Here is a 54,864-nt window from a genome sequence, read left to right on the forward strand (position 1 = left end):
AGCTGGCGGTGCCCGAGTTCACCCCCAGACGTTCGGCCAGGCGGGTGGCGGTGGACGGGCCGTGTTTGCGCAGCAGGTCCACGAGCTGCACCCGTACCGGGTGGGCCAGTGCCCGCAGGCCCTTGGCGTCGAGGACGACCACGCTCTCGGAAGGTTCGGTCATGTCCGGCAGCCTAGACCGCAAACATCTCTTCGCAAAGACTTGTTCGCGAAGAGATGTTTGCAATTGCGGGAGGCGACGTCAGAGCTTGAGTTGCCCAGCCGCGGGGTTCCCTTGGACAAGACCTCGGCCCGCATCGCCGCGTCCGAGGCCGGCCAGTGGCGGGATCCTGATCGACCGGCCCAAACGGACGGCTCGGAAGTCAGTGAGGCGCTTCATCATGGCTCTCATGACTGATGAGCGATACTCCCGTCTCGCCGCCGAGCATCTGCCCGCCGACCTCGCCGAGCGGTGGACCGCGCTGCTGCGTCCGTGCGTACGTCTGCGCCGGGCCGCGGACGGCGAGCAGGTCGTCGCCACCCTCGGCGGGGAGCCGGAACTGCCGGCCGGGGCCGTCTGGCCCGAGTGGCCGGGGCACGGCCCGCTGTCCTTCGTCGCATCGGTGCGGTGCTCGGCGCTCCCGCATGCCGGGCTGCCCGCGGCCTTCCCGCAGGACGGGACGTTGCTGTTCTTCTCCTTCGACGGCCACGAGGACATGGACGACGGCGGCTCGTCCGGCTCCCTCGACGCCCCCGAGACATGGGGCGGGGCCCAGGTGTTGTACGTCCCGGAAGGCACGCCGGTTCTCCGGGCGGAAACACCCCCGGAGCTGGAACCGTACCCGTACGTGGAACTGGCCGCAGGCGTCGAGGAGAGCGCCCCCGACCTGTGGCTGCCTCAGGCCCGGGAAGCCCTGCTCGGCGACGGCAGGCACTGGCCCGGGCCTCGCGAGACCCCGGCCCCGCTGCGGCCGTTCGTCCAGGCCTTCCGGCGGCTGCGCACCCGCATCGACCACCAGATCGGCGGCCACGCCGTACCGGTGCAGGGTCCGGTGGAGTACGAGGTGGCGAGCGCGGCGCTCGGCGGCGTTCACTCCTGGGGCACCCCCGCCCTGGACCGGGAAGCCGAACGCTGGATCCTGCTTGCCCAGTTCGACAGCGACAGCGACGCGAAGATGACGTGGGGTGACACCGGCACCCTCTACTGGCTGATCCGCCCCGAACACCTGGCCGCCCACCGCTTCGACCAAGCCCGTCTCACCATGCAGTGCTAGGGCGCGGGGCCGGAATCCGACGTCAGCGGGGTTCTCCCAGGTCAGTGAACCCTTGCCGTTGGGTGGCTTCCGAGCGTCATCCGCCACCTCAAGCGCCCTGCCCGACGCCCCCGCGAACCTGCTGGCCGAGCACGCCGAGCGGCTGGATCGCGCCTACCGGGTGGTGCGAGCCGGGCTGGCCGTCAATACCTTCGTCACTTGGGATGGCACCTCGTCATGCCGCGAGGGCGGCCACCACCTTGTCCGCGAGCCGCTGCAGGCGGGCCGGGTCGGCGGGGGCCTGGCGGACGGTGGTGGTCCAGTAGAGGGGGCCCGCCAGCAGGTCGAGGCCGAGTTCGAAGTCAGTGTCGGGCGCGAGTTCTCCACGTTCCACGGCCCGCCGCAGGACGCTGACCCCCTTCTCACGTCGAGCTCCACCGACCCTGTCGCGCAGGGCGTCGGCGATGTGGGGATGGTGGACAGCGGCAGCGAACAGGTCGGGCAGAATTCGCGACACCAGTGGATGCCGGAGCGCCGCGTCGACTGCGGTCAGAAAGGCCAGGACGTCGCCGCGCAGACTTCCGGTGTCGGGGGTGTCGGTTGCGGCGATGGAGACTTGGGCGATCAGGTCGATCGTCACGGCTTCCTTGGACGGCCAGCGCCGGTAGATGGCGGCCTTGCCCGAGCCGGCCCGCCGAGCCACGGCCTCGAGCGACAACCTTCCGTAGCCGACCTCGGCGAGCTCTTCCAGGAAGGCGGTGCGGATCGCGTCGGTGACGGCATCCTGAAGCACGGGCCCGCCGGGCGAGCGAGTTGCTGGCGATCGACTCATGCCGCCGAGCCTACCCGAGACGGAACGGTTGCGTCTCGGGTAGCGCCGGGACTATGGTGCGACATGTCGAGACGGTCCCGTTCCGTCTCGGTTAGTGATGGGAGCCCGCCGTGAAGTTCCTCATCGACGCCTTCTTCAACGGCGAGCCCGCCCGCCTGCACCCGCCCCCAAGGGGTCCAGCACCCTCATCACCCACCCCGAGGTCATCGGCGTTCGTCCTGCCATGGTCGGTTCGGCGCCGCCACCACGAGCTGAAGGACATCGTCCGCCGGCTGGTCGCCTTCCTGCCGTCCCCTCCACACTCGCCCGCTCACTTCCGAAGCCGGGGCAACCCGTGAACCTCAGCGGAGAACCTGGGCTGGACCTGATCAATGCCCGAGCACGACGACTACCGAAATGAGCAACCAGATGACCAACGTCATCGGCCGGATCGACCAGGCCGTCCACATGACCGCGACCATCGTCAAGGGCATCACCGACGAGCAGCTCACCGCCCCCACACCCTGCCCGGGATGGGACGTGCGTACCGAGCTCAACCACCTGGTCGGCGGCATGCGCATCTTCGCCGCCGAGCTCACCTGCACCGACCCCGGCGGCGAGCACGAGGATGACTGGCTGGGCGCCGACCCGCAGGACGCTTTTCTCGGAGCCGCCCGGCTCGACCTCGCGGCCTGGCACCGCGAGAGTGCCCTGAAGACGACCGTGCGGCTGGGATTCGGGGAAGTGCCAGGGCCGATGGCCGCACTCATCCATCTGACCGAGGTCCTGGTGCACGGCGTCGACCTGGCGATCGCCACCGACCAGGAAACGCTGGTGGACCAGCAGGCCTGCGACGACTTGCTCGCCACCATGCGCGGCATGGACTTCGACGCCTTCCGCCGCCCCGGAATGTTCGGCCCCGAACTTCACCAGCCCGCAAGCGCACCCGCCCACCGGCGGCTACTGGCCTTCCTCGGCCGCGACCTCGCCCCCTATCAGGCCAAGTGACGTGCAGGCGACCGTGACCAGAACTCTGGCCAGGTGAGACGTGGCCGGCTCGACCGGCGCGGCATCTTCGACTGTGACCGGCGCGGCGGGGGCGGACCGCTGGTCGGTGAAGCTCAATCCGGATCACGAGCGGCGGCTTCTTCAGCCTCTGCGGCTGCTCATGTGGCGATCGTCGAGAAGACGGCCAGGGCGTGAGACTCGCACCCATCCCGCACGGTGCCCTCCCGCTGGTATCCGGCCTTCTCGGCAGCCCGCAGGGAAGCGGCGTTGTCGATGCTGGACCGCAGATGAACGCGCCGTATCCCACCGTTGACGAGCGCCCATCGTCCAACCGCGCGCGTGGCCTCGGTCGCGTAGCCGCGACCTCGCTGCCTAGTGTGCATTCCGTAACCGATCTCGGGTGCACGGTGCCGGTCAGCCGCTCATGCCCCTCACCTGTCGCAGCGTCGTCGACGGCGGGCGAGACGGCCAGGGCGTCGGGGGCTGAGCCCGGACCGCACGAACCTTGAGTTCGCCGTGAACATCTAAGTGCACATGATGAAGACCTTTGCCCTGGGCCTGGTGGCTGCGGCAGCCACGGGAGCGCTGCTGACCCACCCCGCCCAGGCGTCCGCCAAGCTGTACACCAACCCCTGCCAGGGCGTCAGTCACTGCACGGCCGAGAAGACCGACGGGGAGGAGTGGATGGTCATGACGCCGGAGAAGAACTGGAAGAAGGCCGTCTACCGCTTCCACCATCTCACCAAGCAGGCCCGCTCGGTCTGCGGCAGCGGCAGCGGAACTGGTTCCGGCGGGAAGCTGCACATCGCGATGATCCTCACAGCCCCCGGCAGCTCCAAGACCAGGACCGTCGAGATCGAGGCTTCGGGACGCACCCCCCGAAAAGACTGCTTCTAGCCTCCATGAGCGCCAGATCATCTATCGCCCGGGCGAAAGCCCCGCCGCCAGTGTTGTAATCGGCGCGTGCCACCGGAACAGGCGGCGAGAAGTCCGGAGGCATGACCCAGGAACGCAGGCCCCGGCGACCTGCCCAGACAGGCAAGGCCAACACCACCGCCAACGTGACGCTCCGGCGCCGGGTACGACGTAACGCATGGCGGTGCGAGTGCGGGTCAGAACCGTTGTAGCCCGGTCACCCGCAACAGATCGATTGCCGCCGCTTCGGAGGAGCCCGGCTCGGCGGAGTACATCAGCACTGTCTGGTTGTCGTCAGGAAGCAGGAGGGTGTCACAGTCGAGCGTGATCGTACCGAGTGCCGGATGGTTGATGCTCTTGGCCGCGGCCCGCCACGCAGCGGAGCGCCCCTCCCTCCACAGCTCGTCGAAGCGGGTGCTCCCACGACGCAGCTCATCGATCATCCGGATGAGGTCCGGGTCGCGCGGATAGCGGGCCTGAGCGGCGCGCAGGGTGCCGACCGAGGCGCGGGCAGCGGCATCGTCGTCGCCCGCGTTCAGGGCGACCTGGCAGCGGCTGCTGCCGAGAAAGCGCTGCCAGATGAGGTTGCGCCGATGGCGGGGCCAGGCGGACATGTCGCCCTGCAGCGCCGCCGCCAGCGGGTTCCAGGCCAGGACGTCGCCCTTGGCCGACAGCACCAGTACGGGCAGGTCCGACATGCGGTCCAGCAGTCGCAGAACGCTCCGCCGTACGACCATCTGGATGCGCCCGTTGTGGGGCGGCTCGTACCCGGCCAGCCGGAACACCAGGTCGCGGTCGTCGTCGTCGAGCCTCAGCGCCTGGGCCAGGGCGGCGATGACCTGACTCGACGGCCGGGGGCCGCGGCCCTGCTCCAGGCGTACGACGTAGTCGACACTCAGGCCCGCGAGCATGGCCACCTCCTCCCGGCGCAGCCCCTCGACCTGGCGGCGGGATCCCGCCGCCAGCCCGATGTCCTGCGGGCGCAGGCGCGATCGGGCCGTACGGAGCACTTCGGCGAGTTCGGCGCGGTTCATCCCTCGATCATGCCGTACCACCCGGATCGACCGGGTGGTACGGCCAGTCCCAGGCCACACCGGTCCTGGCAGGCCGTGGGGCCCCTCCCGATGATGGAGGCCATGACTGCAGACCTGAGAACGGTGGCCCTGGTGACCGGGGCGAACAAGGGGCTGGGCCTTGAGACGGTACGTCAGTTGTCGAGCCGTGGCTGGCGCGTGTTCCTGACCGCCCGGGATCGGGAACGGGGCCGGAAGGCCGCGGACTCGCTGGCGGGCCAGGGCCTCGATGTCGCGTTCGTCGAGTTGGACGTCACCTCCGACGATTCCGTCGCGACCGCCGTGAAGAAGGTGGCCGAGCAGACGGACCGCCTGGACGTCCTGGTCAACAACGCGGGTGTCGGCGGCCCGATCATGGATCCGGCCGACATGCACGCCGGCCTGCTACGACCGTTGTACGAGGCCAACGTGTTCGGTCCGGTACGGGTGACGCACACGTTCCTGCCCCTGCTCCGCAGGTCGGAGCACCCCCGCGTCGTCATGGTGTCCAGCGCTCTGGCCTCCCTGGCCAACGCCGCCGACCCTGCCCGCCCTGAGCACGGTTTCCTGGCCCTGGACTATGCCTCGTCAAAGACCGCGCTCAACATGATCGTGTCCCAGTACGCCAGGGCGCTGCCGACGTTCAAGATCAACGCCGCGGACCCGGGCAACCCGGCCACCGACATGAACCATCACACGGGCGTCCACACGGTGGCCGAAGCAGCGGAGGTGGTCGTCGGTCTGGCTACCCTGGAGCCGGACGGGCCGACCGGCGGCTTCTTCGGCGGCAACGGCCCGATCCCCTGGTAGGAGACAACATGACCACCATCATCTCCATCGGTCTGCACCCGAGCGCGATCGACTACACCGCGCTTCCCGGGCTCGACGAGCAGGTTCTCACGGCCCGGATCGCGCAGGGAGAGGCGGCCCTGCGCGAGGCGGGACTCGACGTGACGTCCTGTCTCGTCGAAGCCGACCCGGAAGCAGCGGAGAAGACTCTGCGCGACTGTCTGGAGTCCGGGCCCTCCTTCGGCGTGGCGATGATCGGGGCCGGCGTGCGGACGATTCCCGAGCACACCCTGCTCTTCGAACGGCTGATCAACGTGCTGGCCACCGCGGCGCCGGGGATCAGGTTCTGTTTCAACACCTCGCCGGAGACGACGATCGACGCGATCCGCCGCCAGTTGTAGCCGCGGGCACGGTCACGCGCTTGCGGACCGGCCGGGTCGTCGGGCTCAGGCGCGAGAGCACGGGCAGCAGGCGGCGACTGCCCGGTGAGGCGAGGCGACCGTGGGCGGGCTAACCGCCGCACAGGTAAGGCAGCACCTCGGCGGCGAACGCACCCGGGGGCGAGGCTGTGGATGCGGTGGCGAACCGGGATCTCCCAGCAGGACGACCGGATGCCCTTCACCGGTCTCCCGAACGGTCAAGTCCACATCCCTCAGCGTGATCTTCATCCGCCGAGAACAACCACCTCGCGCAGGGGCGCCCACCGGCGCGGTCTGACAGGATCGGGACCCGTGATCGACGATTTCGCGAAGGACAACCTGCACGAGAGACTGCGCCGGGACCGCAGGGCGCTGCTCTGGAAACTCGACGGCTTGTCCGAGTACGACGCCCGCCGACCCTTGACAGTGACCGGGACCAACCTTCTCGGCCTGGTCAAACACCTGGCCACCGCCGAGGCCAGGTACTTCGGCGAGGTCTTCGACCGCCCTTCCCCGGAACCGCTGCCCCGGTGGCAGGACTCCGACGGCAGCGATCTGTGGGCGACCGAGGACGAGACTCGCGACCAGATCATCGGGTTCTACCGGCGCACGTGGGAACACTCGGACGCGACGATCAACGAGCTTCCCCTCGACGCCCCCGGCCACGTGCCGTGGTGGCCGGAGTCGACGCCGGCCTGGCACATGAACCTGTTCGCCATCATGGTCCATGTCCTCGCCGAGTCCACCCGGCATGCCGGGCACGCCGACATCCTGCGCGAGGGCCTCGACGGCCGGACCGGGTTGCGCCCCGAACACGAGGAGCGGATCGACGAGGCAGCCCGTGCGGCCTACTGCGCGAAGATCGAGCAGGCCGCCAGGACGGCCCGCACCCACTAGGGCGCACCCTTGGCGGGGCCACGGTTCACCTCCGCTCCCACCACCGGCGGTGAAGGCGTCCTCGTCGCGCGGGTCCGTCCCGACCGGGCGCAATCGTCACAGCGCCGTCAACGGCAGGCTTCCTCGCACGACACCACGTCGAACCCCCGGCTCGGGAAGACCGCGTCCACGAAGAAGTCGTGCAGCGCCGGATCGCCGTCGCCGCAGCCGTCGCTCAGCACCGTCACCTGGTAGCCGCGGTCGGCCGCGTCGTAACACGTCGCGGCCACCATCGCGCTGGTGGCGACGCCGGCGACCAGCACAGTGGTGACGCCCCGCGCGCGGAGCACGAGGTCGAGGTCGGTGCCGGCGAACGCGCTGGCGCGGCGCTTCAGCACGACGACGTCCTCCTCTGCGACCGGCAGGGCGAGCTCGGTTCCGGCCGACCCCTCGTGGAAGGCGTCGCCGGCCTCGAAGAACGACTTCATCAGCGCGCTGCCGGGCGGCACGTCGGCGCCGTTGGCCCGGAAGGCGAAGTGCACGAACACCACCAGGACGCCGGCCGCCCTGGCACGGGGCAGCAGTTCGGTGAGCGGCGGCACGACCTGCTGGGCGAACGGGTAACCGCCCGTGATGCCCCGCTGGAGGTCGCCGATGATGAGTGCACTGGTCACGACATTGCTCCGTCCGATGTCTCCGGCGAGCGCGACGGCCCGCGCCCACCTCCTGCCAACTGGGATCACAGTAGGCAAGAGTTGAGATATCAGCAACCGCGGCTGTGAGCGCGCCGGGGCCGGAGGTGGTTGCCCTCGGCCCCGGCGCGCACGGGGGTCAGTTGCCCCAGACCTGGACGGGGCGCAGGTAGGCGGTGTCGTACACCTGGTCGGCGCCGCCGGGGCCGCCGTTCGTGTTCGGCCCGTACGGGTCGTTGACGACCCACCTGCCGTCATCGGTGTAGCCCTTGATGAGGACGATGTGCCCGGCGGAGGTCATCTGGCCGGACACGGCGACGAGGTTGCCGATGTCGATCTGGTGCCGGACGAAGTCCGGGTTCCAGCCGCTCTGCTGGGTCCAGCCGGTGTGCCGGTTCAGGTATCCGAACATGTCCGCCCAGATCGTGCCGTACTGCGCGTCGTAGATCGCGCCGTGCGCCCCCTTCCACGCGCCGTTGCCGGAGTAGTCGGGCGCGGTCCAGGAGAACCTGGAGCCGTTGTAGTCGTACTGGTCGGTTATGTAGAGGCCGTAGGGCGAGTAGTGGCGTCCGCCGTAGTTCACCCACAGGCCCCACTCGCCGAGCTGGTAGCCGGCCATGGTCATGACGGCGGTGGTCGGGCCGCACGAGCCGCGCCCGTCGAACTCGTCCCGCGTGTCGTAGATCTGGTTGATGTGCACGGCGCGGTTCGTCCGGCCGCCGGCCAGCGAGCGGGACACGCCGTCCAGGCTCGCCGCCGCGAGCGGCTGCGCCACGCCGCGCGCCACCGCGTCCGCCCCGACGGTACGCTCCCCGAGCCGGGCCGAGGCCAGCCGCACCCGGTCGCCGTCGAGCCCGCCGATCCCGAACTCCGACGTCACCCCGCTGACCACGCGGACGGGCGCGCCGCCCGACACCCGGGCCACGAACGTGCCCGACTCCTCGCGGGTACGGGCGGCCGTAGCCGCCGGGTCGGCCGCGGCCTTCGACTGGGACGCGCACGGCTGGGCGGCGTAGGCGACCCGGTCGCCGTCCCCGCTCCACACCGCCTCGCGGTAGGCCGTGCCGGAGCTCGCGCCGTACGTGGCCACGGTCCGGCCGTCGAGGTCGGCGAGCCCGAGTTCGGAGCGTCCCGAGCACAGGTACGGTCCCGACCGCCGGATGAAGCTGACGAGCTGACGGTCGCCGTTCACCAGGCGGAAGTCGGCGTACACCTGGCCGTGGGCGGGGTCACTGGCGATGAGCGGCGTCACCGAGCCGTCGGCCAGCGCGACGCGCAGCAGGCTCGCCGCGTACCGCCGGTCGTCGCGGGCGTCGGGATAGGCGGCCACGAACGCCGTGCTCGCGTCACCCGACAGGCCCACCACCTCGACGCGGGCGCCGGGGATCGCGGCGATCCGGCGTCCGGGCGCCTCGGCGGAACCCGCGTACAGGTCGGCGCCGGCCTGCCCGGCGACCGTGTAGGCGAGCCGGGCGCCGTCCGGGGAGAAGGCGGCGGAGACGACCTTGCCGCGGGCGAGGGTGCGGGTGCGCCCGGTGCGGGTGTCGTAGGTCATCAGGCGGCTGCCGCGCGAGCCGTCGTGGTCGGGGATGACGGCGACGTGGCCGGGGCCGGCGGCGGTCACGACGCCGTCCGACTTCTCCGGCTGCGCGAGGTGGAGGCGGGCCTGGCCGCCGATCAGCACGTCGAACCCGTCACCGGTCCGTAAGGTGCTGACGCTCTGGTCGGTGGCGTCGGCGGCGTCGGTGGCGTCGGCGGCCTGCGCGGTGGCGGCGCCGGTCAGCGCCGTCACCGCGGTCAGCGCGGCGACGGTGGCCGCCGCCAGGAGTGATTTCCGGCATTTCTTGAGCTGGAGTGACATGACCGTCCTTCGTGGTGGATCGCGGAATTCGCTCCCAAAGCGTGAACCGCGGCCCCCGTCGAAGGCACGTCGTCAAAATGTCTGACCGTGATCAGTGGTCGTGGGTGATTTGGGGGACATGGCCGGTGTGGCGGAAACACCTGTCATGCGCGATCGGCGTCCGGGGCTCATCCTGCGATCGTGAGGGGCAGACCGGACAGCAGGCGGTCGCGCAGGACGTCGCCGCGGACGCCGATCTCGGGCAGGCCGTCGGGGCCGGGGGCGCCGCTGACCAGCAGTTCCGGGACGAGGAGGCGGCTGAGCGGGACCTCGGGCGACGGGTCGGCCAGGGCGCCGACGGCGGCGTCGGACAGGTCGAGGTAGGCCGGTGTGAGCGCCCTGCCGTGCAGGGTGCCGGCGACCAGATCGGGACAGAACTCGTTCCAGAAGACGGAGACGGTGGTGCGCAGATCGCCATGGATCATCACCAGCTTGTCGGTCATGTCGCCGACGAACGTCTCGGCCGTCACGTGGCCGCGCACGACCAGCTTGGCGTCACCGGCCAGGTAGACGTTCCGCGCCCGCAGGTCGCCCAGGACGATCAGCGCGGCGGAGCCGTCGTCCACGTCGGTGACGTTCCCGTCGACGACCAGGTCGCCGTCCACGATGTAGCCGGTGGCGGCGTCGGGGGCGCCGTCCCGCCAGGGCGTGCGATCGTGCTCGTCGAGGGGGAGCTCGCCGGTCACCGTGGTGGGACCGGGCACGAGGATGTACTCCTCCTCGTACAGGTTCCCGTACGTCTCCTTGGGCAGGCCGCGCCGCTCGAACAGGTCAACCGCATCGTCCCAGTCGAGGTATGTCGATCGCATGCGCGTGACCCTAGCAATCAGGCCGGGTGGTGATCGTGTCTGTGTTCCGTGCCGGGCCTTCCGCCGGCCGGGATCACGCGTCACTGTGGGTAGGTGTACGTCACTGTGCAGTTGCCCATCGTGGACCTGAGGCCGCTGCTGCCCGCCGACCCGCGGCGGCGCGAGCCGCCGCGCTGGCCGCGGCCCGACCGCGCCTTCCCGAGCCGGTCCGCGGAGCACCACCGCTCCGACCACGTGCGTGGCCTGGGCGCCGTACGGCCGCGGCTGCGCGGCGGGGTGGCGCCCTGGATCGCCGAGTCCTACTACGTCGACGTCGGCAACCTGGTCCGGCTCACCCGGCAGCGGCACCAGGAGGGGTTCCGCCGGTCGGTGACGGTGACGCCGGTGCTGCGCAACTTCTACGCCGACCGGGTCGTGAACCGGCTGGAGGTGGGCTTCCGGCGCCGCCTGCTCGACCCGAACCAGATCTGGGACGGCGCGGAGAACGTCGTGCGGCTGGCCATGTCGGCGACCACCTGGCTGCGCGGCGAACGCGCGGCGCACGCGCCGTTGGTGGCCTTCGGACCGCGGTTCGCGCGGCACCTGCTGGAACGCACGTCCGCGGTGGCGGACCCGGAGGACTGGTGGGTGCGCGCGGGCGCGCCGTCCGTCGTGGTGGAGGACTACCACTGGCGCTACAAGGCCGTCCATCACGCGTGGGTGCGCGCGGCCGGGCTGCGGGTGTCGATGTGGAAGGTGATCCCCGCCCACGATCTGGACAGGCCGGACGAGGAGCTGCGCCGGATGCGCGTGCTGCTGTCCCGGCTGCACGCCGAGTACGCGGCCGTCGAGCAGGTGCTGGCGTTGTGCGAGGACGGCCGCCTGGACGTGGAACAGCCGGAGGTCGAGCGGTATCTGATGCGCGCGCTCGACCTGCTGCTGCGTCCCTCGCGGTACGGGTTCGCCGCGGCCGAGATGCTGGCGCAGATGCTCGCCCGCACCCAGGAGGTCTACGCCGACACCGTGCAGACCCTCGACCACCTGGCCGGCTCGTCGGGAAACGCGGTCATCGCCGCCCGGGTCGAACAGCTCCGCGTCCTGATGGCCGCCGCCGGGTCCGACCGGCCCTTCCACTACTCGCCGGAGGTCAACGTGACCACGTTCAACCGCAACACCTTCAACAACAGCGCGATCAGCACCGGCAGCGGGGACGCCACGGTGCACAACGCCTCCGGCGACGACGCGGCCGAGCTGCGGGCGCTGGTGGAGGAGCTGCTCGACGCCGTTCACCTGCTCCGCGACGAGCTCCCCGAGGAGCGGGCGGCGGCGGTCGAGGACGCGGCCGAGGGCGTGCGGCGCGAGCTGGACAGGACGCCGGACGAGCGCAGCGAGGGCGGCCTGAGGACCCGGCTGAAGACGATCTTCGAGATCGCCTCGGACGCGGGCGCGGCGGGCAGCGCGCTGGCCGGCGTGGTCACCGCCATCCAGGGCATCCTCGGCGTGACGTGAGGCGGCCTCCGGGGGCCGCGACCCCCGGAGGGTGACACTTCGCCCGGAACGACGCGCGATCCGAGCAGGCTGTGACGCCTGAAGAGGACCTATACACAGTCGAGGCCGGGACTCCCAGGTGGCCGTCGGCCCCGGGGCGGCCTGCCGTCGAGTCTAGTGACCGATGCGGTGGCCGGCCAGCCCGCGCCCGTCACCGCGCGTACGGGGCTCGTACGATGTCGGGGTGCGGTCAGTTGCGGCGGTTCGCGGTCATGTGCCCGGATGGGAGATCACCGTCCCGTCGCGGCCCGGCGGCCTGCCCGGGGTCGTCATGGCGGGGTTCAGCGACCGGGCGAACGAGTTCCGCGACCTCGCCCTGGTCCCGCACCCCGCGGTCACCCTGCTCTTCGACCTCGGCGACGAGCCGTTCACCATCGAGGACGACCGCGGCTCCCGCCAGCTCGGGCGCGTCGTCGCCGGCCTCGCGCCCCGACAGGTGCGGGGGAGCGGCCTGACCCGCCGGATGGAGTGCCTGCAGGTCCGGTTGTCGCCGATGGCGGCGCACGCCGTCCTGGGCGCGTCCGCCGAGCTGAGCGGCACGGTGGTCGCGCTCGACGACCTCTGGGGGCGCGAGGCCGAACGCGTCCAGGAGCGGCTGCGGGCCGCCCGGTCGTGGGAGGACCGGTTCGCGATCGCGCGCGACGCCCTGGCCAGGCGGGCCGACCAGGGCCGGGCCGCCGATCCTGAGGTCGCCTTCTCCTGGCGGCGGATGGCGGCCAGCGGCGGACGGGTGCCCGTCGAGCGGCTCGCCGCCGAGGCGGGCTGGAGCCGCAAACGCCTGTGGGCCCGGTTCCGCGCCCAGGTCGGCCTCACGCCGAAGCGGGTCGCCCGGCTCATCCGCTTCGACCAGGCGGCCCACCGTCTGGCCGCCGGTGAGCGCGCCGCCCTGGTGGCGGCCGAGAGCGGTTACGCCGACCAGTCTCACCTGCACAGGGACGTCATGACCTTCGCGGGCGTGACGCCGGCCGCGGTCGCGCTCTCGCCGTTCCTCGCGGTGGACGACGTCGCCTGGCCGTCCGGGCCTCCCCGCGACCCCGCCTAGCGGATCATGCCTGCCCGCCGACCAGGCGCAGCGCGTCGGCCAGGCACAGGTCGGCCGCCTCGGGGGCGGTGAGGCGGCCGCCGGCGTCGGGCCGCCGTGCTCTTGCTCTACGGCAGGCGCGGGTGGGGTGGCGGCTCCTCGCGGGCGGCTCTGGTGATCTCGTGCACGGCGACCGGCCGTCCGTGGGCCGGGACCACCGTCTCGAACGCGAACCGCAGGCCGAGCTTGTCCATCACCCGGCGTGAGCGCTGGTTGTCCACGTGACGGATGCTGACGATCCGGTCGAGGCCGCACTCGGCGAACCCGAACCGCAGCAGCCTTCCGGCCGCCTCGGTGGCGTAGCCGTTGCCCCAGTGCGCTCGTCCGAGCCGCCAGCCGATCTCCACGGCGGGCAGGATCTCGGGGAGGAACGCGGGCACCGTCAGGGTGACCCAGCCGGCCGTCAGCCCGGTCTCGCGCACGACGACGGAGAGCGGGCCGTGGCCGCTCTCCCGCCATTCCCGCCGGGCGCGCGCGATCCACGCCGCCGTGCGGTCCGGGTCCGGCGGCGGGACGGACCCGTCGCCGATGTACCGCATGACCTCGGGATCGGCGTTCATGGCGGTGAAGGGGGCGAGGTCGTCGCCGTCCGGTGGACGCAGGAGCAGCCGGTCGGTCGTCATGGGGATCACCCGGCGATGATGCCAGAACCGGCCGGCGCCGACGATCACCCGCGCCCCGGCGAGCAGCGGCAGCGGCCGGCGACGACCCGCGCAAGAGGCCAGGAGACCAAGTTGACGAAGATCGCGGGCGCCAATACCCTTTTACTAATCTAATAGGAAAAGGGTATTGCGGTGATCAAGTTTCGCCTCGACCCCAGCTCCGGTGTGGCGACATATCTGCAACTGGTGCACCAGGTCAAACACGCCTTGCGGCTCGGCGCGCTCATGCCCGGCGATCGGCTGCCGACGATCAAAGAGGTCGTCAGCGACCTCGCGATCAACCCGAACACCGTGGCCAAGGCCTACCGCGAACTGGAACACGAGGGGTTCGTCGCCGGCCGGCCCGGGCTGGGCACGTTCGTACGGCGGTCCCTGGGCAGCGGAGCCGCGGCCGATCACACCCGGCTCCGCCGCGACCTCGCCCGGTGGGTGCACGACTGCCGCGCAGCGGGGCTCGACCAAGGAGACATGGAGGCGTTGTTCGCCATGGTGCTCGCCGACTCCGCCCAGGAGGGGATCGCATGACAGCGGATCGGACAGCGAGGATGTTCGGCGGCGGTTCCGGGGAGCTCACCGCTCCCGCACAGAGCCCGACGGCTCTGGAGGCCGTGAGGCTGGCCAAGCGGTATCGGGGCACGTGGGCGTTACGCGACTGCACGCTGTCCGTCCCCGCCGGCCGGGTGGTTGCGTTGGTCGGGCCGAACGGCGCGGGCAAGTCCACGTTCCTGCACCTGGTCGCCGGGCTGATCGCTCCCACTCGGGGCAGTGTGCGGGTCTTCGGCGAACTGGTCGGGCAGCGGGCGGAGGCCCTCGCGCGGGTGGCGTTCCTGGCTCAGGACAAACCCCTCTACGACGGCTTCACCGTCGCTGAGATGCTCCGCTTCGGACGCCGTCTCAATCCGGGGTGGGACGACGCCCTGGCCCGGCAACGGCTGGCGGAGCTGGACATCCCGCTGAACCGCAAGGTCGGCAGGCTTTCCGGAGGTCAGCAGGCGCAGGTCGCGCTGACCGTCGCCGTGGCCAAGCGGCCGGAGCTGCTGGTCATGGACGAGCCGCTGGCCAACCTCGACCCGGTGGCCCGGCACGACGTCATGCGCTCCCTGATGGCGGCGGTGGCCGAGACGCAGATGACCGTCGTGCTGTCCTCCCATGTGGTGTCGGACCTGACCAACGCCTGCGATTGGCTGGTGGTGCTCAACCGCGGCCAGGTCCAGATCAGCGGCGAGGTCGACGAGCTGCTCGCCACTCACCGGATGTTGTCCGGCCCGGCCGAACTGGCCGACGGGGTGGCAGCCCGGATGCCGGTGATCAGCGACAGCCGCAGCGGACGGCAGGCCGGCCTGCTGGCCCGTACCGGCCCGGGAACGTTTCTGCACGACCCGCGATGGAGTGTGTCCGGTGTGAGCCTCGAGGAACTGGTGCTGGCCTACCTGCGCCGCCCCGACACCACCTCCCTGCCTCATCCGACGTTGACCCTTTCTGACCGCTAAGGAGACCTGGAAGTGTTGTGGCTTACCTGGCGGCAGCATCGCCTGCAGGTGCTCGTCACCACGGTGCTGCTGGCCGTCCTCGGGGTGGTTCTCCTCGTCAGCGGTCTGGGCGCGGCCGACTTCGCCGCCCGGTCCGCTCCGGCGGCCGGCTGCGTGGCGGACACGCCCGTGTGCAGCGCCTACCGCATGGAGATGAACGAGCGCATGTACTCGGTGGGTGAACTCCTCGGCTGGCTCACACTGCTGGCCCCGGCGTTGATCGGCGCCTTCTGGGGCGCTCCGCTCCTGGCCCGGGAGTACGAGCACGGCACGCACCAACTGACCTGGACCCAGTCGGTGACGCGGCGACGCTGGCTGGCGACCAAGATCGTTGCGCTCGGCGCCGCGGTCACGCTCGGCGGGCTGGTGCTGGCCGGCATTGTGGAGCAGTGGCTGGCCGCCTTCGACGTCCCCCCGTACAACGTCGACCGCTTCGACTTGACCTGGTTCCGCCTCGTCGGCATCATGCCGGCGGCGTGGTGGCTGTCCGCGTTCGTGCTCGGCATGGCCACGGGCGCGCTGTTCCGGCGGACTCTGCCGGCGATGGCGGTGACCCTGGCGGTGTGCGGGCTGGCCTTCTTCGGACTTCTCAGGGCGCCGTCCTCCTACGCGCCGCCGGAACGAGTCGTGCAGGCCGCGGTCGTCGACGAACTCGAACCGGAAGGCGCCCTGCATGTGAACAGCTACTGGATCGACAGGAGCGGCACGCAGTACACCTCTCAGCAGGCAGAGCTCGCGCTCGCCGGCCCCTGCGGGACAGACGAGTCGACCATGAAGTACGCCAAGTGCACGTTCAGCCACGGCTATCGACTCGTGGCGGAATACCACCCGGCGAACAGGTTCTGGCAGTTCCAATGGACCGAAGCGGGAATCCTGCTCATCCCCGCTCTCGCCATGGGCGGTGTCGCCGTCCGGCGCACCCTTCGGCCCCGCATCTGAAGCCGATCAGCGCCTGGTCACGGTGACGGGACGCCTGGCGCAGGACCGTCACCGCGGCGGGGGCGGCGGACGGCGAGGGCGATGAGGGGGCCGGCGGCGAGCAGGAGGGCCAGGGCGGCGTAACCGTAGGTGAGCGAGGCCAGGGTGGCGACGCCGGCCACGAGCAGCGGGCCCCCGGCGTCGCCCAGCTCCCGGCCGAGTTCGGCGGCGCCCATGGTCTGGCCCATGCGCTCGGCCGGGGTGCGGGCGGCGAGGGCGGCGAACCCGAGCGGGGTGATGAGCCCCGTCCCGGCCCCGATCAGCACGGCGGCCGACAGGATGCCGGCCAGGCCGGGCAGCATGGCGCAGGCCAGCCCGGCCGCGGTGACCAGCAGCCCGCCCAGCAGGCCGGTACGGGTCGACAGACGCTCTTCGTCGAGGGCCCGCCCGGCCCTGGGCTGGACCACCGCCGCACACGCCGCCAGGACGGACACCGCCGCGCCCGTCGCAACCGTGCCCAGTTCGGCGGCCCGGCCGGACACGGGCAGGAAGCCCACGCCGACCGACAGCGCGGCGGTGGCCCCGGCCAGGGCGGCGGTCGGCGCGAGGAAGGCCGGATCGGCCAGGCGCCGCGCCAGGTCCAGCACCGTCTGGCGGACCTTGGGCAGCGGCGGCACCCCGGGCACGGCCAGCGCGGCCCACACGGCGACCGCCGCGCCCAGCACGGTCAGGACCGCGAACAGCAGCCGCAGGCCGCCGGCCCACACCAGCACGCCGCCCAGCAGCGGGCCCAGGGTGTAGCCGATCGACTTCCAGAAGCCGTAGCCGCCGAAGGCCCGGCCGAGCTTGGCGGCCGGATTGAGCCGGGCCACCAGCGCCGAGGCCGACGGTGAGAATGCCGAGGCCGCCGCTCCCTGGCCCAGGCGGGCGGCCCACAACCAGCCGGGGCTGTCGGCGACGACGTACAGGCCGGAGGCGACCGCGAACGCCACCAGCCCGCCCACCAGCACCGGACGGGCGCCTATACGGTCGGCGAGGCTGCCGAACAGCGGTTTGAGCAGCACCTCGGCGCCGTCGTACAGGGCCAGCAGCCCGCCGAGGACGAGCAGCGAGGTGACCGCGTCCGAGGAGAAGCCGCCGAGGTTGGCGGCGATGCCGTGCGCGCCGAACGCGGTGGTGAACCCGGCCGCGTACAGCGGCCACATCCGCCGGCGCGCCCCCGCGGGCGACGCCGCGGCGGCCCCGGAAGGCGGCACAGGGGGCGGTGTGGAAGGCGGCACAGGGGGTGTCATGCCGACGGCCGGTCGAGTCTGGCGGACACGGCGTCGAGGACCCACTCCAGGCCGGTCGTGAAGGACTCCTCGGCGGTCACCTCCGTGCCGTCGTGCACGAATTTGGCCAGCGTGGGGTAGCGGCCGGTGGCCAGCATCCGGCTCACGTGCGGGCCGTAGGCGCGCTGCCAGTCGCGCTTGGACAGGCCCGTGGCGCGCTCGGCCCGCAGGTGCGCGATCTCGCGTCTGATCGCGCCGGTCATGTACGCGCCGACGGTCTGCACGGCGTGCATGACGGTGTCGAGGTCGGCGTGGCCGTCGAGGGCGGCCAGCGTGCGCTCGGTCACGGCGAGGGCGTTCGGGCCCAGGCTCGGACGGCCGCCGAGCAGGTCGGCCAGCCATTCGTGACGGAGGGCGGCCTGCCGGGTGCGGACCGCGTGGTCGCGCAGCGCCTCCCGCCAGCCGCCGGGCGGCCCGTCGGGCAGGATCTCGGCGTGGACCTCGTCCACCATGAGGTCGAACAGCTCCTCCTTGGTGGAGATGTATCCGTACAGCCGCATCGGGCCGACGTCGAGCCGGGCGGCGACCTTGCGCAACGACACCGCCTCCAGCCCGCCCTCGTCGGCCAGCGCGACGGCGGCGGCGACGATCCGCCGCCGATCGAGCGGCGCGGGGCGGGTCGGCGGCTCCGGGCGGTCCCACACAGTCATGGATACATCGTACTGTTGCGATACAGCGTATCGGCGAAATACAGTGTATCGACATGAGACATCGTATCGCCGTTGTGGGAGGCGGGCCCGCTGGCCTCACCTTCGCCCGCGTCCTGCACCGCCACGGCCACCCCGTCACCGTCTTCGAGCGCGATGCCGGGCCCTACGCCCGTCCTCCGGGCGGCACGATCGACCTGCACGAGGGGATGGGCCAGCGCGCCCTGGACAAGGCGGGGCTGCTGGCGGAGTTCCGGGCGCTGTCCCGTCCCGAGGGGCAGGCCATGCGCATCCTCGCCCCCGACGGGACCGTGCTGCGCGACTGGCGGCCCCGTCCGGACGAGCAGGCCAATCCGGAGATCGACCGCGGGCAGCTGCGCGACCTGCTGCTCGGCCCGCTGGACGTCCGGTGGGGGCACGGCGTGACGGAGGTGACGCCCGGAACGCGGGACGGCGCGCTGCTCCGCTTCGCCGACGGGCGGCAGGAGACGTTCGACCTCGTGGTCGGCGCGGACGGGGCCTGGTCCCGGGTCCGCCCGGCGCTCTCCGCCGCGACGCCGCACTACACCGGCGTCACCGCCGTCGAGACCTCACTCGACGACGTCGACACCCGCCACCCGGACCTCGCCCGGCTGGTCGGCGACGGTTCCGTGGCCGTCTACGGCGTGAACCGGTCCATCGTCGCCCAGCGCAACAGCGGCGGCCACGTCAAGGTGTACGCCCAGTTCCGCGCGCCGCTGGAGCGGCACGCGGACACCGGCACGGGCCCGGACGGCGTCGAGGCCGTGCGGTCCCGCCTGCTGGCGCTGTTCGAGGGCTGGGCCGACCCCGTGCTCGACCTCCTGCGCCGCGGCACCGCGTTCGTCGACCGTCCCCTCTACGTCCTGCCCGTCGCCCACACCTGGGCCCACGTCCCCGGGGTGACGCTCCTGGGGGACGCCGCCCACCTGATGCCGCCCTTGGGAGTGGGCGCGAACCTGGCGATGCTGGAGGGCGCCGAGCTCGCCGAGGCCCTCGCCGCCGGCCCCGGCGATCCGGACGAGGTCGTCCGCGCCTTCGAGGAGCGGATGTGGGAACGGGCCGGCAAGTGGGCGAAGATGACGGCGGACGGCCTGGAACGTCTCGTCGGCCCGGATCCCGCCACGGCCCTGGCCGTCTTCGACGCGCTCCAGCCGTCCTGACCGGTGGCTAGCCGGCCTGCTGTCCCGCGCCGGTGCGCGGGAGTCGGTCGTAGGGAACGGCGTGACGGGTCCGGCCGCGCACGCCGGTGGTGGTCGTCGCGGTGAACAGGGAGTTGAGCAGCGCCTCCTCCACCGCGTCCATGACCGCGGCGAACAGCGGGTTCAGGCCGGCGTCGGGCAGGCGCGGGAGCTCGGGCGAGGCGGTGCTGAAGGCGATGGCGTAGTCGCCGCTCCCGTTGGAGTACGACGCCCCGACGCGGCCCATCGCGAAGATCGCCCGGCGGGCCAGGCGGGCGAGCTGACGCGCGTCGAGCGGCGCGTCGGTGGCCACCACGATCATGCAGGAGTTGCCGACGGGCTCCTCGCCGGCGGCCCCCGGGACGAGCTCCTCGACCGGCATCGGGACGCCGCCCACGGTCAGCACGCCGCCGAAGTTCGCCTGGACGAGCGCCCCGACCGTCACCGCGCCCCCCTCGCCTCCCGCGGCCCCCTCGATCATCGGCCGCCGGGATGAGGTGCCGATGCCCGCCTTGTAGCCCAGCGCCGTCGTCCCGGTGCCCGCTCCCACGCACCCTTCGGCGGGCAGGCCGCCGGACGCCCCCTCCAGCGCGTCGAGCACGTGCCGTTCGGTGATCGGGCGGCGCCGGATGTCGGACAGGAAACCGTCGTTGGTCTCGCCCACGACCGGGTTGAAGGAGATGCCCTCCGGGCTGCGGTCCATCAGGTAGGTGAGCAGCGCGTCCGCGGCCCGGAACGCCGACAGCGTGGCGGTCAGCACGACGGGCGACTCCAGCACGCCGAGTTCGTCGATCTGGGTGGAGCCGACCAGTTTGCCGTATCCGTTGCCGGCGTACACGGCCGCGGGCAGCGCCCGCCGTTCGGCGGTGAGCTGACGCGGGACGATGGCGGTGACCCCGGTGTGCAGGTCGGCGCCGTCGTCGAGGGTGGTGTGGCCGACCAGGACGCCTTCGACGTCGGTGATCGCGTTCAACGGCCCGGTCGGCAGGGCGCCGACGACGACGCCCAGCTCGCGCGCCCGCGCGCGTCCCCTCGTGGCTGCGGTGAGGTGATTGTCCATAATGCTCCCATTCTCGGGGCTCCCCTCCGCCGCCACACCCGCTGGCGGTTCAGGCCGTGCGGGTGTCGCGGCTGCTCGGGTAGGGACTGCTCGGGTCGCGTCGTCAGAGGAGGGTGCCGCCCGAGGCGTCCAGCCAGTGGCCGGTCACCCAGCGGCTGTCGTCGCCGGCCAGGAAGGCCACCGCGCCGGCCACGTCCTCGGGGGTGCCCACGCGGCCCATGGGGGACAGCGACGACAACCAGGTCAGCGCGTCCCCGACGAGTCTGCCCTCGTGCATGTCGGTGTCGATGACGCCGGGCGCCACGGTGTTGACGGTGATCCCGCGCGGCCCGAGCTGCTTGGCCAGCGTCGAGGTGAGCACGTCGAGCGCGGCCTTGGACATGGCGTAGCTGATCGCCGTCGGCATCGCCGAGCCGCGGGTCAGCATCGTGGAGACGTTGACGATCCGGCCGCCGTCGCGCAGCCGGGGGAGTGCGAGCTGGGTGACGAAGAACGGGGCGGTGGCGTTGACCGCGAAGAGCCGTTCGAACTGCCGTCTGGTGACGTGCTCGATGCCGGGCTCGTCGCCCAGGATGCCGGCGTTGTTGACCAGGATGTCCAGCCCGTCGGCGTGGGCGTCGAAGGCGGCCCACAGGCGTTCGGCGTCGCCCGGCGTGCCCAGCTCGGCCCGCAGGGCGAACGCCTGCCCGCCCGCCGCCTCGACCGCGGCGACGGTCTCCGCGGCGGCCTGGTCGTTGCCGCCGTAGTGGACGGCGACGCGCGCGCCGTCCGCGGCCAGACGCTGGGCGATGGCCCGGCCGATCCCTCTGCTCGCGCCGGTGACGAGCGCGGTCCTGCCATGGAGGTTGCTCATGATGTGCTCCTGTCGATCAGGGGAGGAGTCACCCGAAGGCCACGCGCGGGCGGGTGGCAGGCGTGCCGCTCGGCGCCCGCGGGGCGATCAAGGGGACTGGAGGAAGTCCAGGGTGGCCAGCTCGTTCACGGTCGTCTGCAGCTGGTCGATGCGGGCGCGGCCGATCCGGACGAGCTCCTCGCCCGCGGCGACCCACTGGCCGAGGTCGCGGGACATGGGCGGGATGCCGGAGAGGATGTCGGCGCTCTCCTTGAGGGTGATGCCGACCCGCTGCGCGGCGAGGGCGAGCTTGATCCGGCAGACCGCGTCGACGGTGAAGCGGCGGGCGTTGCCGCTGTTGCGGTGGCCGGTGATCACGCCGTAGCGCTCGTAGAAGCGGACGGCGTTGGGCGTCACCCCGGCGGCCCTGGCCACCTGCCCGACCGTGAGCGAGGCCGGGATCGTCTCGGAGCCGGGACGGTCGGTGACGGTCATGGCGTGCTCACCGTCCTCTCAGCCGACTCCCGCCGGCCTGGCATCGCCGAGGGCCGGGCCGCAGAGCGCAATCGTACGACGAGGGCCAGCGCCATCACGACGAGGGCCGCCGCCTGGGTCAGCCGCAGGGCGTCGGTGACGGCGACCGCCTGCGCTGCCCTTGTCGTCGCGTCCATGGCGGCCAGGGCCGCGAGCGACAGGCCGCCGGTCATCGCGGCGGTCAGCGCCGTGAACAGCGCGCCGACCGCCACGGTGCCCATGCCGTTGGCGACCGTGCTCACCAGCGACAACAGCGCGGAACCCGAGGCCAGGTCGGGGCCGTGGAGGTTCCGGCTGGAACCGGACATCGTCGGCATCATGATCGCGCCGGTGCCCGCCCCCTGGAGCAGCGCGAACAGCCCGAGCACCGGATAGGGGGTGTCCGGCGCCAGGATGACCACCTGGACCGCGCCGGACGCGATCACGAGTCCGAGCCCGGTGCCGACGACCCGCCGGGGGCCGAGCCGTTCCAGCAGCCGGGCGGCGACCTGCAGGCTGAGGCCCATGCCGACGGCGCCGGGGACCATCAGCGCGGCCGTGACCGAGGCGCTGTCGTGACGCAGCGTCTGGACGTAGGTGGGCATCAGCAGAGCCGAGCCGAAGTAGGGGGCGGCGTACAGGGCGAGCACCGCGGCGCCCCGGCCGAACGTGGGATCGCCGAGCAGCCGGATCCGCAGCAGCGGTTCCGGACGCCTCAGCGCCCGGACGCAGAAGGCCGCGACCAGCACCGCGCCGGCGGCCACCGCGGCGATCCGCGTCCAGGCCGGGCTGTCCTGGGCGCTGATGCCGTACGCCACCGCGACGATGCCGGGCACCAGCAGCATCGCCCCCACCAGGTCCGGCCGGACCGGCCGGCCGCGCGCGGGGTCGGCCGGCAACCAGGCCGGCGCGCCCGCGGCGGCCAGCAGCGCCAGCGGCACGGTGACGTAGAACAGCGCGCGCCAGGAGCCGGCGCCCAGGAGCGCCGCGCCGAGCAGCGGGCCCAGGATCGGCCCGGCCAACAGCGGCACCCCGGTGACCGCCGTCATCCGGCTGCGGCGTTCGGGCGCGACCGCGCCGAACCCGATCGCCATCCCCAGCGGCGCCAGCAGGCCGCCGCTGAGACCCTGCGCCGCCCGCGCGGCGATCAGTCCGTCCAGGCCACCGGCCGCGCCGGCGGCGGCGGAGGCGACCGCGAAGCCGACCAGCGCCGCCAGGTACACGCGCCGGGCGCCCCAGCGCGCGGCGAGCCCGGCGGCCAGCGGCATCGTCGCCACCATCCCGAGCGCGTACGCGGTGAGGACCCATTGCACGGAGCTCAGCGACGCGCCGAACGCCGCCATCAGCGCGGGCAGCGCCACCACGACGATCGTGGCGTCCAGCACCGCGAGCAGCCCGCCGGCCATCAGGACGACCGCGGCGCGCAGCTCCGGCCCGGTCAGCCTGCTCACCGTCGACCGGCCAGATCCGGGACGCGGACGGGACGCAGTGCCCGCGCCCACGTGCGCAGCTCGCCCATCGTCGTGTGCAACGCCTGCGTCGTGCCCGGCGGGGGAACGAAACGGCCGTCGGCGTCCAGGTGCTCCCACGCCATGGGGATCAGCACCGACTCGCGGACCGTCGCGGCCCGCAGTTCGGGGAAGACCATGCGCAACTGCGCCACGGCCCTGATGCCGCCGGAGGCGCCGTACCCGACGAACGCGACCGGCTTGTACGCCCACTCGGTGAAGTGCCAGTCGATCGCGTTCTTCACCGCGGCGGGGAAACTGTGGTTGTACTCCGGGACGAGGAACACGAACCCGTCGGCGTCGGCGAGCGCGTCGCCGATCGGGGACGCGCCCCCTCCGCCGGGCTGCAGCTCGTGCATCGGCAGCGAGACCGCGGCCAGGTCGATCATGTCGAGGTCGAGCCAGTCGAACGTGCTGAGCTCGCGCTCCAGCCAGGCGGCGAGCGGGTCGGCCATTCTGGGCCTGCGCACGCTTCCGATCACCACGGCGATCCGGAGGCGGCTGCCGGCGTTGGTTTCCGTCATGGCACCGACGCTAGGAGTTCGCCTATGGGCGAACTCAAGTCACCGGATTCACGGCCTTCCGGCGTCCGGCATAGTTCCGGGACGCCCGCTCGTCCTTGGTGGGTGACACCAGGAGGAGGACGGGTGGATCCAGGCTTCGAGGCGGTTCTGCGGCAGTTCGTCATCGACCGGTCGGGGGCGCTGTTCCGCACGGCGTACCTGCTGACCGGCGACCGGCACGCCGCCGAGGACCTCGTCCAGTCGGCCCTGGCGAAGACGGCCGCGCGGTGGCGCGGCCTGCGCGACCCCGAGGCCGTCGAGGGGTACGTCCGCCGCACCATGTACCACGAGCAGGTGAGCCGGTGGCGCCGCCGGTCGCGGGTCGTGGAGGTGAGCACGGACGAGCGGCTCGACCGGCCCGGCGACGGGCACGCCGACGCCGCCGACCTGCGCCTGACGATGCGGGCGGCGCTGTCCCGGCTGACGCCCCGGCAGCGGACCATGCTCGTCCTGCGCTACTTCGAGGACAAGTCGGAGACCGAGATCGCGGACCTGCTGGGCGTGCGCGTGGGCTCGGTCCGCAGCCAGATCTACCGATCGCTGGAGCGGCTGAAGAAGACCGCCCCCGAGCTGAGCGCCGTGAGGGAGTTCCGTTGAACATCGAGAACCTGCTGCGTGAGACCCTCGCCGACATGGCGGACGAGCAGCCGCCACCGCCTCCCGCCCGGTTCCTCCCGCGATATCCCGCCCGGTTCCCATCGCAACATCCCGCCCGGTTCCTACCGCATCGTCCTGCCCGCCGGAGGGGCGTCGCGCTGGCGGCGGCGGCCGCCGTCGTCGTCCTGGCCGCCGGAGGCACGGTCGCCGTCCGGGCGCTCGCGCCGGAGGCGGGCCGGCCGGCGCCGTCCGTGGCCACGCGGCCCGGTCCGGGACGGGCTCAGGTGGAGGTCGTCAACGACGGCGAACGGGTCTCCGGCCTGTTCGACGAGCTCGCCCGCGTGACCGGCAGGCCCGCGGAGTCGTTCGCGAAGGCCGCCGGGGACGGCCGGGCGCTCGGCCTGCCTCCGTACGCGAAGGGCGGGCTGGAGGGCTTCGCGTTCCCCGGCACGTACCGGTTCGCCGGCTCCGCCGCCCCGGCCGAGATCCTGGGCGAGATGGTGGCCCGCTTCCGCGCGACGGCGGACGAACTCGGCCTGGCCGCCCGGCCCGACGCCCTGGACGTGGTCGTCGTGGCGAGTCTCGTCCAGGCCGAGTCGCCCACGGAGGCCGACATGCCGAAGGTGGCCCGCGTGCTGCACAACCGGCTGGCCCGCGGCATGCCGCTGCAGGTGGACAGCTCGGTCCGTTACGCGCTCGGCAGGCGCCGGGGGCCCGTCACGGTCGACGATGTGCGGGTGCGGTCGCCGTACAACACCTACCGTCACAAGGGCCTGCCTCCCGGGCCCGTCGCCAACCCGGGCGCGGCCGCGCTCAGGGCCGCCCTGCACCCGGCCGCGGGCTCCTGGCTGTACTTCGTGCTCACCGACCCGAAGCGCGGCACCCTGGCCTTCGCCACGACCGGAAAGGAGTACGCCGAACTGGCCGAACGCGCCCGGAAGCCCGGCTACCGAGGATGAGCGCCCGTTCGTCTAGCGAGCGTCGCCGGGGGGTGCGGCGCGCATCAGCAGGTGGCCGCGGCGGAAGCGTTCGTCCTCCAGCGGCTCGCGGAGCAGCCGGCCCACCTCGACGAACCCCTCCTTGCGGGCCAGGACGGCCAGTTCGTCGATCGGCCACCGGTAGGCCGGTGTGACCTTGTGGTCGAACTCCGTGACCGGGTCGCCCTCGGACTCGAAGAAGGCGACCAGGAAGTGGCCGCCGGGGGCCAGCACCCGGCGGAACTCGGCGAAGTACGGCGGCAGTTCCGCCGGCGGCACGTGGATCATGGAATACCAGGAGATCAGTCCGCCCAGCTCGCCGTCGGCCACGTCGAGGGCGTCCATCGAACCGAGCTCGAAACGCAGGCCGGGATAGTCCCTGCGGGCGATGTCGAGCAGCGCGGGGGACAGGTCGACACCGGACGCGTCCAGGCCGAGGTCGCGCAGGTGGGCCGTCATGTACCCGGGGCCGCATCCGGCCTCGACCACGGGCCGGGGTCCGGCGGCCCGGACGAGTTCGGCGAACGCGGCGACCAGCGCGCGGTCCAGCGGCAGGCGGTCGAGCGAGTCGCGGGCGAGGTCGGCGTATAGGTCGGCGACGGCGTCGTAGGCGTGCGCCGTCGCCGTGAGGTAGGAGGAGTCGGCCATGGCGGACGACTGTAGCCCATCGGCCGGGGTGTCGCCGCCGCCCCGGGCGGCCCGTTCTCGCCTATGCTGTGAACAAAAATCCAATCTGTTCATACGGTTACAGTGGCGGAAGGGATCCCCCATGCTGAACGACCTGCCGTACCTGTCGGCCGGGGAAGGGCCGCCGCTGATCGTCCTGATCTACACCCCGCAGGCGGCCAACCCGACCGGCATGACCCGCTGGTCCACGATGCGGCTGGTGCGGCCGTTCACCCGGGACTTCACCGTCTACGTCGTCAACCGGCCGCCCGGGCTGCCGTCCACCACGACGATGGCCGACCTCGCCGCGATCTTCGCCCAGGCGATCCGGGCCACGTTCGACGGACCGGTCAACGTGCTGGCCCTGTCCACCGGCGGATCCATCGCCCTGCAACTGGCCGCCGACCATCCCGGCCTGGTCGACCGGCTCGTCCTGGCGGGCACGGCCTGCACCCTCGGCCCGGCCGGCCGGCGGGCCCAGCGCGGCTACGTCGAACGGGCCCGCCAGGGCAGGCGGCCGAGCCCCGCGCTGGCCGAGATCGTCACCGCGTCGGCGCTCGGCCGCGTCCTGCTCAGGGGCCTGCTGTGGCTCTCGGACGGCGGGCGCGCCGACCACGCCGACGCCGTCACCGTGCTCAACGCCGAGGACGGCTTCGACCTGCGCGGCCGGCTGCACGAGATCAAGGCGGCCACCCTGCTGATCCAGGGCGGCGACGACCTGGTCTACCCGCTGGACCTGGCCCGGCAGACGGTCGAGGGCATCCCCGACGCCCAGCTCGTCGTCTACCCCGGCCGCAGCCACAGCGGCGCCTTCACCGACAAGCGGTTCGTCCCCGACGCCCTCGCCTTCCTGACCGACGGCTGAGGACGCGCCGTTCAGTGGCAGTCTCTCAGTGGCAGTCTCTCAGTGGCCGACCGGCCGTGGGGCACCCCTCAGTGGCCGACCGGCCGTAGGGCGTCCCGTGCCGGCGTGCGCAGCAGGGCGACGACGCCGAGCACCACGTGCAGGACCCCGGCCACCGCCGCGGCCACGTGCAGCCCGGTGACGAACGCCGTCTCGGCCTGCGCGGCCGCCGCCGGCACGAGGGCGGGCAGCTGGAGGGTCTCGTCCAGGGTGGGGGCCAGGTCCGGCCCGCTGAGCCGGAAGACCAGGGCGGCGAGCGAGCCGAGCAGCGCGATCCCCAGGGCGTTGCCGATCTCGTTGCTGGTCTCGGCCAGCGCCCCCGCCGCTCCCGCCCGTTCCGGCGGGACGGCCCCGACCGCGGTGTCGGCGACGACGCTGAACGAGATGCCGTACCCGATGCCCGCCACGACCGTGGACGCGACGTACCAGCCGACCCCGCCCGTGACGGCCGTCGGGAGCAGGAGCAGCAGCCCCGCCGCGACGGAGAAGTGGCAGACGGCGAGCGCGGCCCGCCGGCCGACGCGGTCGACCACGAAGGGCGTGACGACGCAGGTGATGGTCAGCACCACCGCGCCGGGCAGCGCGAGCAGCGCCGCGTGCAGCACGGGCAGGCCGAGGACGGACTGGAGGTAGACGCCCGACAGGTACGCGGTCGCCGACCACGCCGCCAGCGGCAGCAGCCCGGTGACGATCGCCACGGTGAACACCCGGTCGCGGAACAGCGAGAACTCGATCAGCGGCTGCGCGAGGCCGCGCTGCCTGCGGACGAACCACGCCAGCAGCCCCGCCCCGGCCGCCCCCGCGACGACCGGGACGGCCGACAGCCCTTCGGCGGCCGCGTGCTTGAGCGCGTAGATCGCGAGCAGCAGCCCGGCCGCGGACGTCACGACGCTGGGCACGTCCACGCGCCCGGCGCGGGTCGCCCGCACTTCGCGCAGCAGGATCGGCGCGAAGACCAGGAACAGGGCGAGGACGGGCAGGTTGACCAGGAAGACCGATCCCCACCAGAACCGTTCCAGCAGCACGCCGCCCACGATCGGCCCGGCGGCGAACCCGGCCGCGAACGCCGCGGCGAACACGCCGATGGCCTGCGCCCGCCGCCGCGGGTCGGCGAACAGCTCGCTCAGCACGGCCAGCGCCGACGGCAGCAGGGTCGCGCCCGCCACGCCCATCAGCGCGCGGGCCGCGATCAGCAGCTCGGCGCTGGGCGCGAACGCCGCCGCCGTGGAGCCGGCGCCGAAGACCGCGGCGCCGGTCATGAGCAGCCGCAGCCGCCCGTACCGGTCGCCGAGGTTGCCGAACGCGATCAGCAGGGAGCCGACGGCGAAGCCGTAGACGTCGAGGATCCACAGGGCCTGGCCCGCGGTGGGCGTGAGGGCCTGGCTGATCCGGGGCATCGCCAGGAACAGGATGGAGCCGTCCATGGAGACCAGCAGGACGGGCCCGAGGATCACCAGGAGGCCGAGCCAGGCCCGCAGGCCCGGGGGAGTGCGCGTGTGCTGTCGATACATGGCGCCGACACTCGGGCAGGACGCGTCCGGCAACCATCCCCCTGGCGTGGGTGCACCCAGCAGGTGTACCCACGCGGCCCGCCGGTCGGCCTAGGCTCGGTGGGGTGGAGAGTCTCGGAGCGTTTCTGAAGAGCCGTCGTGATCGGGTCACGCCCGCCGCGATCGGGCTGCGCACGTTCGGGACGGCCCGCCGGGTCCCCGGGCTGCGGCGCGAGGAGCTGGCGCAGCTCGCGGGGGTGAGCGCCGGGTACTACACGCGGCTGGAGCAGGGGCAGGCGGAGACCGCCTCGGAGCAGGTGCTCGACGCCCTGGCGCGGGTGCTGCGGCTCGACCGGATCGAGACCGTCCACCTGCACAATCTCGCCCGGCAACCGGCCCGATCACGATTGTCCAGGCCGCCCGTGGAGGAGCCTCATCCGCGGGTGCTGGCGCTGCTGGAGTCGCTGAAGGACACGACGCCGGCGGTCGTGCTCGGCCGGCGGGGGGACGTGCTCGCGTGGAACCGTACGGGGCATGCGCTGATGGGGGAGCATCTGCCGTTCGAGGCGCCGTGGGATCCGGCGGACCGGCCGTCCGTGCCGAGGATGTTCTTCCTGGATCCGCTCTTCCGCGACCTGCACCGCAACTGGGACGAACTGGCCCGCATCCATGTCGCCTACCTCCGGCTCACCGCGGGCCGCTTCCCCTCGGACGCCCGCCTGGCGGAGCTGATCGGGGAGCTGACGATGCACAGCGCGGAGTTCGCGGCGTTGTGGGCGGTGGGCGAGGTCGCCGACTGCACGGTGGGCACGATGCGCCTGCGGCATCCCACGGTCGGCGCGGTCACCGTCGACTACCAGGTCTGGCTCCAGCCCGACAGCCCTGACCACCGGGTCGAGATCTACACCCCGTCCGACCCGCCCTCCGCCGACGCCCTGCGCATCCTGACCCACCAGACCGGCCGGACGTCCTGAGACGTCCGGCCCTCGGGGGCCCGCCGGTCGCAGAGCTGTGGGGCCTTGGCAGCTGCTGCGGCGCGCGTCGCGCCCGGCGGGCACCCCGGCGGGTACCCGGGTTACGCGGGGTCAGACGGTGCCGTTGAAGCGGCTGTAGTACGCGCCCACCTCGTTGCGGTGGACGTCGTCGTTGTACGTGGCGTCCTCGTCGAACTTCGGCGAGTCCTTGATCTCCTGCTTGGTCCGCGCGAGGTGGACCTTGCGCTCCTGCGGGTCGATCCGCGTGACGGTGCCGGCCGGCAGGACGACCTTCTTGCCGAAGATCCACGGACCGGTGTCGACCACCAGGTAGCTGTCACCGACGGTGTGGCTCGCCTCGTCCACCGAGCCGATCGAGCCGTCGGTGGCCTCGACGTCGAAGCCGACCACGTCGAGAGTCTTGTCGCCGTAGACGTCGGAACCGTAGCTCCACATGTCCTGAGACAAGGGGTTTCCTCCTGATGATCTAGAGAACGTTGCCCACCCACTCTTCCCGGCTCAGCCGCGCCAAACATCGGGCCGCGGTCACGTCGTCGCGCGGGCGGCGTACGCGGCGAGGCCGTCGGCCATGCCCTGCATGAAACGGGTCAGGTACCACCGCCAGAAGCCGCCCGACAGCGGCATCCTCGGCTCGAAGGCGGCGGACCACGTGATGTCGGTGCCGCCGCCGGCGGCCGGCGCGAGCTCGACCGTCCCGCGGTAGGAGCGGAACGGGCCGCCCAGGTTGTCGTAGACGAACCGCCGGTCGGGGACCAGCTCGACGACGCGCTCGCGCGAGACGTTGCGCCCGGTGCGGAAGACCCTGGTGTCGCCCACCTGCTGCCGGGCCGCCGGATCGCCGCCCTCGACGTCGGCGGAGTCGATCGGCGACCACGACGGCCAGGTGGCGGCGTGCGTGAGCGCCGCGAAGACGGCCTCGGGGGCGGCCTGCGAGCGAGCGGTCACGGCGAAGGAGTACGGCATGAGCCCCAACGTAGGCAGCGGCCCCGCCCGTGGGCCAGGCGCACGATTGCCGTCGATCGGTCAGTTCTTGCGGTACGCCGACGGCCGCACGCCGGTCTGGCGCAGGAAGGCCGACGACAACGAGCCCGCACCGGCGAACCCGCAGCGCCCGGCGATCTGCTCCACGCTGAGCGAGGTGGACGACAGCAGCCGCCGCGCCTCCTCCACGCGCAACCGGGTGAGGAACCGGTGGGGCGTCTGGCCGGTGCCCTCCCGGAAGACCCGGACGAAGTGGTACACGCTCAGATGCACCTCGGCCGCGATGGCGGCCAGCGTCAGCGGCTCGGCCAGGCGCTCGGTCATGATGGCGACACCCGCCCGGACGGCGGCGTGCTCAGGGCCGGGCAGGCGCTCGGCCCGGCCGTGGGTCAGCAGGTGCGTCACGAGGAAGGCGGCGGCGGACTCGGCGTACAGGTCGCCGGCCGCCGCGCGGCCGGGCAGCGCGCGCAGGAGCTGCTCGACGACCGGATCACCGGCCGCCAGGGCCGCCGCCGTCGCCTCGAGGTCGGGCTCGCGACCGCCCAGCGCGTCGGCGGCCCTCCGCACGGCCGCCGCGGGGACGTGCACCTGGACGGTGCGCAGCCCGGCCGCCGCCCGGTAGCTGATCGACCCGGCTCGGCCGGGCACCATGAGCTCCAGGTGGCCCGGGACCCAGCGCCGCCGGACCGGCCTGCCGCCCGCGTGCATCCGCAGGTCGGCGTTGCCCGCCACGCACAGCACGAGATGCAGGTCGGACACGGCGGGCAGGGCGAAGTGCTCGGCCTCGGGCGCGTGCCGGAAGCCCTGCACCAGCAGCGACCGCCAGCCGGCGTCGTCCCAGCTGTTGTACGTGTGCCGCACGTACGCCGTGGTGTCGAGGCCGGCGTAGGGCGCCAGGTCGAAGTCGGGCGAGTCGAACACGTCCCGAGCCTAACCGGATCACCGCGGCGGGGCCTCGGCGAGCGAGAGGCTGTTGCCGTCCGGGTCGAGGACGTCCACATGGCGCACGCCGTTGCCGTACGTCTCCACGGGACCGTGCTCGATGCCGTGCCCGGCCAGCCTGGCCAGGATGTCGTCGAGGCCGGACACGCCGAACGTGATCATGGCGCCGCCGACGCGCGCGGCCCGCATGTGCCGGTCGTCGATGACGACCCACGCGTTCTCGCCGACCTGCCACAGGTGCTCCTCGCCGACGACCTCGTCCGCCGGGCGGCCGAAGAACGCCTCGTACCACTTCTGCGCCGCCGCCCGGTCGCGTACGCACACCACGCTGTAGAGATCCACTCGGACCACTCCCTCCTGTCGTTCCACGATGAAGACTCCGCCGGTGGGGCGAACTCATCGCCGCGGCAGCCGGCTGACAGCGGGATGTGTGCGGTTTGTGAGCGGGGGGCCGGAGGGTGAGGGCGTTGGTGTCACCCGATGGAGGAGGAACCGGTTCATGTACCCCTGTGAGGTCCCGTCCCGGCGCGCGGCGCGGCCGCGGTGGCTGCGCGCGCTCACGGCCGCCGTGCCGGCCGTGGGCCTGGCCGTGGTCGCGGCGCTCCCGGCCGCCGCCACGTCCCGGCCCGCCCTGGGCGAGACGCCCGCCCTGCTGCAGCGCCTGGCGCGGGAGGTGGTGGCGGCCGGGGCGCCCGGCGTGCTCGTCCGGGTCGACGACGGTCGCGGGCGGCCCGTCGAGATCGCCGAGCAGGCCGCCTGGACCAGACGCGACCACGTGCTCAAGGCGGGCGACGAGTTCCGGATGGGGTCCAACACCAAGACCATGGTCGCCGTGCTGGTCCTGCAGCTCGTCGCCGAGGGCAGGCTCGCCCTGACCGACCCGGTGGACAAGTGGCTGCCCGGCCGGGTGCCCGGCGGCGGCGCGATCACGCTGCGCATGCTGCTGAACCACACCAGCGGCCTGTACGACTACACCGACGACCCCGCGATCCGGCCCTCGATGCTCGGCAAGGACCGGCGGCGGTGGACCCCGGCGAAACTGCTGGCCCTGGGGGTGAGGCACGCTCCGCTGTTCGCGCCCGGCGCCAGGTGGTCCTACAGCAACACCGGCTACGCCGCCGTCGGCGCGGTTCTGGAGCGGGTCACCGGGGCGAGCCTGGCCGGCCTGGTCAGGGACCGCATCGCCCGGCCGCTCGGCCTCGCTCATACGTACTACGCCACCGGCCCCGCCTGGCGCGGCCCGTACGCCCGCGGCTACGAGCCGGACGCCGCCCACCAGCCGCCCGCGGTGCCGGCCGCGTTCCGGCGGCTCGCCGGGCCGCGTCACGACGGCCACGTGGACGTCTCCGGCCACGACCCCGGTTGGGGCGGCCCGGCCGGGGCGGTGGTGTCCACCACCCGCGACTGGGCGCGCTTCCACGCCGCGCTCATGTCCGGCAGGCTGCTGCCCGCCGCCCAGCTCGCCGAGCTGCGCGCCACCGTTCCGATGGACCCGCGGCAACCGGACGGGCCCGGCTACGGGCTGGGCATCCAGACCGCCGCCCATCCGTGCGGCACATTCTGGGGGCACGACGGCGGCATGCCGGGCTACCTGACCACCAACCTCACCGACCGGACCGGCGGCCGCACGGCCACCGTGCTCATCGCGTCCGAGTTCTGGGCCGAGTTCGAGGCCGACCCGAAACTCGCCAAGGCCGTCCAGGCCCTGCAGACGGCGGTGACCTGCACGATGTTCGGCAAGCCGGTGCCCGGCGCCGGCTGAGCGGCGCGTGGCCGGGCTTGGTGAGTGGCTGGGCCTGGTGAGTGGCGCGTGGGCGGGCGGTGGCTGGGCGGCGCTAGCCGGGCGGCGTGGTGACGGCTGCTGTCACCAGGTTCTCGGCCTGTGCTCGTGACATCGCCGCGCCGCACGCGTGTGCGGCGGCGAACCCCGCGGGGCCCAGGACGGTCTCGGCCCGGCGGGTGAGCCGCCGCAGGTCGGGGTCGCCGGGGCCGGTCCAGCCGCCCAGGACGGTGGCGGCCCCGAGCAGCCGGCCGGCCCGTTCCGGCCGGTCGCGGCCGAGCTCGATCGCGGCGGCCACCACCGCGGTCGCGGCCGCGACCGGCGTGTGCCAGGTCAGCGTCAGGCGCACCGCCGGATGGTCGAGCCGGCGGGCCGCGCGCTCGGGGAACCCCTCGGCGAGGTCCACCCGAGCCAGTACGCCCAGCAGCAGCGCGGTCAGCGGCGGCGTGGTCGAGCGGTCGGGAGGGGCGCAGGCCAGACCGGCCAGGGCGTGCTCGCGAGCCGCCGCCGCCCGCCCGGCGGCCAGCTCCAGCCGGGCCAGGCCCAGGCGCACCTGGGTGCTCGACTCGGCCGACCCGCTGCGCCCGGCCCTGCCTAGCAGGCCGGTCAGGTCGCGTCTGCCGCCGTCCACGTCGCCGGACTCGGCCCGGTGCAACGCGGCGGCCACCTCGTTCTCCATGGTGTGCTCGGGCATGCCGAGCTCGCGGAAGCAGCGGGTGGCGCGCTCGGCCAGGGCGGGCGCGTCGGCCGCCGCGCCGGACCGGACCAGCGCCGAGCCGAGGGCGCTCAACGTCATTCCCTGACCCCACCGCTCGCCGAGCTGCTCGAAGCCGGCCAGCGCGCGGGCCAGCGTGTCCTTGGCTTCGGCGAGGTGGCCGGTGTTCATGGCCAGCACGCCGCTGACCAGCAGCGCCAGCGACCGGCTCCACGGGTCCGCCCCCTCCGCCGGCGCGGCGTGGTCGCCCTTCGCGGCTATGCCGACCGCCAGGCGGGCCATCTCGGCGATGGGATGCGTGCCTGGGACGAGCTGGGCCAGGGCCGCCCTGATCCGGTCGAGGGCGGCGTCGGTCTCCTCCGGCCCGGCGGCCTCGACGGTGGCGATCGCATGGGCGGCGGCGACCAGCGCGCGGGATCGGGGGTCGGCCGGGCCGTCGGCCTGAAGGACCCTTCCGAGCAGGTCGAGCGACTCCGGCGGGAAGTCCCGCAGGAACCAGTACCAGCTCAGCGCGACGCCGAACCGGACGGCCCGTCCGGCGTCCCCGGACTCGACCGTCCAGCGGATGGCGGCCGACAGGTCGTCCCGTTCCGCCGACAGGCGGGCCAGCGAGCGGAGCTGGTCCGACGTGCGCAGGTGCGGGTCGGCGGACTCGGCCAGGCGCAGGAAGAACCGGGCGTGCCGGTCGCGCGTCGCGGTGACCTCGGCGCGTTCGGCCAGGCGCGCCAGGCCGTACTCGCGGATGGTCTCCAGCAGGCGGTAGCGCGGCTCGGCCGGGTCGGCGGAGTCCGCCGGGTGCAGCAGGGACTTGTCGACCAGCGCCGCCAACAGCTCCGGCACGTCCTCCGAACCGCCGATCGCCTCCGCCAGGCCCGAGCCCGCTACGTCCGAGCCGCCGATCGCCGCTGCGGCGTCCTCGGTGAAGCTGCCGCGCACGACCGACAGCCGTTCCAGCAGGGAGCGTTCGCCGGGGTCGAGCAGGTCCCAGCTCCAGGCGACGGCGGCGGCCAGGGTGCGGTGGCGCGGCAGCGCCGTCCGGCTGCCGGCGGTGAGCAGCCGGAACCGGTCGTCCAGCCGGGCGGCGACCGCCTCGACCGGCAGGGTGCGCAGCCGGGCGGCGGCCAGCTCGATCGCCAGCGGCAGGCCGTCGAGGCGGCGGCAGATCTCGACGGTCGCCGCCAGCGCGCCGCCCTCCAGGACGAAGCCGGGCCGTACGGCGGCGGCGCGGTCGCGGAACAGCCGGACCGCCGCGACCGACCGGGCCGCCTCCGGCGTCGCGCCCGGTTCCGGCAGGTCCAGCGGCGGCACCGGGTGCAGGGTCTCGCCGTCGATGCGCAGGGGTTCGCGGCTGGTGGCCAGCACTCGCAGCCGCGGGCAGCGGGCGAGCAGCGTCCCGCAGAGCGCGGCTGCGGCCTCGATCACGTGCTCGCAGTTGTCCAGCACCAGGACCAGGTCGTCGTCGGCGAGGAGCTCGACCAGGTCGTCCGGCTCGGCCCGCGCGGGCGCGCCCTCCTTGCGCGTCCGGAGCAGGTCGAGCAGCACGCGGGGGACGTCGTCGGGCCCGACCGCGGCCAGCGGCACGAACCACACCCCGCCGGACGGCGTGAGCCGCCGGCCGACCGCGCCGGCCAGCCGCGTCTTGCCCGCCCCTCCGGGGCCGACCAGGGTGACCAGCCGGCCCTGCCCGAGCAGGCCGGTCACCCGGCGCACGTCCTCGTCGCGGCCCACGAAGCTGGTGAGCGGGACGTCGAGGTTGCCGTGCGACCGGCCCGACGACGACGGCCAGGGCGGTTCCGACGGCCCCGACGACCCGGAAGGCCCCGACGGCCGGCGGGGGCCGGGAGGATCGCCGCGCAGGACCGCCAGGTGGGCTTGCTGGAGGTGCGGGCCCGGGTCGCCGCCGAACTCGTCGGCGAGCCGGACGCGGATGCGCTGGTAGGCGGCCAGCGCCTCGGCGCCGCGGCCCTCGCGGGCGAGCGCCCGGATGAGCTGGGCGTGCAGGCGCTCGCGCAACGGATGGGCGGCAGCCAGCGACTCCAGCTCGGCGACCAGGCCGAGATCGGCGCCCAGCGCCAGGCCACTGCCCAGCCTCAGGTCAGGGCCCAGGGGGTGAGCGCCCAGCGGGTCGCCGCTCAGCGTCAGGTCGGCCTCGACGCGGTCCTCCAGGGCGGCGAGCCGGGCGCGTTCGAGCCGGTCGGCCTCGGCGGCGGCGAACGGCGCCGCCCGCACGTCGGCCAGGGCCGGCCCGCGCCACAGGTCCAGGGCCTCCCGCAGGACGGCGGCCGCCTCGGCGGGCCGGTCCCGGGCGGCCGCCCGTCCCTGCCTGGCCAGCCGCTCGAACCGCACGGCGTCGACGGCGTCCGGCTCGACGGCCAGCCGGTACCCGGCGGGGCCGGAGGTGAGCAGCCCGGGACGCCCGAGGACGCGCCGGAGCCGGGACACCAGCGACTGCAGCGCGTGCATGGGGGCCTCGGGCGGCGCGTCGTCCCACAACGCCTCGGCCAGGGTCTCGGGCCGGACGGCCCGCCCGGCGTCCAGGGCCAGCCTGGCCAGCAGCACGCGCAACCGCGCGCCGCCGACCTGCGCCGGGCCGCCGGCGGTCACCAGCGCGAGGGGGCCGAGGATGCCCACGCGCACCTGTCCGCCGTCCGGCACGGTCGAATGCGCCATGGCCAGGAGTCTGGCACGCGACGGCGGGCCGTGCCGCCCTTGACGAAACGGACCGCAGTCCGATACGTTCCCGGACATATTCGGACCACAGTCCCCTTGGAGATCGAGATGTTCAGAGAAGTGATCACGGCCGGTTCGCTGGCTCTCATGGTGCTCGGCGCCCCCAGCGCGTACGCCGACTCGGGCCCTGACAAGGTCGTCCACCACTCGCACAAGGAGGCGGGCTCACCTTGCGAGGGGCTGAAGGGCTGCACGTTCGTGCAGCTGAAGGGTGACCCGAAGACCGGCCCCTCCGAGGCCCTGTTCACCCTCAAGGCCGGCACGCCCTTCTCCCCGCACTGGCACACCAGCCCCGAGCACGTCGTCGGCGTCTCCGGCGTGATGTTGTGGAACGTCAAGGGCCACAAGACGTACCGGATCGGCGCGGGCGACTACCTGTACTACCCGTCGAAGGCCGAGCACTGGGGCAAGTGCGCCGCGGGCGCCGACTGCGTCTACTACGTGTACGACTCCAAGCCCTACGACTTCCACCCGGCCGGCCGCTGATCGGGCGCAGCCCCGCGGGCGCGGAAGGTGCGGCGGTAGGCGTCCGGGGGCACGCCGACCGTGCGGTTGAAGTGCCGGCGCAGCGTGGCCGCGGTGCCCATGCCGGTGGCCTCGGCGATGGCGTCCACGCCGTCGTCGGTGGTCTCCAGGAGCTCCTGGGCGCGGCGGATGCGCTGGGTCAGCAGCCACTGCAACGGGGTGGTGCCGGTCATGGACCTGAAGTGGCGGCCGAGGTGGCGCGAGCTCAGGTTCGCCCGGCGGGCCAGGTCCTCCACCGTGAGGGGCTGGTCCAGGTGCCGGCCCGCCCAGGCGAGCAGGTCGCTGAGGGGATGGCCGTGCGGCTCGGGGACGGGGGTGGCGACGAACTGGGCCTGGCCGCCGGGCCGGTGCGGCGCCACGACCAGGCGGCGCGCGATCGCGTTGGCGACCGCCGAGCCGTGGTCGCGGCGGACCAGGTGCAGGCACAGGTCCAGGGCGGCGGCCTTGCCCGCGGCGGTGAGCACGCTGCCCTCGTCCACGTAGAGCACGTCCGGATCGACCTGGATGCGGGGATGGCGGGCGGCCAGCGTCTCGGTGTGGGCCCAGTGGGTAGTGGCCCGCCGCCCGTCCAGCAGGCCGGCCGCGGCCAGGACGAACGCGCCCGTGCACAGCGACGCGACCCGGGCGCCCGCCTCGTGCGCCGCCCGCACGGCCGCGACGAGGTCGGCCGGCGGCTCCTCGTCCACCTCGGCCCAGCCGGGGACGATCACCGTGTCGGCCCGGACGAGCAGGTCGAGCCCGGCGTCGGGTTCGAGCAGGAACCGCCCGTCGGCCCGTACGGGACCGGCTCCGCAGATGACCGGCTCGTACCAGCGCTCGACGGGGACGGGCGGGGGCGAGCTGAACAGCTCGTAGGCCAGGGCCAGCTCGAAGTGCAGGATCCCGTCGGCGACGGCTACCGCGACTGTGGTCACGTCCGGAATTGTACGCATCATGTCGTTCCGGACGCTCGTGCGGCGACGCGGTGGGCCGCCAGGATGTCCGCATGGCTGATGAGCACATGACACAGATGAAGACGACGACGGGTTCCGCGGTGGCGGTCTACGGCGCTTTCGGGCACACGGGCCGTTTCGTGGTGGCGGAGCTGCTGCGGCGCGGGCTGGTGCCCGTCCTGGCGGGCCGCGACGGCGACGCGCTGAAGGCGCTGGCCGAGGCGCATCCCGAACTGGCGGTCAGGCAGGCGTCGGTGGACGATCCGGCGGCCCTGGACCGCGCCCTGGACGGCGTGGCCGCGGTGATCAACTGTGCCGGGCCCTTCGCCGCCACGGCGGCCCCCGTGATCGAGGCGGCCCTGCGCGCCGGCGTCCCGTACGTGGACGTCGCGGCCGAGATCGAGGCCAACGTGGACACCTTCGAGCTGTTCGCGGAGCGCGCCAGGGAGGCCGGGGCGGTGATCGTCCCCGCGATGGCCTTCTTCGGCGGGCTCGGCGACCTGCTGGTCACGGCGGCGATGGGCGACTGGACCGGCGCCGACCAGGCGCACGTGGCCTACGGGCTGGACAGCTGGCACCCCACGGCCGGCACCCGGGCCGCGGGCAGGGTCTCCAGGGAGCGGCGCGACGGCCGGCGCGTCCGCCACGCCGGCGGCCGGCTGGAGTACCGCGACGACCGGGCACCGGCCGAGCAGTGGGCCTTCCCCGAGCCGACCGGCACGCGCGACGTCATCGCGGAGTTCTCGATGGCCGACATCGTGACCGTCCCGAGCCACCTGGACATCCCCGAGGTGCGCAACTACATGACGGTCGAGGCGGCCACGGACGTGCTGCACCCCGACACCCCGGCCCCGGTCGCGGCCGACGAGCACGGACGGTCGGCGCAGCCGTTCGTCGTGGACGTGGTCGTGCGTTCGGGCGCCGCGGAACGCCGGGCGGTGGCCCGCGGCCGGGACATCTACGCCGTCAGCGCGCCGCTCGCGGTGGAGGCCGTCGAGCGCGTCCTCACCGGCCGGACCAGGGCCGCCGGGGTGGCCTCGGCGGGATGCGTCTTCGACGCCCCGGACTTCCTGCGGGCGCTGTCGCCCCACATCGTGGTCGAGCTCGGCGCCGCGGCGCAGCGCTGAGCTGGGCGCCGGTCCACGCCGCCGCGGCCGGGTTCAGCCCGGCAGCACCGACAGCTCGCAGGCGTAGGAGTCGGCCGGCGCGTTCAGCGCCCACACGACCATCTCGGCCAGCGACTGCGGCCGGATGCACGCCTGCGGGTCGTACGGGCGGCCGAAGGCGGCCCTGACCTCGCCCAGCAGGTCGGTCGCCGTGGCCGCGGGGTAGACCGTGGTGACCCGGACCCCGTGGACGGCCTCCTCCTCGCGCAGCGAGTCGGCCAGTTCGCGCAGCGCCGCCTTGCTGGCCACGAACGCCGACCAGCGCGGGACGCCGGTCAGCCCGGGGGAGGCGTTCACGAAGATCACATGGCCCTTGGCGCGCCGCAACGCGGGCAGCGCGAGCCGGACGAGCTCGGCGGCGGAGGCCACGTTCACCGCCATCGTGCGCCGCCACGTGTCGGGGCCGGCCTCGGCGACGGCCTCCACGGGGGAGATGCCGGCGCAGTGCACCACCGCGCGTATCTCCGTCAGCTCCGCCGTCAGCGCCTCCATGGCGGGGGCCAGCGACGCGGGGTCGGCCAGGTCGGCCTCGATCCCGCGGACGTCCAGCCGCCCGACGTCACGTCCGACGGCGATCACCCGGTGCCCGGCCGCGCCGAGCGCGGCGGCCAGCGGCCTTCCGATGCCTCCGGTGGCCCCGGTCAGCAGCACGTTCCCCATGCCGGTCGATCATCCCGGCAGGACGGGCAGGACGCAACGGCCTTTCCGCCCGTCCGCTCACATCCATCGGGAACGGTTCGATTTCACCTCTGGTGCACCACGCGTATTCAGCGTACGTTACTCAGCACTCAGTATTCAGAGTGTGACATGTTACAGATCCAAGAGGTCACCGTGAAGATCCACACAATCGCCGCCGGGCTGCTGGCCACCGGACTTCTCGCCGCCGGATGCGCCACCGGCGGAACCGGCACGGCCAAGGGGCCCGCCCCCTCGATCGCCGCGTCCACCTCCGCGGAGTTGTCCGGCGAGGTCAAGGTGTGGTCGTTCGACGTGGGTGCGACCGCCCTGAAGCGTCTGGCGCCCGAGTTCACCAAGCTGCACCCCAAGGTGAAGGTCGACGTGACGGACGTCGGCTACGACAACATCTACGAGAAGGTCACGGTCGGCATGCAGTCGGGCACCGGCCTGCCCGACGTCGTGCACCTTGAGGACGAGCGGGTCCCCGGCTACGCCAAGAACTTCCCCAACGGGCTGGCCGACCTCGGCCCGGTCGCCGGCAAGCTGAAGGCCGACTTCGACCCGGCCAAGTGGCAGACGGCCTCCGGCGAGGGCGGCAAGCTGTTCGCGCTGCCGTGGGACTCCGCGCCCGTCGGCCTGTTCTACCGGCGCGACTACTTCGAGCAGGCCGGGATCAAGGCCGAGGACATCCAGACCTGGGACGACCTGATCAAGGCCGGCGAGACGCTGAAGGCCAAGACCGGCAAGAAGCTCATGGTCTCCGACCTGGGCAACAGCGAGCCGCTGTTCACCACCTTGTTGCAGCAGCAGAAGCAGGGCAGGTTCGTGGACGGCAAGGTCGCGGTCAACACGCCGGCCGCCGTCAAGGCGCTGACCCTGATCAAGACGATGAACGACAAGGGCCTGCTCCAGAACGAGAAGGGCTGGGACGGCCGGGTCACCGCCACCAAGGAGGGCAAGGCGGCCGTCGCGCCCACCGCCGTCTGGTGGACGGGCACGCTGGTGTCGGAGATGCCGGAGCTCAAGGGCAAGTTCGGCGTGATCCCGCTGCCCGCGTTCGAGCCGGGCGGGGTGCGCACCTCGGCCAACGGCGGGTCCATGCTGGCGGTCACCGGCCAGACGAAGAACCAGCAGGCGGCGTGGGCCTTCGTCGAGTTCGTCACGGCGAACAAGGACAGCCAGCTGTCGATGATGAAGCAGGAGTCGCTCTTCCCGGCCTACCTGCCCGCGCTGGCCGACCCGTACTTCTCCGAGCCGGTCGACTACTTCGACGGGCAGCCGGTCAACAAGATCTTCGCCGACCAGGTGCGCGCCATCCCGGCCGTGGAGTCCACCGACGACGACGCCGAGGCCAGTGAGCTGCTGAAGAAGCTGCTGCAGCGTGCGGTGGTGGGCGGCAAGGACCCCAAGGCCGTGCTGGACGAGGCGGCCGCGCAGATCGCGTCCGCCACGAAGCGGGAGATCGGATGATCGTTCGGCGCCGTCTGGTCCCCTGGATCTTCGCGGGGCCCGCCGCCGCGCTGCTGGCGCTCTTCTTCGCCTACCCCCTCGGGGCCAGCCTCTGGCAGAGCCTCCAGCGGACCGAGGACGGCGTGGCCGAATGGGCCGGCCTGGAGAACTACCAGCGTCTCCTGCACGACGACAGGTTCCTGCAGTCCCTGGTCAACGTCGGGCTGATCCTGGTCGTGCAGGTCCCGATCATGATCGCGCTGGCGCTGGCGCTGGCGTACGTGCTCAACCAGTCGTGGCTGCGCTTCCGCGCCACGCTGCGGATCGCGTACTTCCTGCCCGCCGTGACGACGCTGGTCGCCTACGCGGTGGTCTTCCGGGTGCTGCTGCGCACCGACGGCGGCATGGTCAACCAGTTGCTCGGCGCCGAGATCGCGTGGCTGGACGACCCGGCCTGGGCTCGGGTGGCGCTGATCGCGTCCATCACCTGGCGGTGGACGGGCTACAACATGATCATCCTGCTGGCGGGCCTGCAGGCGATCGGCAAGGAGCAGTACGAGGCCGCCTCCATCGACGGGGCCGGGCCGCTGCGGTCCTTCGTCAGTGTGATCGTGCCGCAGCTCAAGCCGGTGATCCTGTTCTGCTCGATCACCTCCACGATCGGCACGCTGCAACTGTTCGACGAGAACAAGCTGCTCACCGACGGCGGCCCCGACGACGCGACCACCTCGCCGATCCTGCTGCTCTACCAGGTCGGCTTCAAGCAGTTCGACTTCGGCTACGCCGCGGCGATGGCCTGGGTGGTGGTGCTGCTCATCGGGGTGCTCTCCTACGCCCAGTTCAAGTGGTTCGGGAAGGAGAAGTCATGAAACGCCTGCTGCTCTGGCTGTTCATGGCGGCCGGCGCGGTGGTCAGCGTCGCGCCGTTCTACTGGATGTTCGTCGCCTCCACGCACGACACGTCCGAGCTGTTCCGCAGCCCGCCTCCGTTCCTGCCCGGCGACCACCTGCTGGACAACCTGCGGTCGCTGGAGGAGACCATCGGCTTCTCCCGCGTGGTGCTCAACAGCCTCGGCACGGCCCTCGTCTACACCGCGCTGTCCGTGCTGGTCAGCGCCATGGGCGGGTACGGCCTGGCCAAGTACCGCTTCCGCGGGCGCGGCCTGCTGCTCGCGGTGATCCTGGCGACGATGATGATCCCGTTCCAGGTGCTGCTGGTGCCGCTGTTCCAGATGATGGCCAGCATCGGCTGGGTCGACTCCTACGAGTCGATCGTCATCCCGTTCCTGGCCAACTCGTTCGGCATCTTCCTCATGCGCCAGGCCTTCCTCGACTTCCCCGACCAGCTCATCGAGAGCGGACGCCTGGACGGGGCCGGAGACCTGCGGATCTTCTACCGGATCGTGCTGCCCGTGGTCCGGCCGCAGCTCGGCGCGCTGGTCATCTTCACGTTCATGAGCCAGTGGAACTCCTTCATCTGGCCCCTGCTCATGCTCACCAGCGAGGAGAAGTACGTGTTGCCGGTCGCGCTCAGCCACCTCACCGGGCTGACCCGCGTCGACTACTCGGGCCTGATGCTGGGCGCGCTGCTGGCCACGCTGCCGCTGATGCTCATCTTCTTCGTCTTCCAGAAGCAGTTCGTCTCCGGGCTGCTCGGCGGAGCGGTGAAGGGGTGAGCCCGAAGGTGAGCCACTGCCGCGACAGCGGCTTACCGTCGCCGGGCGTGCCGCTCCGCCACCCTGGCGGAGCGGCGGGCCGCCGCGGAAGACGAGCAGGACCGGCTCCGGGCCGCGAGAGCCGGCCTACGGAGTGAGGACCACCTTGTTGCACTCGTCCTGCTTGTGCTTGAACAGGTCGAACGCGTGCGGCGCCTCGCTGAGCGGCATCCGGTGCGAGATGACGAAGCTCGGGTCGATCTCGCCCGCGCGGATCCGGTCCAGCAACGGGGCGGTGTACCGCTGCACGTGGCACTGGCCGGTGCGGATGGTCAGCGACCGGTTCATGACGGTGCCCATCGGGAACTTGTCGACGAATCCGCCGTAGACGCCGACGACGGAGACCACGCCGCCGTTGCGGCAGGCCATGATGGCCTCGCGCAGCACGTAGGGGCGCTCGGTCTCCATCCGGGTGGCCTGCTTGGTGCGGTCGTAGGCGTACATGGCCGGGGTCGGGTGGTGGGCCTCCATGCCGACGGCGTCGATGCAGGCGTCCGGGCCGCGTCCGCCGGTCATGTCACGCAGCGCCTCCAGCACGTTCACCTCCTCGTAGTTGAGGATTTCGGCGCCGGTCCGCCGGACCCGCTGCAGCCGGTAGGGGAAGCGGTCGATGACGATGACCCGGTCGGCGCCGAGCAGGAACGCGCTGGCCGCGGCGAACTGCCCGACCGGCCCCGCGCCCCAGATCGCGATCGTCTGGCCCGGCTTGATGTCGCACATCTCCGCGCCCATGAAGCCGGTGGGGAAGATGTCGGACAGGAACAGCACCTTCTCGTCCGGCAGGTCGTCCTCGATCTTGATCGGGCCGACGTCGGCGAACGGGACGCGCACGTACTCGGCCTGCCCGCCGGGGAAGCCGCCCAGCATGTGGGAGTAGCCGAAGATGCCGGCGGGCGCGTGGCCCATCAGCTTCTCGGCCATCCCGGCGTTGGGATTGGAGTTCTCGCACACCGAGTACAAGCCGTCCTGGCAGGCGAAGCAGGCGCCGCAGGCGATCGGGAACGGCACCACGACGCGGTCGCCGACGCGCAGGTTGTGCACGCCCGGGCCGACCTCGACGACCTCGCCCATGAACTCGTGGCCGAGCACGTCGCCCTTCTTGACGGTCGGGATGTAGCCGTCCACGAGGTGCAGGTCGGAGCCGCAGATCGCGGTGGAGGTGACGCGGACGATCGCGTCGCGGGCGTTGAGGAGCTGCGGGTCCGGGACGTCCTGGATCTCCACGTGGTTGCGGCCGGTCCACACGTTGGCCTTCATGCCCGTCCTCCGATCGGCTGTGCGGGACGCTGGTGGAGCTGGCGCAGGGCGCGGTGGCCCTCGGGGCTGCCCTCGGAGCGGACCACCTCGCCGGTCTCCATGACCTGCTTGAAGCGGCGCAGGTCGTCGCGGACCTGCTGCTCGGGGTGCTCGCCGAACATGCGGGCGACGGCGGCGGCGAGCTTGCGGCCGGGCGCGCCGTACTCCAGGGAGGCGTCCACGACGGTGCCGCGCCCGCCGGGGCCGTCGGTGAAGCTGACCAGGCCGGCGGTGGAGACGCCGGTGCCGGGCACGGACCGCCAGGCGATCAGGTCGCCCGCCCGCTCGTCGATGATCTCGGCCTCCCACTCCAGGTCGACGATCGGGCCCTTGGCCTTCCAGCGGGAGCGTCGCTGGTCGATGGTGCGCACCGAGTCCAGGTGGACCATGAAGGAGGGCAGGTTCTCCAAATCGCGCCAGAAGCGGTAGACCTCCTGGCGCGGCTTGTTGATGGTGATGGAGGCGCGCACCTGCAGCGGGCCCTTGGTCCTGGCGGTGCCGCGCCGGGCGCAGGCGGCGTCGAGGGCGGTGATCCCGGCGACCGCGCCGAGCGCGGCCAGCGCGCGGGCACGGCGGGCGCCGGTGCGGTTGGCGGCGGCCCTGCCCAGGACGCCGAGGTCCATCGTGTCGCCGGCGACCCTGGTCCACGCCCACCGGGCGGGGCTCTTGGCGCCCAGCAACAGCGCGGCGTGCAGGAGTTCCCGCCCGCCGACGAGCCTGGCGACGGCCGTGGCCCCCGGGGCGTCGTCGACGCCGCACAGGCGGGTCACGGCCCGTGGTGCCCCCAGTTGCGCCGCGCCCAGCGCGAGGCTGGCCCACCCGAGCGCACGGGCGAATCTGTCGGTCATCATGCGTCCTAACACAGGTTGCGGTGGAATATGCATGCGCCGCAGGCGGCCCCAATCTGCTGACGCCCCCGCGTCATCCACCCCTTGCCCCTGACAAAACCGATGACACCAGCGGATTCAGGCACGAAAGGTGCACACCCCCTCGACCGCCGTCCATCCCCCTGTCCCGGCCCAGCCCGTCGCTCCGGGAACGAGCCGGTATGACGTAACTCACCCTCCTCGACGTCACATCCCGACCGCCGATCTCGTCTTGAAGGCGAAGGCGAAACGAGGAGGATCCGATGCGCTCATCGGTGCGGAAACGTCAGTCGTCGGGGCTCGGTCATTGGTCGTTCATGTTCGCCGAGGTGGCGATCTGGTCCTTCGCCGTCCTGGTGGTGACCGGGCTGTTCCTCATGGTGTTCTTCGACCCGGACATGTCCCCGGTGCTCTACCAGGGCGTGTACACGCCGCTGAGCGGCGTCCCGGTCAGCAGGGCGTTCGACTCGACCATGCGGCTGAGCCTGGAGGTGCGCGGCGGGCTCTTCGTCCGGCAGGTGCACCACTGGTCGGCCCTGGTGTTCGTGGCGGCGGTCGCGATGCAGTTGCTGCGCATGTTCCTGACCGGCGCGTTCCGGCGGCCGCGCGTGCCGCAGTGGCTGATCTGGGTGACGCTGCTGCCGCTCGGGATGGCCGCGGGGGAGACCGGCAACATCCTGCCCGACGACATGCTCTCCGGCGGCAGCCTGTGGCTGATCCAGTCGGTCCTGCTGTCGATTCCCGTCGTCGGGTCGTACGGCGCGCAGCTGCTCTTCGGCGCCGGGTTCCCCGGCGACAGCATCATCCCCACCATGTACTGGACGCACGTGCTGCTGATCCCGGCGGCCATGGTGGCGCTGCTCGCCGCCCGCGAACGGCTGGTGCGGCGGCACGGGCACTCGCGGTTCGCCGCGCCGGTCCCGGCGCGCGCGGGCGTGCGCCCGTTGATGGCGGGCACGACGATCGGGGTCCTGGTCATCCTCGGCCTGGCCTTCCAGATCGCCCCCATCTGGTTGTACGGCCCGGCCGGGCCCGGCCAGATCTCGGCCGGCTCGGTGCCCGACTGGTACATGGGCTTCCTCGACGGCGCTCTGCGCATCATGCCGGGCTGGGAGCTGACGATCGGGGGGTACACGCTCAGCCTGGCGGTCCTGGTGCCCACGCTGGTGGTCCCCGGGGTGTTCTTCACCGCCCTGGCCGGCTACCCGCTGGCCGAGCGCCTCGTCCTGGGGAGGCTCGGCCGGCGGGACGCGCTCGGCCGGCCCAAGAGCAGGAGCCGCCTGGCCGCCGAGGCGACCGGCCCGGCCGTGCTGGACCGGCCGCGCGAGGCGCCCGTGCGGACCGCCGTCGCCGCCGCCGGGGTCGCCTTCTACGGCCTGCTGTGGGCCGCCGCGGCCAACGACCAGCTCGCCCACCAGTTCCACCTCTCGGTGGAGGCCGTGACGATCTTCTTCAGGTACGCCGTCCTCCTCGGCCCGGTCGTCGCCTTCTGGCTGACCCACCGGCTCTGCCTCGGCCTGCGGCTCCAGGACCGGCACGACCTGGAGCACGGGCCGGAGAGCGGCGTGATCGTCCGGAGCGCGCAGGGCGGCTTCCACGAACGCCCGATGCATCTGGAGCCCGAACGGCAGCACGCGGTCACCGCGCCGCGCGACTGACCGCGCCGGCCCGGCCGCTTGACCTTGACACTGTGACAAGGTCTTCACTGGTCGCCGAGGAGGTGGTCCCGATGACCAGGCAGGAACAGGACCCGGACACGACCGGCGCCGTCGCGGGGCTGGCGGCCGGCGACCCGTCCGTACGGCTGCGGGCGGCCCTGGCGGTGGGCACGACGCCCGACCCGCGCCTCGTCGGCGCGCTCGTCGAGCGCTGCGCGGTCGAGCCGGAGTTCCACGTGCGCGACATGCTCACCTGGGCGCTCACCCGCCACCCGGCGGAGCTGACGGTCCCGCGGCTGCTCGGCGAGCTGCGTTCGGAGCGCGCGCAGGCACGCAGCCAGGCGCTGCACACGCTGTCCAAGATCGGCGACCGGCGGGCGTGGCCGGCGATCACCCGGCAGCTGCTGACCGACGCCGACGACGAGGTGGCGCGGAGCGCCTGGCGGACCGCGGTGCTGCTGGCCCCCGAAGAGGAGAAGCCCGGACTGGCCGAAGTATTGTCGACACAGCTCGGGCGCGGCCGACGGGAGACCCAGCTGAGCCTCAGCCGGGCGCTGGTCGCGCTCGGCGAGGTGATCGAGCCGGTGCTGCGGGCCGCGATGGCCGACCCGGATCCCGGCGTGCGCACGCACGCCGGGGCCACGGAACGGCTGCTGCGCGACCCGGAGGCCGGATTCGAGTTCGCGATCGAGGAGGCGAAGCGCGTCGTGGCCCTCGGCGCCGGCGGCCAGGAGGGATGATGGGCTGTGCTGATCGGCGACGTCGCGCGACGGTCCGGGGTGAGCGCCCGCATGCTGCGCCACTACGACGCGCTCGGCCTGGTGAGCCCGACGGGCCGCAGCCACGCCGGCTATCGGGAGTACTCCGGCGAGGACATCCAGCGGATCTTCCACATCGAGAGCCTGCGGTCGCTGGGCCTGTCGCTGCGTGACGTCGGCCGGGCGCTCGATGATCCCGGCTTCACGCCGTCCGGGCTCGTCGAGGACCTCATCCGGCGCACCCGGGAACGCATCGCGGCCGAGACGGAGCTGCTCACGCGGCTGCGCCGGATCGACGCCGCCGACCCCGCCGGCTGGGACGACGTGCTCCAGGTCGTCTCCCTGCTGCAGGCGCTCGGCTCGAAGAACGCCGGCCGCCGTCAGAGCGCGGCCCTGTCCTCGGTCGCCGAGGTCCCGGTGGAGGCGCTGGTCGAGGCGGCGCTGGGCGAGAGCGATCCGCACGTCGCCGGAGCCCTGCGATGGGCTCTGGCGCAGTCGGGCGAGGACGCCGCCGCGCTGCTGGCGCAGGGCCTGCACGCGCCGGCGGCCGAGGTGCGCAAGCGCGCGGTCCAGTCGATCGCCGAGCTGCCGGACGCCGCGGCGACCGCCCTGCTCCGGGACGCCCTGACCAGCCCCGACGCCGTGGTCCGCCGCTACGCGGCCCTGGCGCTCGGGGCCCGCGGCGTGGACGAGGCCATCCCCACGCTCATCGACATGATCGTCGAGGGGGCGAACGACGTCGACGCGGCCGACGCCCTGAGCACACTGGCGGGCCGCCCCGGAGCGGCGGACCCGATCGCCGCCGGGCTCGTGGACCGCCTCGCCCGGCCGGACGCCGAGCCGTCCGCGCGCCGGCGGCTGACGCAGGCGCTCGCCGACATCCCCGGAGCCACCGCGTCACGTGCCCTCGCCGACCTGGCGCAGGACGACGACCGCGCCGTCGCGCTCACCGCCGCCTACATCGTGGGGCTCCGCGAACGATAGCAACCACAGTTGACTACCCCTCTTTAGTCAACTAATGTTGCTTATATGCCGGTAGACGACGTACCCGTGCCCCAGGGGCCCGCCGACGCGCTCGCGGCGGTCGTGGCGCTGCGGCGCCGGGCCGACCAGATGGAGGACGCCGCCGTGGAGCAGGCCGTGCGCGCCGGGTGGGGCTGGCCGCAGGTCGCCGAGGCGCTCGGCGTCACCCGCCAGGCGGTCCACAAGAAGCACGCCAAGCGGCTCATCGCCGCCGGCGCGACGCCGAGGAGACGACGGTGAGCGCGATCGACCACTACATCAACGACATCATCGTGCGGGGAGCGGCCGAGGCGCGGGCGGACGGCTCCGCCGCCACCGAGGCCCACCACCTCCTGCTGGCCATCACCGCGGTCGAGGGCACCGCCGTGCACCGCGTCCTGACGGCCGCGGGGCTCGGGCGGCAGGCGATCAGGGATGCGCTGGACCGGGAGTTCGAGCACAGCCTCGGCGTGGCCGGGGTGTCCCTCACCTCCTACGGCCTGCCGGAACCCGTCCGCCACGCCAAGGATCATCCCAAGCTCGGCGCCTCCGCCCGGCTCGCGCTCGAACGCGGCTTCGCCGCCGCCAAGGGCAAGAAGGACCTGCGTCCCGCGCATCTGCTGCGCGGGGTCCTGGCCGCCGGCGTCGGCACCGTGCCGCGCGCGCTCGCCCTGGCCGGCGTCGACCGGGCCGGCCTGATCGATCGCGTCGAGGAGACGCTCACGCGCGACAGCTGGTAACCGGCCCCCCGTTCCCGCGCTCCGGCCCCGTTCGGGCCGCGACGCGTCATGCCCTCGCGCCGGACTTGCGCCGGCGGGCGCCCAGGCGCGGGGTCATCCGATCACGAAGAGAGGTTTTCTCATGACGAAGAGCGACGGCCTCGTGCTCGACGTCGACGGGCTGCGCATGCGCTACGGCCCGCTCGACGTCCTGCACGACGTCACCTTCCAGGCCCGCCACGGCGAGGTCGTGGCCTTACTGGGGCCCAACGGCGCGGGCAAGACCACCACGATCGAGATCTTGGAGGGCTTCCGCATCCGGTCGCAGGGGCGGGTCTCGGTGCTCGGCGCCGACCCCACCCACGGCGACGAGCGGTGGCGGGCCAGGCTCGGGATCGTGCTGCAGTCCTGGCGCGACCACGGCAAATGGCGGGTACGCGAGTTCCTCGCCCACCTCGGCGGCTACTACGCCCCCTACGCCGTCCCCGGCATCCCGCGGCCCTGGGACCCCGACGAGCTGATCGAGCGGGTCGGCCTGACCGAGCACGCCGGCAAGAAGCTCAGGACGCTGTCGGGTGGCCAGCGGCGCAGGCTCGACGTGGCGATCGGCCTCGTGGGGCGTCCCGAGCTGCTGTTCCTCGACGAGCCGACCACCGGCTTCGACCCGCAGGCCAGGTCCGACTTCCACGACCTCGTCCGCGACCTGGCCGAGGCCCGCGAGACCGCCGTCCTGCTCACCACCCACGACCTGGACGAGGCCGAGAAGCTGGCCGACCGCATCCTCGTGCTGAACGGCGGCCGGATCGTCGCCGACGGCACCGCCGCCGAGCTGGCCCGGCGGATCGCCGGCGAGGACGAGGTGCGCTGGATGCGCGACGGGCGGCGGTACGCCGAGACGACGCCCGACTCGACCGCGTTCACCCGCGAGCTGTTCGCCCGCCACGGCGACGAGATCCAGGAGCTGGAGGTCCACCGGGCCTCGCTGGAGCAGACGTACCTGGCGCTGGTGCGCGAGGCCGAGGAGGCGGCCCGGTGAACGCGACCGTCCTGCGCGCCGGCTGGTCCCGGGGCCTGATCGAGCTGCGGCAGTCGTTCACCAACGGCGCCGAGCTGTTCTCCCACTTCCTGTGGCCCGCCCTGATGGTGGCCACGTTGTTCTTCATCCGGGACCTGTCGGTCGGCGTCCTCCCGCTCGGCGCCCTGGCCTTGCCCGGCATCCTCGGCATGAACGCCGCGACCGGCATGATCGGCATGAGCCAGCAGCTCACCGCCGACCGCGAGGACGGCACGCTGCTGCGCGCCAAGGCCACCCCGCACGGGATGCCCGCCTACCTGATCGGCAAGGTGATTTCGGTGTCCGGCGGCCTGCTGGCCGACCTGGTGATCTTCCTCGTGCCCGCCGCGCTCCTCGTCGAGGGCCTGCGGATCGGCCCGGACTCCTGGCCCGGCCTGGCCTGGGTGCTGCTGCTCGGCCTGGTCGCGACCCTGCCGATCGGCGCGGTGCTGGGTTCGGTGTTCACCACCGCACGCGCCCAGGGGCTGGTCCAGCTGCCGTTCCTGGCGTTGATCGGCATTTCCGGCATCTTCTACCCGATCACCGCACTGCCCGAGTGGCTGCAGGGGATCGCCCAGATCTTCCCCGTCTACTGGATGGGGCTCGGCATGCGGTCGGCCCTGCTGCCGGACTCGGCGGCCGCCGTCGAGATCGGCGAGTCGTGGCGGCAGCTGGAGACCGCCGGAGTGCTGGGCGCCTGGGCGGTGCTCGGCCTGCTCGTGGCGCCGGTCGTGCTGCGGCGGATGGCGCGCGGGGAGTCCGGCTCGTCGGTGGCGGCACGCCGTGAGCGTGCCCTGCGGCGGGTCGGGTGAGCGCCGTGACCGCCACGACGGCGACCGGCCGGTCCCTGGCGCCGGACCTGGCCCGGGGCGTGATGTTGCTGGCGATCGCGGTGGCGCACGCGCCGGTGTTCGCCACCGGCACGGCCTTCGGGGTGCTCGACGGCGTGGCCGCGTTCCTCGATCATCTGCTCGCCCACAACCAGGCCCGGCCGATGTTCGTGTTGATGTTCGGCTACGCGCTGGGCCAGTTCGCCCACCGGCATCAGGCCAGGGGAGGGGACTGGGGCTCGCTCAGGAGGCTCCTGCGGCGCCGGGGCCGATGGTTGGTCGTCATCGGCTTCGTGCACGGACTGCTCGTGCCGCTGGACATCATCGCGGTGTACGGGCTGACGCTGCTGCTGCTCGTCCCGCTCGTGCGCGCGCGGGACTCGGTGTTGTGCTGGACGGCCGCCCTGACCCTCCTCCCGGCGGCGCTCGTGACCTCCGGGCCGACCCTGCTGGCCTTCGCCGGCGCCGTGGACGTCGCGGGGGCCGGGATCATGCCGGCCGACCTCGGCTCCCACCTGCTGTCCGGCCTGCAGCTGTGGCCGTTCAAGACGATCCTGGGCACGATCGACATCGTGCCGGGCATGATGCTGGGCATCTGGGCGGCCCGCCGCCGCATCCTGGACGAGCCCGAGCGCCACCTGATCCTGCTGCGCCGCGTCACCGCGATCTGCCTCGGCGTCGCGCTCGCCTGCCGGCTTCCGGGGGCCCTGCTGCTGTCCGGCGCGTGGACGCCCCCCGCGCCCTGGGTCGCCGTGCTCGCGCACACCCTCACCGGCCAGGCCGGCGGCATCGGCCTGGCCGCCCTCATGGGGCTCATCGCGACACGTTCCCGCATCGGCCCCCTCACCGCCGCGCTCGCCGCCCTCGGCCGGCGCTCCCTGACCTTCTACCTGTTCCAGTCAGCGGTGTTCCTCGTGCTGTTCTACCCGTTCACGCTGGGCCTGTCCGACGACGTGGGCTTCGCCGCCGCCTTCGGCATCGCCCTCGCGGTCGGCGCCGTGTCGATCGTCCTCGCGAACTGGCTGGAGCGCGCAGGCCGCAGGGGCCCGATGGAGGTCCTGCTGCGGCGCCTGACCTACGGCCGCCGCAGCACGACGGCCCGGTCGAAGGCTGTCTCCTAGACCTGCCGGCGGCCGGCGAGGTCGGGGCGCGCCGCCGCGGCGGCCTGGCCGACCCCCTGCCTGATGCGGCTCTCCATCCGCGCGACCGCACCCGTGCCGGCCGCCATGCTGGCCCCGGTGACTTGAGCCTGGCCGGTGACGAAGATGCCGTTGTTCAGGATGGTCGTCTGGCGCTCGCGCAGGTCGCTCACGTCGACGTTGTGCTCCTCCAGGAAGTCGGCGACGGCGTCCATGATGCGCTGCTCGGCGGCCTTGACGTACATCTCCTTGTCGAGCTGCTGGAAGTAGCGGTGGTAGAGGTGGTCGGTGGCGTGCTCGCGGGGGTTGTAGGCCGCGCCGTAGTTGAAGGTGTGGCCGCGGATGGCCTTGATGCTGGCCTTCTGCTGCCGCCTGCGCCTTCTCGGCTCCGAGAGCGCGGCGAGGGTGTTGGGCAGGGCCAGCACCAGCGCCGCGGCGGTGCGCCGCAGCGCCGACAGCGCGATGCGGGCCATCCGCTCCGAGGGCGCGCAGTTGACCAGCCGGTCGACCTCGCGGTAGGCCTCCCGCAGCGGCGGCAGCAGCGAGTAGCCGGCCTCGGTGAACATCATGCCCTTCTCAGCGAGCAGCACGAACCGCAGGAAGATCGAGATCACCACCTCGCCCTCCCAGCCGGTCACGCTCACCGTGAGGTAGGGGCGGGCCCGCGTGCGCGGGTTGTCGCGCAGCTGGTGGATGAACCTCTCGCTCACCGTCGGCACGGGCGGCAGGAGGGCGTCGGGCAGCACGGCGGCCTGGAGCTCGGGGTCGGTCTCGTAGCGCAGGTCGAGGCCGTTGACGAAGAGCTTGTCGCCGACGGTGAGACCGGGCAGGCCGAGGGCGGCGATCTCGGCGGCCACCCGGTCGTAGAGCTCGCCGACCGCGAAGGGCACGACCGTCTCACCGGGCCGGGCCTTGGCGACGTTCATGGTGAACGACCAGTTGTTGATCCGGCTGCCGTAGCCGACGAAAGGGGAGTAGTCGGCGAACACCGTGACGTTCCCGGCGCCGCGGTCGGCGATGTCCACCAGATGGTCGCGCAGCGCGGGCGAGCTGGGCAGCGGCGCCTCGGCCGGGTCGAAGGAGTGGCGGGTCAGCCTGGTCAGGATGACCGACTCATGGGCGTCGTAGAGCTCGGCGAAGACGACGAGCCAGGCCAGGAAGATCGGGAGCAGGACGAGCGGGCTGGACAGCAGGGCCAGCGTGGCCACGGCGAGCACGGCCAGCACGGCGTCACGCACCTGCTGGCGCCGTTGAGCCATCAGGCCGTACTTGAGCATCGTGGCCAGGTCGACGCCGGGGGACTGGGCGACGGCCCGGAAGCGGTCATGAAGAATCGAGCGAATGGTGGAATTACGCACTTTCGCGTCGAGCATCATGGCGATGCAGAGATATCGCGTGACTTCCGTCGCGGCCGGGCGATCACCCTGGAAATGGCGGCCACAATTAGCGCATACCAGGGAATCGGGCGAATTCGGGCTGTCGCAGTGACCGCAGTTCATCAGCTCAGTCCTCTGGTAGGGGGCTTCGTGGACTCTGACGTCACCTCGACTTTAACGAGCGCGCGGCCGACGTCGCCAGGTAAAAAGAATTCCCCCGGAGGACATCATTCGCCAAACGCAATAAACAACAATGCCGACCTCAGATCTCCTTGAGGAAGACGATCGCGTCCGCCTGGCCGACGGTGGCGGGGTCGAGGGCCAGGTAGGTGTGGTCCACCGGGACGCGGGGCGCCGGCCCGCGGTCGAGCGCCCCGGCCAGGCGGCGGGGATCGACCACGGCGCGGGCGTCGCACACCTCCGACAGGATGCCTTCGAGGGTGTCGGGGGCCGGGACGTCGGCGCCGCGGGAGCCGAAGGTCGAGGCGGCGAAGGCGTACCGGTCGCCGAGACCCGCGGCGAGCACGGCCCCCGCGCTCCACCACCGCAGCTCCTCGCCCGCGAACCGCCACCGGCTCTCGTCGCGCTGCAGGTGGCGGTTGTGGGCGAAGACGAGGGTGGGGCCCCGGCGCTCCTCGCGCCGGACGATCGCGTCGAGGTTGCCGGCCATCATCGCGTCGCGCAGGCCCATGAGCGCGCCGAGCCGGCGCGGCGAGGGGTCGGCCATGCCGGCGTGGTAGCGCAGCAGCCCGGCGGCGGCGCGGGCGTGCAGGCCGGCGCGCCACCGGTCGTCGCCGGACGTGACGGCCGCCAGGTGCGGGGCGTGCGCGGTGAGCAGCACGCAGAGGTCGTCGGCGATCAGGCGCAGCTCCGCGACCTCCGGCGCGCCGCCGATCGAGCGGGCCGGGTCCGTGAGGGCGGCCGGGTCGGTCCAGCGCTCGTCGGGGCCGAGCAGCTCGTCCAGCCTTTCGCGGGTCAGGGGCAGGTCGAGGTGGGGGGCCAGGTAGTCGTACAGGGCGGTCAGGGCCGGGCGCGGGGCGGCCGGGCCGGTG

Annotated in this window: 57 protein-coding genes and 1 pseudogene (2 of these 58 running past the window's edge); 30 read left to right on the forward strand and 28 right to left on the reverse strand. The window is 72.8% G+C overall.

From position 1 onward, the window contains the following. On the reverse strand, positions 1–163 hold the 5' end (the start) of the coding sequence (locus ACFYYW_RS39215) for a helix-turn-helix domain-containing protein (protein WP_387657090.1). The gene continues 518 nt to the left of window position 1, outside the view; only the first 163 of its 681 coding nucleotides appear in the window; its start codon is at positions 161–163; its stop codon lies off the left edge, out of view. 226 nt (positions 164–389) lie between these two features. Here ACFYYW_RS39215 and ACFYYW_RS39220 point away from each other — a divergent pair, with 226 nt between their 5' ends. Further along, on the forward strand, positions 390–1,253 hold the full coding sequence (locus tag ACFYYW_RS39220) for a YwqG family protein (RefSeq protein WP_387657093.1): 864 nt from the start codon (positions 390–392) through the stop codon (positions 1,251–1,253). Positions 1,254–1,467: 214 nt separating this feature from the next. Here the strand turns inward: ACFYYW_RS39220 and ACFYYW_RS39225 are convergent, their stop codons facing one another. Continuing rightward, entirely contained in the window at positions 1,468–2,064 is a 597-nt protein-coding gene (locus ACFYYW_RS39225; protein ID WP_387657096.1) for a TetR/AcrR family transcriptional regulator, read from the reverse strand. 408 nt (positions 2,065–2,472) lie between these two features. Here ACFYYW_RS39225 and ACFYYW_RS39230 point away from each other — a divergent pair, with 408 nt between their 5' ends. Continuing rightward, a complete protein-coding gene (locus ACFYYW_RS39230; RefSeq protein ID WP_387657098.1) occupies positions 2,473–3,051 on the forward strand; it encodes a TIGR03086 family metal-binding protein in 579 nt (192 codons plus the stop codon). A 158-nt stretch (positions 3,052–3,209) separates the two neighbouring features. Here the strand turns inward: ACFYYW_RS39230 and ACFYYW_RS39235 are convergent. Further along, positions 3,210–3,449: pseudogene (locus ACFYYW_RS39235) on the reverse strand (GNAT family N-acetyltransferase); the annotation flags it as partial. Positions 3,450–3,585: 136 nt separating this feature from the next. On the opposite strand from ACFYYW_RS39235, the gene ACFYYW_RS39240 reads away from it, so the two are divergent. After that, positions 3,586–3,948: a hypothetical protein gene (locus tag ACFYYW_RS39240; RefSeq protein ID WP_387657101.1), complete on the forward strand. Its 363-nt coding sequence runs from the start codon at positions 3,586–3,588 to the stop codon at positions 3,946–3,948. 215 nt (positions 3,949–4,163) lie between these two features. Here ACFYYW_RS39240 and ACFYYW_RS39245 read toward each other — a convergent pair whose 3' ends face one another. Next, positions 4,164–5,000: a helix-turn-helix domain-containing protein gene (locus ACFYYW_RS39245; RefSeq protein WP_387657104.1), complete on the reverse strand. Its 837-nt coding sequence runs from the start codon at positions 4,998–5,000 to the stop codon at positions 4,164–4,166. A 102-nt stretch (positions 5,001–5,102) separates the two neighbouring features. On the opposite strand from ACFYYW_RS39245, the gene ACFYYW_RS39250 reads away from it, so the two are divergent. The 3 genes from ACFYYW_RS39250 to ACFYYW_RS39260 all read left to right on the forward strand — a co-directional run bounded on the left by ACFYYW_RS39250 (position 5,103) and on the right by ACFYYW_RS39260 (position 7,123). Next, positions 5,103–5,828, forward strand: a complete 726-nt coding sequence (locus ACFYYW_RS39250) for an SDR family oxidoreductase (RefSeq protein WP_387657107.1) — start codon at positions 5,103–5,105, stop codon at positions 5,826–5,828. Between the two features lie 8 nt (positions 5,829–5,836). After that, the gene (locus ACFYYW_RS39255; RefSeq protein ID WP_352327341.1) at positions 5,837–6,208 is read left to right on the forward strand and encodes a hypothetical protein; all 372 of its coding nucleotides are present in this window, start codon (positions 5,837–5,839) and stop codon (positions 6,206–6,208) included. Between the two features lie 330 nt (positions 6,209–6,538). After that, entirely contained in the window at positions 6,539–7,123 is a 585-nt protein-coding gene (locus tag ACFYYW_RS39260) for a DinB family protein (RefSeq protein WP_387657111.1), read from the forward strand. Between the two features lie 107 nt (positions 7,124–7,230). Here ACFYYW_RS39260 and ACFYYW_RS39265 read toward each other — a convergent pair whose 3' ends face one another. The 3 genes from ACFYYW_RS39265 to ACFYYW_RS39275 all read right to left on the reverse strand — a co-directional run bounded on the left by ACFYYW_RS39265 (position 7,231) and on the right by ACFYYW_RS39275 (position 10,503). Next, entirely contained in the window at positions 7,231–7,776 is a 546-nt protein-coding gene (locus ACFYYW_RS39265) for an isochorismatase family cysteine hydrolase (RefSeq protein ID WP_352327338.1), read from the reverse strand. 157 nt (positions 7,777–7,933) lie between these two features. Continuing rightward, a complete protein-coding gene (locus tag ACFYYW_RS39270) occupies positions 7,934–9,655 on the reverse strand; it encodes a C39 family peptidase (RefSeq protein ID WP_387657114.1) in 1,722 nt (573 codons plus the stop codon). Between the two features lie 167 nt (positions 9,656–9,822). Then, on the reverse strand, positions 9,823–10,503 hold the full coding sequence (locus ACFYYW_RS39275) for a polymer-forming cytoskeletal protein (RefSeq protein ID WP_387657117.1): 681 nt from the start codon (positions 10,501–10,503) through the stop codon (positions 9,823–9,825). 93 nt (positions 10,504–10,596) lie between these two features. Between ACFYYW_RS39275 and ACFYYW_RS39280 the strand changes: the two genes are divergently transcribed. Together ACFYYW_RS39280 and ACFYYW_RS39285 are read left to right on the forward strand one after the other, a co-directional pair. Continuing rightward, positions 10,597–11,991 (forward strand): hypothetical protein, encoded by a 1,395-nt coding sequence (locus ACFYYW_RS39280; protein ID WP_387657120.1) that lies wholly within the window; start codon positions 10,597–10,599, stop codon positions 11,989–11,991. A gap of 223 nt (positions 11,992–12,214) precedes the next feature. Next, positions 12,215–13,072, forward strand: a complete 858-nt coding sequence (locus ACFYYW_RS39285) for a helix-turn-helix domain-containing protein (RefSeq protein ID WP_364415481.1) — start codon at positions 12,215–12,217, stop codon at positions 13,070–13,072. A gap of 107 nt (positions 13,073–13,179) precedes the next feature. Here ACFYYW_RS39285 and ACFYYW_RS39290 read toward each other — a convergent pair whose 3' ends face one another. Beyond that, positions 13,180–13,734, reverse strand: a complete 555-nt coding sequence (locus ACFYYW_RS39290; RefSeq protein WP_387657352.1) for a GNAT family N-acetyltransferase — start codon at positions 13,732–13,734, stop codon at positions 13,180–13,182. A 171-nt stretch (positions 13,735–13,905) separates the two neighbouring features. Between ACFYYW_RS39290 and ACFYYW_RS39295 the strand changes: the two genes are divergently transcribed. From ACFYYW_RS39295 to ACFYYW_RS39305, 3 genes are read left to right on the forward strand one after another with little or no spacing between them, the layout of a single operon-like run. After that, entirely contained in the window at positions 13,906–14,298 is a 393-nt protein-coding gene (locus tag ACFYYW_RS39295) for a GntR family transcriptional regulator (RefSeq protein ID WP_387657123.1), read from the forward strand. Beyond that, positions 14,295–15,263 (forward strand): ABC transporter ATP-binding protein, encoded by a 969-nt coding sequence (locus ACFYYW_RS39300; protein ID WP_387657126.1) that lies wholly within the window; start codon positions 14,295–14,297, stop codon positions 15,261–15,263. The genes ACFYYW_RS39295 and ACFYYW_RS39300 overlap by 4 nt, the downstream gene beginning before the upstream one ends. Positions 15,264–15,311: 48 nt before the next feature. Next, a complete protein-coding gene (locus tag ACFYYW_RS39305; RefSeq protein ID WP_387657128.1) occupies positions 15,312–16,241 on the forward strand; it encodes an ABC transporter permease in 930 nt (309 codons plus the stop codon). A 17-nt stretch (positions 16,242–16,258) separates the two neighbouring features. On the opposite strand, the gene ACFYYW_RS39310 is transcribed toward ACFYYW_RS39305, so the two are convergent. Continuing rightward, positions 16,259–17,476 (reverse strand): MFS transporter, encoded by a 1,218-nt coding sequence (locus ACFYYW_RS39310; RefSeq protein ID WP_387657131.1) that lies wholly within the window; start codon positions 17,474–17,476, stop codon positions 16,259–16,261. A 32-nt stretch (positions 17,477–17,508) separates the two neighbouring features. Further along, the gene (locus ACFYYW_RS39315) at positions 17,509–18,201 is read right to left on the reverse strand and encodes a TetR/AcrR family transcriptional regulator (RefSeq protein WP_387657134.1); all 693 of its coding nucleotides are present in this window, start codon (positions 18,199–18,201) and stop codon (positions 17,509–17,511) included. A 53-nt stretch (positions 18,202–18,254) separates the two neighbouring features. On the opposite strand from ACFYYW_RS39315, the gene ACFYYW_RS39320 reads away from it, so the two are divergent. Next, positions 18,255–19,379, forward strand: a complete 1,125-nt coding sequence (locus tag ACFYYW_RS39320; RefSeq protein ID WP_387657137.1) for an FAD-dependent oxidoreductase — start codon at positions 18,255–18,257, stop codon at positions 19,377–19,379. A 7-nt stretch (positions 19,380–19,386) separates the two neighbouring features. On the opposite strand, the gene ACFYYW_RS39325 is transcribed toward ACFYYW_RS39320, so the two are convergent. From ACFYYW_RS39325 to ACFYYW_RS39345, 5 genes are all read right to left on the reverse strand, one after another. Beyond that, positions 19,387–20,457 (reverse strand): P1 family peptidase, encoded by a 1,071-nt coding sequence (locus ACFYYW_RS39325; RefSeq protein WP_387657139.1) that lies wholly within the window; start codon positions 20,455–20,457, stop codon positions 19,387–19,389. A 103-nt stretch (positions 20,458–20,560) separates the two neighbouring features. Continuing rightward, entirely contained in the window at positions 20,561–21,310 is a 750-nt protein-coding gene (locus ACFYYW_RS39330; RefSeq protein ID WP_387657142.1) for an SDR family oxidoreductase, read from the reverse strand. Between the two features lie 87 nt (positions 21,311–21,397). Next, positions 21,398–21,784, reverse strand: a complete 387-nt coding sequence (locus ACFYYW_RS39335; protein ID WP_364390257.1) for a MerR family transcriptional regulator — start codon at positions 21,782–21,784, stop codon at positions 21,398–21,400. Then, the gene (locus tag ACFYYW_RS39340; RefSeq protein WP_387657145.1) at positions 21,781–23,253 is read right to left on the reverse strand and encodes a DHA2 family efflux MFS transporter permease subunit; all 1,473 of its coding nucleotides are present in this window, start codon (positions 23,251–23,253) and stop codon (positions 21,781–21,783) included. The genes ACFYYW_RS39335 and ACFYYW_RS39340 overlap by 4 nt, the downstream gene beginning before the upstream one ends. Continuing rightward, a complete protein-coding gene (locus ACFYYW_RS39345; RefSeq protein WP_387657148.1) occupies positions 23,250–23,834 on the reverse strand; it encodes an NADPH-dependent FMN reductase in 585 nt (194 codons plus the stop codon). The genes ACFYYW_RS39340 and ACFYYW_RS39345 overlap by 4 nt, the downstream gene beginning before the upstream one ends. 123 nt (positions 23,835–23,957) lie before the next feature. On the opposite strand from ACFYYW_RS39345, the gene ACFYYW_RS39350 reads away from it, so the two are divergent. Next, a complete protein-coding gene (locus tag ACFYYW_RS39350) occupies positions 23,958–24,470 on the forward strand; it encodes a SigE family RNA polymerase sigma factor (protein WP_352324764.1) in 513 nt (170 codons plus the stop codon). Continuing rightward, positions 24,467–25,429, forward strand: coding sequence for an endolytic transglycosylase MltG (gene mltG, locus ACFYYW_RS39355; protein WP_387657151.1), 963 nt, complete (start codon positions 24,467–24,469; stop codon positions 25,427–25,429). The genes ACFYYW_RS39350 and mltG overlap by 4 nt, the downstream gene beginning before the upstream one ends. 12 nt (positions 25,430–25,441) lie before the next feature. Here mltG and ACFYYW_RS39360 read toward each other — a convergent pair whose 3' ends face one another. Then, positions 25,442–26,095: a class I SAM-dependent DNA methyltransferase gene (locus ACFYYW_RS39360; protein ID WP_387657154.1), complete on the reverse strand. Its 654-nt coding sequence runs from the start codon at positions 26,093–26,095 to the stop codon at positions 25,442–25,444. A 121-nt stretch (positions 26,096–26,216) separates the two neighbouring features. On the opposite strand from ACFYYW_RS39360, the gene ACFYYW_RS39365 reads away from it, so the two are divergent. Beyond that, the gene (locus ACFYYW_RS39365) at positions 26,217–26,978 is read left to right on the forward strand and encodes an alpha/beta fold hydrolase (protein ID WP_387657157.1); all 762 of its coding nucleotides are present in this window, start codon (positions 26,217–26,219) and stop codon (positions 26,976–26,978) included. Between the two features lie 68 nt (positions 26,979–27,046). Here the strand turns inward: ACFYYW_RS39365 and ACFYYW_RS39370 are convergent, their stop codons facing one another. After that, the gene (locus tag ACFYYW_RS39370) at positions 27,047–28,528 is read right to left on the reverse strand and encodes an MFS transporter (RefSeq protein WP_387657160.1); all 1,482 of its coding nucleotides are present in this window, start codon (positions 28,526–28,528) and stop codon (positions 27,047–27,049) included. A 104-nt stretch (positions 28,529–28,632) separates the two neighbouring features. Between ACFYYW_RS39370 and ACFYYW_RS39375 the strand changes: the two genes are divergently transcribed. Continuing rightward, complete coding sequence (locus ACFYYW_RS39375; RefSeq protein ID WP_387657163.1) at positions 28,633–29,481, forward strand: helix-turn-helix transcriptional regulator; 849 nt, start codon at positions 28,633–28,635, stop codon at positions 29,479–29,481. 111 nt (positions 29,482–29,592) lie between these two features. Here ACFYYW_RS39375 and ACFYYW_RS39380 read toward each other — a convergent pair whose 3' ends face one another. From ACFYYW_RS39380 to ACFYYW_RS39395, 4 genes are all read right to left on the reverse strand, one after another. Next, the gene (locus tag ACFYYW_RS39380) at positions 29,593–29,949 is read right to left on the reverse strand and encodes a PRC-barrel domain containing protein (protein ID WP_352324772.1); all 357 of its coding nucleotides are present in this window, start codon (positions 29,947–29,949) and stop codon (positions 29,593–29,595) included. A gap of 78 nt (positions 29,950–30,027) precedes the next feature. After that, a complete protein-coding gene (locus ACFYYW_RS39385) occupies positions 30,028–30,465 on the reverse strand; it encodes an SRPBCC family protein (protein WP_352324773.1) in 438 nt (145 codons plus the stop codon). A 60-nt stretch (positions 30,466–30,525) separates the two neighbouring features. Beyond that, complete coding sequence (locus ACFYYW_RS39390; protein ID WP_387657167.1) at positions 30,526–31,404, reverse strand: helix-turn-helix domain-containing protein; 879 nt, start codon at positions 31,402–31,404, stop codon at positions 30,526–30,528. An 18-nt stretch (positions 31,405–31,422) separates the two neighbouring features. Beyond that, positions 31,423–31,767, reverse strand: a complete 345-nt coding sequence (locus tag ACFYYW_RS39395; RefSeq protein WP_387657170.1) for a VOC family protein — start codon at positions 31,765–31,767, stop codon at positions 31,423–31,425. Between the two features lie 157 nt (positions 31,768–31,924). Here ACFYYW_RS39395 and ACFYYW_RS39400 point away from each other — a divergent pair, with 157 nt between their 5' ends. After that, positions 31,925–33,187 (forward strand): serine hydrolase domain-containing protein, encoded by a 1,263-nt coding sequence (locus ACFYYW_RS39400; protein ID WP_387657173.1) that lies wholly within the window; start codon positions 31,925–31,927, stop codon positions 33,185–33,187. 73 nt (positions 33,188–33,260) lie between these two features. On the opposite strand, the gene ACFYYW_RS39405 is transcribed toward ACFYYW_RS39400, so the two are convergent. After that, positions 33,261–36,590 (reverse strand): BTAD domain-containing putative transcriptional regulator, encoded by a 3,330-nt coding sequence (locus tag ACFYYW_RS39405; protein ID WP_387657176.1) that lies wholly within the window; start codon positions 36,588–36,590, stop codon positions 33,261–33,263. Between the two features lie 108 nt (positions 36,591–36,698). Between ACFYYW_RS39405 and ACFYYW_RS39410 the strand changes: the two genes are divergently transcribed. After that, positions 36,699–37,136 (forward strand): cupin domain-containing protein, encoded by a 438-nt coding sequence (locus ACFYYW_RS39410; protein ID WP_352324779.1) that lies wholly within the window; start codon positions 36,699–36,701, stop codon positions 37,134–37,136. Here ACFYYW_RS39410 and ACFYYW_RS39415 read toward each other — a convergent pair. Then, complete coding sequence (locus ACFYYW_RS39415; protein ID WP_387657180.1) at positions 37,109–38,089, reverse strand: helix-turn-helix domain-containing protein; 981 nt, start codon at positions 38,087–38,089, stop codon at positions 37,109–37,111. The genes ACFYYW_RS39410 and ACFYYW_RS39415 overlap by 28 nt on opposite strands. Before the next feature lie 71 nt (positions 38,090–38,160). On the opposite strand from ACFYYW_RS39415, the gene ACFYYW_RS39420 reads away from it, so the two are divergent. Beyond that, entirely contained in the window at positions 38,161–39,234 is a 1,074-nt protein-coding gene (locus ACFYYW_RS39420; RefSeq protein WP_387657182.1) for a saccharopine dehydrogenase family protein, read from the forward strand. Between the two features lie 33 nt (positions 39,235–39,267). On the opposite strand, the gene ACFYYW_RS39425 is transcribed toward ACFYYW_RS39420, so the two are convergent. After that, positions 39,268–39,933, reverse strand: coding sequence for an SDR family NAD(P)-dependent oxidoreductase (locus ACFYYW_RS39425; RefSeq protein WP_352324782.1), 666 nt, complete (start codon positions 39,931–39,933; stop codon positions 39,268–39,270). A 171-nt stretch (positions 39,934–40,104) separates the two neighbouring features. On the opposite strand from ACFYYW_RS39425, the gene ACFYYW_RS39430 reads away from it, so the two are divergent. The 3 genes from ACFYYW_RS39430 to ACFYYW_RS39440 are packed head-to-tail and all read left to right on the forward strand — an operon-like array spanning position 40,105 to position 43,075. After that, positions 40,105–41,421 carry an ABC transporter substrate-binding protein gene (locus ACFYYW_RS39430; RefSeq protein ID WP_387657186.1) on the forward strand — a complete coding sequence of 439 codons (1,317 nt, stop codon included), beginning with the start codon at positions 40,105–40,107 and terminating at the stop codon, positions 41,419–41,421. Beyond that, positions 41,418–42,269, forward strand: coding sequence for a sugar ABC transporter permease (locus tag ACFYYW_RS39435; RefSeq protein ID WP_352324784.1), 852 nt, complete (start codon positions 41,418–41,420; stop codon positions 42,267–42,269). The genes ACFYYW_RS39430 and ACFYYW_RS39435 overlap by 4 nt, the downstream gene beginning before the upstream one ends. Next, entirely contained in the window at positions 42,266–43,075 is an 810-nt protein-coding gene (locus ACFYYW_RS39440) for a carbohydrate ABC transporter permease (protein ID WP_352324785.1), read from the forward strand. Before ACFYYW_RS39435 ends, ACFYYW_RS39440 begins: the two co-directional genes overlap by 4 nt. Before the next feature lie 126 nt (positions 43,076–43,201). On the opposite strand, the gene ACFYYW_RS39445 is transcribed toward ACFYYW_RS39440, so the two are convergent. Beyond that, positions 43,202–44,371 carry a zinc-dependent alcohol dehydrogenase gene (locus ACFYYW_RS39445; RefSeq protein ID WP_387657191.1) on the reverse strand — a complete coding sequence of 390 codons (1,170 nt, stop codon included), beginning with the start codon at positions 44,369–44,371 and terminating at the stop codon, positions 43,202–43,204. Continuing rightward, positions 44,368–45,261, reverse strand: a complete 894-nt coding sequence (locus ACFYYW_RS39450; protein WP_387657195.1) for an SRPBCC family protein — start codon at positions 45,259–45,261, stop codon at positions 44,368–44,370. The genes ACFYYW_RS39445 and ACFYYW_RS39450 overlap by 4 nt, the downstream gene beginning before the upstream one ends. A gap of 278 nt (positions 45,262–45,539) precedes the next feature. On the opposite strand from ACFYYW_RS39450, the gene ACFYYW_RS39455 reads away from it, so the two are divergent. The 8 genes from ACFYYW_RS39455 (at position 45,540) to ACFYYW_RS39490 (ending at position 52,418) form a co-directional block, all read left to right on the forward strand. After that, positions 45,540–46,934, forward strand: coding sequence for a cytochrome bc complex cytochrome b subunit (locus ACFYYW_RS39455; protein ID WP_387657197.1), 1,395 nt, complete (start codon positions 45,540–45,542; stop codon positions 46,932–46,934). Positions 46,935–47,005: 71 nt separating this feature from the next. Further along, a complete protein-coding gene (locus ACFYYW_RS39460; protein ID WP_387657355.1) occupies positions 47,006–47,674 on the forward strand; it encodes a HEAT repeat domain-containing protein in 669 nt (222 codons plus the stop codon). Positions 47,675–47,680: 6 nt separating this feature from the next. Then, complete coding sequence (locus tag ACFYYW_RS39465; protein WP_387657200.1) at positions 47,681–48,676, forward strand: HEAT repeat domain-containing protein; 996 nt, start codon at positions 47,681–47,683, stop codon at positions 48,674–48,676. 45 nt (positions 48,677–48,721) lie between these two features. Continuing rightward, a complete protein-coding gene (locus ACFYYW_RS39470) occupies positions 48,722–48,955 on the forward strand; it encodes a hypothetical protein (protein ID WP_387657203.1) in 234 nt (77 codons plus the stop codon). Continuing rightward, positions 48,952–49,434: a Clp protease N-terminal domain-containing protein gene (locus ACFYYW_RS39475; RefSeq protein WP_387657205.1), complete on the forward strand. Its 483-nt coding sequence runs from the start codon at positions 48,952–48,954 to the stop codon at positions 49,432–49,434. Before ACFYYW_RS39470 ends, ACFYYW_RS39475 begins: the two co-directional genes overlap by 4 nt. Positions 49,435–49,555: 121 nt before the next feature. Next, a complete protein-coding gene (locus ACFYYW_RS39480) occupies positions 49,556–50,449 on the forward strand; it encodes an ABC transporter ATP-binding protein (RefSeq protein ID WP_387657208.1) in 894 nt (297 codons plus the stop codon). Then, positions 50,446–51,279 (forward strand): ABC transporter permease, encoded by an 834-nt coding sequence (locus tag ACFYYW_RS39485; RefSeq protein WP_387657211.1) that lies wholly within the window; start codon positions 50,446–50,448, stop codon positions 51,277–51,279. The genes ACFYYW_RS39480 and ACFYYW_RS39485 overlap by 4 nt, the downstream gene beginning before the upstream one ends. Positions 51,280–51,284: 5 nt before the next feature. Further along, positions 51,285–52,418, forward strand: a complete 1,134-nt coding sequence (locus tag ACFYYW_RS39490) for a DUF418 domain-containing protein (RefSeq protein ID WP_387657213.1) — start codon at positions 51,285–51,287, stop codon at positions 52,416–52,418. Here the strand turns inward: ACFYYW_RS39490 and ACFYYW_RS39495 are convergent. After that, entirely contained in the window at positions 52,415–53,794 is a 1,380-nt protein-coding gene (locus tag ACFYYW_RS39495) for a hypothetical protein (RefSeq protein ID WP_387657215.1), read from the reverse strand. The two genes, ACFYYW_RS39490 and ACFYYW_RS39495, sit on opposite strands and share 4 nt — an antisense overlap. Before the next feature lie 280 nt (positions 53,795–54,074). Further along, positions 54,075–54,864 carry the 3' portion of an erythromycin esterase family protein gene (locus tag ACFYYW_RS39500; RefSeq protein ID WP_387657218.1) on the reverse strand. 395 nt of this gene lie beyond the right edge of the window, so the window shows 790 of its 1,185 coding nt (coding positions 396–1,185); its start codon lies beyond the right edge, outside the window; the stop codon is at positions 54,075–54,077.

The organism is Nonomuraea sp. NPDC001831 (assembly GCF_042892035.1).
Lineage (GTDB): Bacteria > Actinomycetota > Actinomycetes > Streptosporangiales > Streptosporangiaceae > Nonomuraea.

Bases quoted from the DNA above. Each gene is read 5' to 3' on its own strand.
- ACFYYW_RS39220 (WP_387657093.1), top strand. From the start codon at position 390: ATGACTGATGAGCGATACTCCCGTCTCGCCGCCGAGCATCTGCCCGCC.
- ACFYYW_RS39225 (WP_387657096.1), bottom strand. From the start codon at position 2,064: ATGAGTCGATCGCCAGCAACTCGCTCGCCCGGCGGGCCCGTGCTTCAG.
- ACFYYW_RS39230 (WP_387657098.1), top strand. From the start codon at position 2,473: ATGACCAACGTCATCGGCCGGATCGACCAGGCCGTCCACATGACCGCG.
- ACFYYW_RS39240 (WP_387657101.1), top strand. From the start codon at position 3,586: ATGATGAAGACCTTTGCCCTGGGCCTGGTGGCTGCGGCAGCCACGGGA.
- ACFYYW_RS39245 (WP_387657104.1), bottom strand. From the start codon at position 5,000: ATGAACCGCGCCGAACTCGCCGAAGTGCTCCGTACGGCCCGATCGCGC.
- ACFYYW_RS39250 (WP_387657107.1), top strand. From the start codon at position 5,103: ATGACTGCAGACCTGAGAACGGTGGCCCTGGTGACCGGGGCGAACAAG.
- ACFYYW_RS39255 (WP_352327341.1), top strand. From the start codon at position 5,837: ATGACCACCATCATCTCCATCGGTCTGCACCCGAGCGCGATCGACTAC.
- ACFYYW_RS39270 (WP_387657114.1), bottom strand. From the start codon at position 9,655: ATGTCACTCCAGCTCAAGAAATGCCGGAAATCACTCCTGGCGGCGGCC.
- ACFYYW_RS39275 (WP_387657117.1), bottom strand. From the start codon at position 10,503: ATGCGATCGACATACCTCGACTGGGACGATGCGGTTGACCTGTTCGAG.
- ACFYYW_RS39290 (WP_387657352.1), bottom strand. From the start codon at position 13,734: ATGACGACCGACCGGCTGCTCCTGCGTCCACCGGACGGCGACGACCTC.
- ACFYYW_RS39300 (WP_387657126.1), top strand. From the start codon at position 14,295: ATGACAGCGGATCGGACAGCGAGGATGTTCGGCGGCGGTTCCGGGGAG.
- ACFYYW_RS39315 (WP_387657134.1), bottom strand. From the start codon at position 18,201: ATGACTGTGTGGGACCGCCCGGAGCCGCCGACCCGCCCCGCGCCGCTC.
- ACFYYW_RS39320 (WP_387657137.1), top strand. From the start codon at position 18,255: ATGAGACATCGTATCGCCGTTGTGGGAGGCGGGCCCGCTGGCCTCACC.
- ACFYYW_RS39325 (WP_387657139.1), bottom strand. From the start codon at position 20,457: ATGGACAATCACCTCACCGCAGCCACGAGGGGACGCGCGCGGGCGCGC.
- ACFYYW_RS39330 (WP_387657142.1), bottom strand. From the start codon at position 21,310: ATGAGCAACCTCCATGGCAGGACCGCGCTCGTCACCGGCGCGAGCAGA.
- ACFYYW_RS39335 (WP_364390257.1), bottom strand. From the start codon at position 21,784: ATGACCGTCACCGACCGTCCCGGCTCCGAGACGATCCCGGCCTCGCTC.
- ACFYYW_RS39345 (WP_387657148.1), bottom strand. From the start codon at position 23,834: ATGACGGAAACCAACGCCGGCAGCCGCCTCCGGATCGCCGTGGTGATC.
- ACFYYW_RS39360 (WP_387657154.1), bottom strand. From the start codon at position 26,095: ATGGCCGACTCCTCCTACCTCACGGCGACGGCGCACGCCTACGACGCC.
- ACFYYW_RS39365 (WP_387657157.1), top strand. From the start codon at position 26,217: ATGCTGAACGACCTGCCGTACCTGTCGGCCGGGGAAGGGCCGCCGCTG.
- ACFYYW_RS39370 (WP_387657160.1), bottom strand. From the start codon at position 28,528: ATGTATCGACAGCACACGCGCACTCCCCCGGGCCTGCGGGCCTGGCTC.
- ACFYYW_RS39385 (WP_352324773.1), bottom strand. From the start codon at position 30,465: ATGCCGTACTCCTTCGCCGTGACCGCTCGCTCGCAGGCCGCCCCCGAG.
- ACFYYW_RS39400 (WP_387657173.1), top strand. From the start codon at position 31,925: ATGTACCCCTGTGAGGTCCCGTCCCGGCGCGCGGCGCGGCCGCGGTGG.
- ACFYYW_RS39405 (WP_387657176.1), bottom strand. From the start codon at position 36,590: ATGGCGCATTCGACCGTGCCGGACGGCGGACAGGTGCGCGTGGGCATC.
- ACFYYW_RS39410 (WP_352324779.1), top strand. From the start codon at position 36,699: ATGTTCAGAGAAGTGATCACGGCCGGTTCGCTGGCTCTCATGGTGCTC.
- ACFYYW_RS39420 (WP_387657182.1), top strand. From the start codon at position 38,161: ATGGCTGATGAGCACATGACACAGATGAAGACGACGACGGGTTCCGCG.
- ACFYYW_RS39425 (WP_352324782.1), bottom strand. From the start codon at position 39,933: ATGGGGAACGTGCTGCTGACCGGGGCCACCGGAGGCATCGGAAGGCCG.
- ACFYYW_RS39435 (WP_352324784.1), top strand. From the start codon at position 41,418: ATGATCGTTCGGCGCCGTCTGGTCCCCTGGATCTTCGCGGGGCCCGCC.
- ACFYYW_RS39440 (WP_352324785.1), top strand. From the start codon at position 42,266: ATGAAACGCCTGCTGCTCTGGCTGTTCATGGCGGCCGGCGCGGTGGTC.
- ACFYYW_RS39445 (WP_387657191.1), bottom strand. From the start codon at position 44,371: ATGAAGGCCAACGTGTGGACCGGCCGCAACCACGTGGAGATCCAGGAC.
- ACFYYW_RS39450 (WP_387657195.1), bottom strand. From the start codon at position 45,261: ATGATGACCGACAGATTCGCCCGTGCGCTCGGGTGGGCCAGCCTCGCG.
- ACFYYW_RS39455 (WP_387657197.1), top strand. From the start codon at position 45,540: ATGCGCTCATCGGTGCGGAAACGTCAGTCGTCGGGGCTCGGTCATTGG.
- ACFYYW_RS39460 (WP_387657355.1), top strand. From the start codon at position 47,006: ATGACCAGGCAGGAACAGGACCCGGACACGACCGGCGCCGTCGCGGGG.
- ACFYYW_RS39470 (WP_387657203.1), top strand. From the start codon at position 48,722: ATGCCGGTAGACGACGTACCCGTGCCCCAGGGGCCCGCCGACGCGCTC.
- ACFYYW_RS39480 (WP_387657208.1), top strand. From the start codon at position 49,556: ATGACGAAGAGCGACGGCCTCGTGCTCGACGTCGACGGGCTGCGCATG.